The organism is Allokutzneria sp. A3M-2-11 16, from assembly GCF_024213555.1.
Classification (GTDB): Bacteria; Actinomycetota; Actinomycetes; order Mycobacteriales; family Pseudonocardiaceae; genus Allokutzneria.
In genome coordinates, this window is sequence record NZ_JANAVO010000027.1 from 1 (window position 1) to 41,776 (window position 41,776).

Sequence of the window (41,776 nt, forward strand, 5' to 3'; positions counted from 1 at the left end):
TATTGAGGCTGCGACGGTTCGCGGCGACCTGGGCAAAGCCGCTCCACCACAACGCTCTAGCTGCGGATACTGCCGAACTACCTGTTCAACCCGCAGGAGTTCGAGCCGGTGCCGACCCGCCACGACGCGGCGGACGACGCTTTCCTGTTCGAGCAGGGGCCGGCGCGCGGACTCGGCAAGATCACCTTCCACGACTGGGAACGGGTGTACACCGCCTTCGCGGGAGTGCCCAACGTCGCGCTCTTCCACGAACAGGCCAGGGGGCTCAAGCGGCTGCTCGCCACGGCGGCCCCGGACGCCGACCAGCAGCGGGACCTGGACTTCCTGCTCAACCTCGGCCACCTATTCACGCTCGTCGTCTACGGCCAGCTGGTGCTGGAGCAGGCCGAGCTGACCGGCTGCCACCCGGACGTGCTCGACCAGATCTTCGACGTGCTGGTCCGGGACTTCTCCGAGTACGCGGTCGGCCTGCACGGCAAGGCGTCGGCCACCGGGGCGCAGCAGGCATGGGCGCTGGAGCACGTCCGCAGGCCGGTCCCCGACGCCGAGCGCTTCGGGCGGATCTGGGCGCACGTCGCGGCCCTTTCGGGCAGTTACGAAATGCGCGCCTAACTGTTGCGCACAAACGATGCGTCGTGATTCGCCGGGCGTGCCAGAATCGGCTCCATGATCGATCCTGCGTCCGTGGTGGACCGCCAGCTGGCCGCGTACAACGCGCACGACCTGGAGGCCTTCCTGGCGACCTACGCCGAGGACGTCCACATCGCGCTGCACGAGGGACGCAGCGTTCAGGGGCGCGAGGAGATGCGTGACATCTACGCCGAGCAGTTCGCCCAGCGGCTCTGCCGCGCCGAGGTGGTCGGCCGGTTGATCGAGCGCGGGTGGGTGGTGGACCACGAGGTGGCGCACGGACTCGGTGACGAGCCGCAACGCGTGCTGGTGGCCTACCGCGTGCGCGACGGCCTCATCGACCGCGTGCGCTTCCTGACCTAACGTGCCCACCGCGGTAGGTGCGTCTTGAAGACGCTCGAACTCCACGTGGTGTTTGCGTGGGCGGGGGTTGGGTTGGCATGATCTGCGGCATGACCGCATGGAAGGGCGACATCACCCGCGTTTGGTGAGGCCCCGTCGTACGCCACGCTCGAAGCTGTCGTTTTCTGCGAGAATGCGCGCCTGGGCCTCGTACGCTCGCGCGCTCCCGGATGAGGACTACCGTCGGCTGCACGCCGAGCTCCGCTCCGGGGACCCCGCCGACCGCCGGTTGGCGCTGCACATCGCCGTTGTCCGGCGCGACATTCCCGCCGTCGTCACCGCACTGTCCGATGTGGACACTCGTAGCCGGGCCCTCGCCGCGACGATCCGGTTGCCCGTGCCGGACGACGCGTTCGTCGACTTCCTCACCGACGCGCCGAGGTCGGACCGCCGCGCGCTCTACGGAGCACTCCGGAAGTCCCGGAGGACAGAGCTGGCCGACCGGCTCGTTCCCCTTGTCCGCCAACGCTATGGCAGCGCCGACGTCGCCGACCTGCTGCCCGCGTGCACCGAACCCGTGGTGCGGGAGTGGCTGCCCAGGGTCCCGGTGCCCCGTTCGTTGCTGGTGAGGCTCGCCCGGATCGCGCCGAAAGCGGTGGTAGAACACATCGCGGGTGAGTTCGGACGCTTGGATCGGCAAGCCGCCTGGAGTTGGACGCGGCGCAACCGCGACCTGCTCTGCCTGCTCGCTCAACGAGAACCCGACGCCATCGCCGTGATGCTGAACGGGAACACGTTCGGGCCTTGTGGACACGCCGTGCTCCAGGCGCAGCTGAGCAGGCCGGAACTCCTGTTGCGCGACAACGACCCTTGGCACGTCGCAGCCAGTGATCCTGTTCGGTTGTCGAGCGCGGCACGTGAAGCGCTCGCGGCGCTCTCGCTCGACAGGATGGCGCGCTTGATGGGCAAGGTGCAGTCGGAGCCGGTGCGAGTGGCGCTGATATCCGTTGTCCCGCAGGAGAACCGCCGCGCTCTCCTGGAAAAGATGCGCCCAGACCGATTGTCGGGTGCGGTCCTGGCGACGCTTCCTGGACCCGAACGCGTCGAGTTCGCCGAGCACGTCATCGCCGTGCGGCGCTCCACCTACGGCTGGTGGCGGTTGGGTGTGCTCGCCGCGATGCCCTACGACCACGCCGCCGGGCGACTGCGCGCGGCGACCGGCAGCCATCGCTACCAGGAGCGCACCTTCGCTTGGAAGGCGCTCTTCGAATGCGTGGTCAGGGAAGGAAATCCGGCACTGCTCGCCGAGGTGTTCAGCGGTGCGCGGCGCGCGTGGCACGATCAGGACGCGGTGCGAGCCGCAGCGCTGGGGCCTGTGGCATCGGCAAGAGCGCGACTGCTGCGGGAGATCCCGGTGGACGCCTTCGTCGACCTGGTGGCCGCGGTGACGGATGCCAGGGACACCAGGGACTCGACGCTGACGTTGGTGTGCACCATCCTGGACAAGGCGCTCTCGGCCAGCGGAACGGACACGTCCAGGGCGATGGCCCTGCTCGACCTGCTCGCGCGGGTGCAGGCCGATGCGGTGGCGTCCGGTGACGTGATCCCGTCGATCTCGCTGGAACCGGACGTGCGCGACCGGCTGTGGCGGGGCATCGCGGAGCGAGTGCGGCACGACGTGGACCGCGGCCGGTACGCGGGCGCCTTGCGCGTCGCCGTGCTGATCGGCCGCGGTGTGCCGGAACTCGACGACCTGATCGGCGAGATCGCTTGCACAGCAAAGGAAGAAGCAGCTGCGGCGTGGTGGATCGGGGACCGGTCGACCAGGGACGAGCGCGTGCGGCGGCTCGTGGAACACGACCCGGAGCTTGGCGCCGCGCCTGCGGTCTGGGAGGTGATTTCCGCGCTCAGCACCGATCTGCTCGATCCGGTCATCGCCAGTGGGGCTCCGCTGCCGGGGGTGTCGGCGAGCAGGCTCGGCCGCTGGACCACAGCGCAGGTCGAGGCGTATCGCGCGCGGGCCTCCGTTGTGGCGCAGGATCGCCACGCCGGGCCTCGTGAGCGCGCTGCCGCAGCCTCGATGCTCGCGGATGAAGATGTCATTCTGTCCCTTGTGGACAGTGCGCCGCCTCCCGTCGCAGCCGCTGCGCTGGCAGCGTTCGGGGTGACCGGTGATCCGCAGCGGGTCGTGCCGGTCGCGCTGGACAAGGCGAGCGTTCCGGGGGCCGTTGGCAGGGGAGCGGTGCGCGCACTGCGGACCGTGCTCGACCGGCTTCCCGACAGCGCCGCCGCCGATGCCGTTGCCCCGGTGTTGACCGCCGGAAGCGTCGGTGCGGCCAAGGAAGCGGCGCGGGTGCTCGTGCTGACCCGTCCGACCGGCGCGGTGGACGCGCTCGTCGAAGCCTGGGCGTATCCCGGTCTACATCACGACGTCCGCGCGGCCGTCGCCCGAGCACTCGTGGCTTTCCTTGATGACGCAAGGACTCCGCCGATCCTGGTAGAGGCCGTCCGTGGTGAGCACGCGGTCCGCGACGCCGTCTGCGGTCTCAAACCCGGCGACGTGCCTGCCGTGGACCGCGTGCCGCTGGCCCACGTGATCGCGGCGGGGCTAGCGGCCAACGCCGAGATCCTCAGCGCCTACGAAAAGTGGTGCCAGTACGCGCCGGAGCATCTTGACCGCGTCTGCGAACTGATCGAACCGCGCGAGCACGCAGACGTTCGGCAAGCGGCAGTGCGGGTTCTCCGCACGGCCGAGCTGGACGCGAGACGACTGTCCACAGTGGTCGATCGCTTGGTCGCGGGGATCACCGATGACTCCCGCGCGGTCGTCCACGACGTGCTGCGCCAGCTCTGCCACACCCGGATCGATGCCGACTCCGGTGTGCTGAGGGTGCTCGTGGACGCCTGCGTGGCGGCGGGGATGCACGCGTCCGCGGTGCGGCCGCTGGCGCAGCTGGCCTATCGCACGCCGGACCTCGCGATCTGGGACGAGCTGATCGGCCTGATCGACGAGCGGCCGTTCCGCATGCTGGACAGGCGAGAGCTGCGGTTCATCCACGTTGAGGTGAACGAGAACACTCTGATGGCCGTGCTCGACCACCTGGCGACGCTGCCCGGATCGATGCCGGGGTGGTTCGCGCTCGACCTGCTGACGAGGGTGGGACGGGAGACCGGGTGGGCCGACCCGTGGCCGCACCGCCTGGCGCGATGGCGGGAACACCCCGATCCGGACGTCCGGGAGGCGGCGTGGTCGATCGATCCCGCGCGGCCCGCGGGGCTGCGTCCCTAGGCATATTCGGCCGCCACGCGCGGTGACGATCGCCGGTCGCTCGTTCGGGAAAGACATCGCTCAGCTGGCCGATGCCCCCGCGTTGGGCCGAATGCGAGGGTCGAACGCGTCAGGCAGCCGAACCCGACGAGAGTAGGCGCGCACCATGCAGCAGTCCTTCACGCTGCCCGAGTTCTATGTCCCGTACCCGGCCAGGATCAACCCGCACCTGGAGCGGACGCGGCGGCACAGCGCGGAGTGGGCGGAACGGATGGGCATGCTCGACTCGAGGACGCCGGACGGTGGTCTGGTGTGGACGGCCGAGCGGCTCGCCAGGATGGACTACGGCCTGATGTGCGCCTACACCCACCCGGACTGCGACGGCGACGTCCTCGACGTGATCACCGACTGGTACGTGTGGGTGTTCTTCTTCGACGACCACTTCCTGGAGGAGTTCAAGTACTCGCGGGACATCAAGGGCGGCCAGGCTTACCTGGACCGCTTGGAGAAGTTCATGACGATGGACGGCGAGGTCGCTCCCGAGGTGACGAACCCGGCCGAGGCCGGGCTGAAGGACCTGTGGGAGCGCACCGTCCCGTCGATGACGTCTGACTGGCGCAGGCGGTTCATCACCAGCACGCACAACCTGATGGTCGAGTCCATCTGGGAGCTCAAGAACATCGAGCTGGGCCGGATCGCCAACCCCATCGAGTACATCCAGATGCGGCGCCGGGTCGGCGGCGCGCCGTGGTCGGCGAACCTGGTCGAGTACGCGGTCGGCGCCGAGGTGCCGGACAAGGTCGCGTTCACGCGTCCACTGGAGGTCCTGCGGGACACCTTCTCCGACGCCGTGCACCTGCGCAACGACCTGTTCTCCTACCAGCGCGAGGTCGAGGAGGAGGGCGAGAACTCCAACGCGGTGCTGGTGTTCGAGCGCTTCCTCGGCAACTCCACGCAGGAGGCGGCCGAGCTGACCAATGACCTGCTGACCTCGCGGCTGCGGCAGTTCGAGAACACCGCGCTGGTCGAGGTGCCCGCGCTGGCGGCCCAGAAAGGCTTGCTGCCACAGGAACAGCTCGCGATCGCCGCCTACGTCAAGGGTTTGCAGGACTGGCAGTCCGGCGGGCACGAGTGGCACGCCCGCTCCAGCCGCTACATGAACCAGGAGATGGACGTCGACGCGCCGCCGAACCCGCTGCTCGCGGGGCCGGTCGGACTGGGGACCTCGGCCGCGCGGCTGGAGTTCCGGCCCGGTCTGCGCAAGGCGGTCCGGGAGCACACCTACACGCCGGAGCGCCCGGTCGGCCACCTGCCGCTGCCGGAGATGTACCTGCCGTACCCCGTCCGGACCAGCCCGCACATCGACGCTGCGCGCGAGCACGCCGTCGCATGGCACCGGGAGATGGGTTTCTACGAGGTCGTCCCCGGAGTGGAGGCGGGCTCGATCTGGGACGAGGCGCGGGGTCGGGGCAACGACCTGGCGCACTGCGCCGCGATGATCCACGCGGACTCGGACTTCGAGGAGCTGTGCCTGTCCACGGACTGGCTGTCCTGGGGCACCTACGGCGACGACTACTTCCCGTTCGTCTTCGGCATCGCCAGGGACAAGGCCAAGGCGCGGGTGTGCGCCGAGCGGCTGAAGCAGTTCATGCCGCTGGACGGCACGGCGCCGGAGCCGACGAGCCCGATCGAGCGCGGGCTCGACGACCTGTGGAAGCGCACCGCCGGACCGCTGACCCCGGGCGGGCGCGCGGAGTTCCGCAAGGCCGTCGACGACATGATCGACAGCTGGGTCTGGGAGGTGGACAACCAGGCGCAGAACCGGATTCCCGACCCGATCGACTACGTGGAGATGCGGCGCAGGACCTTCGGCTCGGACATGACCATGCGGCTGGGCCGGGTGAAGGCGCTAGACCTGGTGCCGCAGGCGCTCTACCAGACGCGGACGCTGCACGAGCTGTTCACCGCGGCGATGGACTACGCCATGTTCACCAACGACCTGTTCTCCTACCAGAAGGAGGTGGAGTTCGAGGGCGAGGTGCACAACATGGTCGTCGTCGTGGAGAACTTCCTCGGCACCGACCGGCTCACCGCGCGGGACATCGTCGCGAACCTGATGAACGCGCGCATGCGGCAGTTCGAGCACATCCTGGCCAACGACCTCGCCGACCTCTACGACGAGTTCGACCTCGACGAGAAGACCCGCGCGGCGGTGACCGGGCAGGTCGAGGCGATGAAGGAGTGGATGTCCGGGATCATGGAATGGCACGTGAAGTGCGTCCGCTACCAGGACGCCGAACTCCGCCGGATGTACGGCGTCGAGGAAGTCAAGAAGGTGTTCTCTTTCCTGCCAACGGGTTTGGGCACATCGGCGGCGCGGCTGTCACGCGCTCGGTAGCTCCACGCCGAGGTCCTCGCTGACCGACCGCAGCGCGGTGATCGTCGGGTGGCCCTCGGCGAGCAGCGCGGCGTCGGAGTCCGGCTCCGGCCGCGCGTCGTCGATTGTGACCGCGACGACTTCCAGGCTGTCGTCGTCGAGCTGCTCCACCCGGCTCTGCACGGTGCCGAAACGAGCGAGCCGGGCGTGCCGCAACGGACGCAGCCGGTCCGCGGACACGTCCGGCACGTTCACGTTGAGCACGGTCCCGGCGGGGGAGTCGCGCAGCAGCCCGATCGCCTGCTCGACGATCCCCGCGGCGGCTTCCCAGTCAGGGTTCGCCGAACCCGCGAGCCCGACGTCCAGGGACACCGCCAAGCCGCGCAGGTCGTTGATGGACGCGGTGAGGGTCGCGCCGACGGTGCCGGAGTGCAGCACGGCGCGACCGACGTTGGCGCCGCGGTTGATCCCGGAGAGCACCAGGTCCGGCGTGCTGCCGAACGCGCCCTGGGCCGCGACGAAGGTGATCAGCCCGGGATGGCCGGCCACCGCGAAGGCGGGCACACCGGGCAGGCCCGGGAGCTCCTTGCGCGCCACGGCGATCCGGCGGTCGTCCTTGGCCGCGGTCAGCCCGGCGCTGGTGCCGCTGGACTCCTCGGCCGGGGCGGCCACCACCACGGAGAGTCCACTGTGGACGGCCATCCGGGCGAGCGCCGTCAGGCCGGGGGAGTCGATGCCGTCGTCGTTGGTGATCAGCGCGATCATGACCAGCTTTCCGGTAGGGGGCGCAGTTCCACGCGCTCGGCCAGGGTGCGGATGGCCTCGCCGCCGCCGGTGCCCAGGCCGCGCCGGGTGATGTTGAGCGCCCCGGCCGCCGCGCCGATCCGCAGCGCCTCCGGTATCGGCTCGTCCTTGGCCAGGCAGGCCGCGACGCCCGCGGTCATCGAGTCACCACCACCCCGGGTGTCCACCGGGCTCAGGTCCGGGACGTGCAGCGTGTACAGCTCGTCCTCGACCAGGGCCAGCGCGGGCTCGGCGGCCCGGGAGACCACCACCGTGCCCGGCCCGCACTTCGCGATCTCCCTGATCGCCGCCACCAGGTCGGGGAGTTCCCCACTGGCCGCGCGGCCGTCCTCGATCAGCTCCTCGTGGCTGACCTTCACGAAGTCCGGGCCACCGTCGAGCACCTCGGCCAGGCGTTCCCCGGCCAGGTCGACCAGCACGCGGCAGCCGTTGGCGGTCAGGTCCTCGGTGAGCCTGCGGTAGAGCGAGTGCGGCAGGACCCGGTCGTTGCTCGGCCCGCTGAGCAGGGCGATCCCGGCGTCCAGGGCGTGCGTGAGGGTCAGCTCGTAGAGGTCGTCGAGATCGTGCCGGGACAGCTCGCCCGCGGGCATCTCCACCAGCTCGTCCCGGCTGCCGTCGCGGCGGTCGTGCACGTAGGCGCCGTTGCGCGCGTCCACGTCGAGCAGCTGCGTCTCGATCAGGGGATCGCTGAGCAGGTGCTTCACCACGTGCCCGGTCTCGCCGCCGACCGTCCCGCACAGCACCACCCCGGCGCCGAGCGAAGTGATCATCCGGGCCTGCCAGACGCCCTGGCCGCCCGGGTGCACGTGGATGTCGGGCTCCCCGTTGAGGTCCTCCACGGTCACCGTGAGCTGCGGGGAAGGCGCGAAGACGACGACGCGTCCGTTCTGTCCGGTCACGTTGGGAACATTCCCCGCCGGGCCTCAATCCATGCCCGACACCCGCAGTGTGATGTTGAGCCGCCCGCCGCCGCGCAGGCCGATCTCCGGCCCTGTTCCGGGAAACGTCCTGGTGACACCGTGGTAGGCCAGCCGCGACGGCCCGCCGAAGACGAACAGGTCGCCGGAGTGCAGCTCGACGTCGGTCCACGGGCGCCCGCGGTTCTCGGTGTTGCCGAAGCGGAAGACGCAGGTGTCGCCGAGGCTCAGGGAGACGACCGGCTCCGCGCTGCGCTCGTCGGCGTCGCGGTGCATGCCCATCCGCGCCTCGGCGTCGTAGTAGTTGACCAAGGCGATGTCCGGGCGGTAGTCCGCGCCCGCCGCTCGTCGCCCCAACTCGCCGAGCCAGTCCGGGAACGGCTTCACCGGCGAGCCGTCCTCGGTGAAGCGCGAGTACTGGTACGGCGTCCAGTGCCACCCCAGGCACACCGAGCGCACCGACATCACCGAACCGTTGGGCATCCGCGTCGCCCGCAACCCGGCAGGCGCGCGGGACCACTCGCGGCACGCCTCGACCAGCCGCCGCTGTTCGTCGGGGCCGAGCCAGTCCGGCACGTGCACCGCGCCCGGCGCGATCTCGGCGCGCTCACGGGGAAACAGGCTCATAGGGCCATAATGGCGGCTATGCCGAAGATCGAGTTGAGCGAGGGCGGTCACGCCTTCTGGACGGAACGCCACCTCTGCACGCTGAGCACGATCCGGAAGGACGGCACCCCGCACGTGGTCCCCGTCGGCGTGACCCTCGACGCTTCAGCCGGGATCGCGCGCGTGATCACCTTCTCCCACTCGCAGAAGGTCAGGCACGTCCGCGCGGCGGGCTCCGACGGCGCCACCGTCGCGGTCTGCCAGGTCGACGGCGGGCGCTGGTCGACCCTGGAGGGCCGCGCCGTCGTGCGCGAGGACGCCGAGTCCGTCGCCGACGCCGAGGCCCGCTACGCCGCGCGCTACCGCACTCCCAAACCCAACCCCGCTCGCGTAGTCATCGAGATCGCCATCACCCGCGTGCTCGGAAACGTCTAGCTCGCGGTGGTAGGGGCGTCTTCAAGTACCCCCAACCCCGCCGAAAACGGTCGCTAACCGCCCCCAACCCCCGCGAGGTTGGGTGTCGTTTGAGACCTCTGGGACCGGGGTTCGGGGTACTTGAAGACGCCCTAACCCGGGTTGGGGGGATTCGTGGTGGAGAGGGCTTCGGCTAGCAGGTCGGCGGAGATGTTCGCGCCGCATGAGACGACGGCTACTCGTTGTCCAGTCAGCTCGTCCCGTTTGGCTAGGGCTGCGGCGAACGCTACGGCGGCGGCGCCCTCGACGAGGTGGTGCTCGGTGTCGATGACCATGCGCAGCGCCGAGGCGATGGCGGTCTCGTCGACGAGCACCCAGTCGTCGACCAGCGAGCGGCACAACTCGACCGTGATCGAGCCCGGCTCGATGTTGCCCGCGGTGCCCTCGGACAACGTCGGCTCGGCGTCGACCCACACGACCTCGCCCGCCCGGACGCACGCGACCATGCCCGCGTCGTTCGCCGGTGACGCGCCGATGATCCGGACGTCCGGCCAGTGCTGCTTGAGGACCGACGCGACGCCGCCGACCAATCCGCCGCCACCGACGGCGACCACGACCGCGTCGAGCTTTCCGGTCTGTTCCAGCATTTCCACCGCCACCGTGCCCTGCCCCGCGATCACCTCCGGGTCGTTGTACGGCGGGATGTAGACCATGTCGTGTTCGGCGGCGTACTCCCGCGCGAGCTGTTCCAGCACGCCGACGTCGGTGCCGTCGCGGCGGACTCGCGCACCGAGGCGTTCGATGGCCGCGACCTTGACCGGGGAGGCGTTCTCCGGCACGAACACGACACCCTGCCCGCCGAGCGCGGCGAGCGCGTTGGCCACGCCGAGGCCGTGATTGCCCGAGGACGCAGTGACAACGCCGCGCCGCCGCTGCTCTGGGGTGAAGGTCAGGGCCTTCGCGAGCGCTCCGCGGGCTTTGAAGGAGCCGGTGTGCTGAAGGTGTTCGCACTTGACCAGCAGTTCGGCGCCGACCTGTGCGCCCAACGCGGAGAACGGGAGCAGCGGCGTGACATTGAGGTGTTTGCGCAGCTTCGGCGCGACGAGCTGCGAGCGTTGCGCGATACCCCGCGCCATCTCCGTCATGGCCCCGACCCTAGGCGTAGAGGTGCGCGCGCACGATGCCCTTTTGCCTCACCAGAACGTCCGGCCAGGCCGTGTCCCGCAAGCGCCCCCCAACGATCGTGCCACCCCCCCGAACCATCCCCAGCGCAGCCCAAATCCCCGTTTCGTACTCAAAACGGGTTTTTGGAGCGCTCTTTTTCCCGTTATGAGTACGAAACGGGGTTCTCTAGACGGCGCCCGCCGTGGATGGGGTGTGCGGGCGGCTGTGGGGCATGGGACAGAGTTTACTTGGTGGGCGGAGTGCTGGGGGACTTGGAGCGCGGAGTCATGTCAGAGTCCCCAGGGGCTCTGCGCCCACATGCCGAGCGCGCTCAGTCCGGCTAGGGAGAGCACCCCGGCGACGGCGCACCCAGAGTTCTTGGTGGCCCAGTTCTCCCGGTCGACGAGCAACCGCTGCCGCAGTTCGTCCTGCTTGTCCCGCACCAGGAAGCGGATCGCCTGCTCCGAGGACTGGCCCTCCGGGATCGCGAAGGCGATCCATGCCGCGACCGGCGGGCAGACCACCATCAGCTCGTCGCCCGCCCACGCGGCCTGCCGGAGCACGTCCGCGGCGATGGTCTCCGTGGGCCCGCCCAACCCGGCGTCGAGGTGCTTCTGCAGATCCGCCCGCACCTGCTCCTGGGTGTCGAAGTCCCGACCGGCGAGGGCGAAGGCCCCGTTCATGCCGTCGTGGAGCGTGACGCAGGCCCAGCTCCACCGCACCGCCATAGCGCACCCGCCTCCTTGGGAAGATCCACCCTAGGCGATCGAGCGCGTAGGAATCGCCGATCTCGGGTAAGCCCGGGAAATGCCGGAGAAGAACATGCCGTCCGATGTCTCGGGAAGCTGTCGGTCTTCGACAAGTTCGCCACGCACGCCAGCAACTTCGTCTCCCGCGCGTGGTTCTTCGTGATGTGCGTGCTGCTCGTGGTGATCTGGGCGCCGTCGTACTTCCTGCTGGACAGCGCCGACACCTGGCAGTTGATCATCAACACGATGACGACGATCGTCACGTTCCTGTTGGTGGCACTGCTGCAGAACACGCAGAAGCGCGCCGACGACGCCGTGCAGCACAAGCTCAACGCACTCGCGGACGGCCTCTCCGACATCATGGGGCACCTGTCGAAGGACAACCCGGACCTGCGCCACGACCGCGAGGAGCTGCGCGAGGCGGTCGGGCTGGAGGACCGCGAGAGCACCAGGTGACGTGAGCTGAATCGTTGACGAAGCCCCGAACCGTTGCTACAACTGTATGAGAGCGCTCTCACATCGGGCCCCGCCGCTGCTCGACGACCACGCTCAAAGGAGAGCTGTCCATGGGCCATCGCAGCGGGTTCAGACTCGGCTTGATCGCAACCGCCTTACTGCTCTTGGCGACGCCCGCACTGCCCGCGGTCGCGGAGCCGGTCGGCGCGGGCAGCTACACCACGGCGTTGCCCGCGGGCGCGGCGCTGCCGACCGCGTGCTCCGACCTGGCCACCAACCCCCGGCGCCACCTCACCGCGAACGCGCCCGCCGGGCCGGTTCCGACGAACGACTGGTGGTCGTCGCTGGTCTACAAGCGCACCGAATGCGCCTTCTCCGACAACCTCATGGCGCACCCGCTGTCCTTCGACACCGTGGCGGGCGGCCTCGGCGTCGACTACGCGACCACGCCGACGATCACCGGAACGGCCACGGGGGTCGGCGAGTACCACTACCAGTACGGCGCGGACTTCACGCTCGGCGTGACCGGGCTGAACGCGTCGGAGGCGAAGGTCGACGGCTGGACGGACTGGACCGTCAGCCCGTTCTGGTCGGACGGAGCCCGCACGCTGCGCGCCACGATCGGCCACGGTTCTCCTTTCGTCTACGCCAAGGTCACCGGAGGCGATGCGCGGCTGAGCTTCTCCGCAGCGCCCAACGTGTGGCTGAACAGTGGGCCGCGCATCGGTTTCTCGGTCGACGGTCATGACTACGTCGCCTACGCGCCCAGCGGTGCCACGTGGAATTCGAGCGGCACCGCGATCACATCGAGCTTGGCGGGCAAGGGATTCTTCTCGGTCGCGGTGCTGCCCAACAACTCCGACCGCGTCGCGCTGGCCAACGCCTACGGCACCTACGCGCACGCGCACATCACGGGCACGCGCGTGTCGTGGAACTACGACCAAGCCGCGAGCTCGGTGCGCGCGACCTACGCGTTCACCACTCAAGCGCTTGAGGGTTCCACGACCGGAACCGTGGTTTCCCTTTACCCGCACCAATGGCAGCACCTCAGCGGCGGCGGGACTCCGATCGCCAACACCTACACATCCCCGCGCGGGCCGATGAAGACGCTCGTCGGCACGTCGTCGTTCACCACCACCATGCGCTACAACGGCGTGCTGCCGGAACTGCCGTCGGTGGCCATGACGGGCGCGGATCTCAACACCCTCAACGGTTTCCTCGACCAGGCAGCTCAGGGCGATCCGCTGGCCGGATTCAACAACGACACCTACTGGACGGGCAAGGCAGTCGGACGCGCCGCGCGGCTCGCGGAGATCGCTGACCAGGTCAACCGGACCGATGTCCGCGACAAGATGCTCAACGCGATCCGAGCGCGCCTGACCGACTGGTTCACCGCATCACCCGGCAAGTCGGAGCGCGTCTTCTACTACGACCGCAACTGGGGAACGCTCATCGGCTACCCCGCTTCCTACGGCTCGGACACCGACCTCAACGATCACCACTTCCACTACGGCTACTACATCGCCGCAGCCGCCACGCTCGCGAAGTTCGACCGCAACTGGGCCTCGGGTGGGCAATACGGCGGCATGGTCGACCTGCTGATCCGCGACGCCAACAACTACGACCGCAACGACACGAGATTCCCGTTCCTGCGCGACTTCGACATCTTCGCCGGACACGACTGGGCGGCCGGGCACGGGGCCTTCTTCGCGGGCAACAACCAGGAGTCGTCGTCGGAGGGCATGAACTTCGCCAACGCGCTGATCCAGTGGGGCCAGGTCACCGGCAACAACGCGATCCGCGACGCGGGCATGTACATCTACACGACCCAGGCGAGCGCGATCCAGAACTACTGGTTCGACCCGCAGGACCAGGCTTTCCCGGCGGCGTTCCAGCATTCCACCGTCGGCATGGTGTGGGGTGACGGCGGCGCGTACTCCACCTGGTTCACCGCGGAGCCGGAGAAGATCCACGGCATCAACATGCTGCCGATCACGGGCGGTTCGCTCTACCTCGGCCACAACCCCGGCTACATCGACCGGAACGTGGCGGAGATCGTCCGCAACAGCGGCAGCCAGCCGAAGGTGTGGCAGGACGTCATCTGGTCCTTCCAGGCGTTGTCCAAACCGGACGATGCGCTGAACGCCTTCCGTAGCACCAACTACACCCCCGAAGAGGGCGAGAGCCGCGCGCACACCTTCCACTGGCTGCGCAACCTCAGCGCCCTCGGGCAGGTTGACACCAGCGTCACCGCGAACCACCCGCTGCACGCCGTGTTCACGAAGGGCGGCAACAGGACCTACGTCGCCAGCAACACCGGAACCTCGCCGATCACTGTGACCTTCTCCAACGGCGCCACGCTGAACGTGCCCGCGGGCAAGACCGCGACGACCGGTGGAGGAACGGTGACCCCGCCGCCGGCGTCCGCCACGCTGCACGTGACGAGCCCGAACACGTTGTCCGCCAACAGTGGTTCCGGTGCTCGCGACGATGCGGTCACGGGCGCTGGCGGACGGAACTTCGACGGCGTGCCGACCAACGCGCGGGCCTACACCGCGTGCGGGATCACCGGTAGCGTCGACCCGGCGAAGCAGACCCAGTTCTCCCTGAACGTGGACTCCGGGACCGGAGTCGGCAACGGCGTGCAGGCGCGGATCTCATACGACCCCAACGGTTCTGGGAACTACCCGCGAACGGAGACCTACCGCTACTTCGCGACCGATCCGGTGACCGGATGGGAGAACTACACGCAGGCGGCCGGACTCCAATCGCAGTCGGGAACGGTGACGAACCTCGCCAACGGATGCGTGAAGCTGGAGATCTGGAGCGCGATCGGCAGCGGGACCACCTCGCTGCGCGCCAGTGCAACCGAAGCGGAAGGACGACAGTCCACTGTGGTCATTCCCTTCACGACCCGCTGATCAGGTCCGTGCACCGCTGAGCGGCCGCGAGCGCATCGGTACTTCCCTTGTGCGCGAACGTGTCCATGGCGGTGTCGGCGAACTTGATCGCGTGTGAGTCACCGGTCGCGACGGCCCGCTCAAGTACCTCGTCAACCGCCAGATCCGCGCCTGCGCCAGCGGGTTCCGGATGAGAAGGGGCGTAGATCGAGGTGACGGCGGCCGTCGCGATCCACGCCGCGCACAGGCTGTGAACCCACAGCTTCTCCGGCAGCGCGGGGAGCGTGCGCAGGATCGCGTTCGGCGCGGTCGCCCCGTGCACGGACATGATCGCCGCCCCGTGCCCGTGCGTCCGGTAGCGCAGCACGGCGACGTCGACGAGATCGGCGAGCATGTCGTACGCCTGCGCCGAATTCTCCGGACAGTGCAGCGCGGCCAACGACTCCGGCCACCCGGCGAGGTGCGCCAGCCGGGCGAGGCGCACCTGGATGCCGCCGGTCCGGTTGGGCAGCACGGGAACGCCGAGGATCGCCTCGTCCGGTGGCAGCGAGCCCTCCGGGCAGCTCGCCCCGGGCACCGATTCCCAGCGCGCCGCCCAATATCCGAGCCCGTGCGCGAGCTCGTCCAGCCGCGGCGCGGTCTGCTCACCCTCCAGCAGGACGCGCACGGCGTGACCGACCCGGATCACCCCGTGCGTCGCGCCCGCGGCTACCCCGGGGAGCAGGCGTGGCCACCACGTCCCGAGCACGTCCCGCCACGGGCGCTCGGCCAGCTCCACGCGGAAGTGCGCGATCCAGTCGCCGATCCGGCGCTCGTCGCCCATCGCCTCCAGCCATTCGGAACCGATTCGGTGCGCGGCGCCCGGCAGCTCGTCGAGCTGTTCGCTGTACGCGTCGACCCACCGGTGCACGAGGTCCGGGCGCCCGGCGCGGACCATCGCCTCCACGGTCATCGGGGCGTGGTTGGACAACCAGCCGTCGAACTCGGGGCCGGTGCGGTGCAGGCGCTGGTACGCCTCGTCGAGCACGCCGGTGCGGTCGGGCATCAACTGACTCCATTCACCTCGGGCAGGGGGCGGTGGTCAGTGTCGAACCTCCAGTTAACTGGAGGTCAAGGGGTTGGCTACGGCAGCGTCACGACTGCGTCGCGAACTGCCAGCCAAATTCGCGCATACCGAGCGGACCAGCGAAAACGGACGTAGCGTAGCCACTTTCCCCGCCCAGGAAGGGCGCGCGGCGGGATGGACGTGAGGTGGCGTGGTGGAGTACTTCGTGGTCACCGTGGACGGCGCTCAGCAGATCGCCGAGAGCGGTGAGTTGGTGCGGGAATGGCACGGGCACCAGCTCTACGAGCTGCTGGTCTACGCGGGGTACCCGCTGACCCGCAGCGATTCCGAGCTGGACGGTATCGAGGTCGGCGGCTGCGCGGACTGGTTCGACCTCGCGGTGGACGCGTCCACCGGCGACGTGGTGGCGCACACCCACGGCGCCGATCCGCGGTCGCACCCGATGGGTGAGGCCGGGCGGGTCCTGGTGGAGTGGTACCTGCGCGAGGTCGACACCTGCTGAGGCAAACTCGGTTGCGACCGTCGTAGACTCGACTCAGAGAGACACCGGTGGAACAGGCGCCCGCCGGCGTTGGGGCTCGATGAGTCCCGGAAGCTGAGTCGCGCCTCTACATCCGATTGGCCTCACACGTGTTTCTCTCTGCTTATGCTCGATCCCGCAAGCGGATCTTCGTCCCGACGGCCCTCGTTGCCGCGCTCCTGACTCCCACCACTTCCGCGCCCCAGTGCTCGCCACAGGTCACCGAGGACGGCGTCGCCACCTGGTTCTGCCGACCCGCGCGGATCACCCCGCGGACGCCCGTCCAGCTCCTCGTCCACGGCGCGACCTACGACCACCATTACTGGGACGCGTACTCGCGCGAAGCCGTGCGGCGCGGCTACGCGACCCTCGCGGTCGACCGGCTCGGCTTCGGCCGCAGTGATCACCCGGACCCCACCGAGCTCACCCTCGCCGCGCAGGGCCGTGTGCTGCACGAGCTGGCGATGGGGCTGCGGCGGAAGGGATTCCGCACGATCGTCCTCAATGGACACTCACTGGGCGCTTTGGCGAGCCGCCACGCCGCGGTCCACGGCGGCATCGACGCGCTCATCCTCAGCGGAGTCGCGAAGCCTGGAGTCGCGAAGCCGACCGCCAGGACCGCGCGGGACTTCCCGTTCTGGCCTGCCGAACAGGACCCGAAGTTCGCGAACCGGAGCTGGCCGCCCGGCTACATGACCACCAAGCCGGGTGCCCGAGCCGGATTGTTCCTGCACGAAGGGGACTACGACCCCGCGGTGGCCGCCGCCGACGAGGCGAACAAGGACACCGTGCCCTCCGCCGAGCTGGCCGAGGCGGACGGTTCCACCACGCCGCCGCCCCCGCCCGGGATGCCGGTCCTCACCGTGCTCGGCCGCTTCGACGCGCTGTACTGCCCGACGACGGGCGACTGCCGGACCGACCCCGCGGGCACGGGCGCGCACATCGTCGAGCGCAGCGGCCACTGCATCAACCTCGGCCACGGTGCGCCGGACTTCTACCGGCTGACCTTTTCCTGGCTGTCCAAGGAGATCGCGGTCTTCGCGCGCTCCAGTGACTCCTCCGACGCGGGCTGACCGGGGTTCTCCGTCGCCAACGCCTGGTTGAGCCGGGCGAACGGGCGCATCCGCGCCTCGTAGGCGGTGAACCCCTCGGTGTGCTGGCCGTTGGCGCGCTCCAGCTCCTCGGCCAGCACATACGCCCCGACCAGCGCGAGGCTGGTGCCCTGCCCGGACAGCGGCGACGCGCAGTACCCCGCGTCGCCGACGAGGGTGACGCGACCGGCCGACCACGTGTCCATGTGGACCTGTGCCATGGCGTCGAAGTAGAAGTCCTCCGCCGCCCACATGGCTTCCACGAGCTTCGGCGTCTCCCAGGCCAGCCCGTCCAGCTTCGCCGCGAGCATCCGTCGGTGCGCGTCGTTGTCGCGTCGGTCGTGGGGGAGCGAGTCGGCTTCGAAGCCGAGCGTCACCCGTAGTTCCTTGTTGTCCCGCACGGGGTAGACCGCGTAACCCGCGTCGCCCTCGCGCAACCACACCTGCCAGTTGTCGAGGCCGAGGAAGTTCTCCGCGCTGTAGACCGCGAGGTAGGTGCCGAGGTGGCGGACGAACTGGCTCTCCGGGCCGAAAGCGAGCGCGCGCACCCCGGAGTGCAGGCCGTCCGCGCCGACCACCATGTCGAACTCGCGCGGCGGCCCGTGCTCAAAGGTCACCTCGGTCCCGTTCAACGCGGTGATCGTGTCGCCGAAGATGTACTCGACGTCGTCACGGGTCGCCTCGTAGATCATCGAGGTCAGGTCCTCGCGCAGCAGCTCGATGTCGTCGCTGTCGAAACGGCCGCTGCTCAGCGCCATCTCGGTGGAGCGCATGATCTCGTTGCCCTGACCGTCGAGCATCTGCATGCCGCGCATGGTCGTCCGCAGCTCCCGCGCCCGCTCCAGCAGGCCCATCCGGTCCAGCACGTCCAGCGCCACGCCCCGCACGTCGATCGCCTGCCCGCCCGGCCGCGGCGCCGGTGCGCGCTCAACGACCGTCACCTCGAAACCCCGGCGGCGCAGCCAGTACGCCAGCGCCGGACCCGCCACACTCGCCCCGCAGATCAGCACGTTCTTTGTCATGGCGGTAGCGTACGACGTAAATACAGCGCCACAGAGCCAAAAACGAGCTAATCTGTGCTAGCTCAGCAAGGTTCTGTACTAGGACAGGAGAGCGCCATGACCGACAGCCCGCCGTACGCCCGCATCGTGGCGGAGCTGCGCCGCCGGATCACCGAGGGCGAGCTGGCCCCCGGCGACCGCCTCCCCTCCACCAGGCAGATCGCGATCCGCTGGGGCGTCGCGCTGGCGACCGCGACCAAGGCGCTGACCACGCTGAAGCAGGAGGGCTTGATCGTCGCGGAACCGCGCGTGGGCACCGTCGTCGCAGTAGCCCCGACCAAGCCGCGCCCGCCGGTGGAGCTCGGCGACGAGCTGAGCCGGGACCGGATCGTGCGCGCCGCCGTCGAGATCGCCGACGCGGAAGGGCTCGCGGCGGTGTCCATGCGCGGTGTCGCGGCGAAGCTCGGGGTCAGCGCGATGTCGCCGTACCGGCACGTCGACGGCAAGGACGACCTCGTGCTGCTGATGGTGGACGCGGCCTACGGCGAGCTGGAGCCACCCGATCCGAAGATCAAGAGCTGGCGGGCGCGAGCGGAGACCGGCTCGCGCGGGCTGTGGGCGCTCTACCGCAGGCACCCGTGGCTGGCGCAGTTCACCACGCTGACCCGCCCGGTGATGCTGCCGAACCTCGCCGTGCACGCCGACTGGATGATCACCGCGCTCAGCGCCCCCGGCCGCACACCGACGCAGGTGATGAACCTGCACGTGCTGCTGTTCAGCTACGTGCAGGGGATCGCGGTGAACCTGGAGCGCGAGGCCCATGCGCGGGCCGCGACCGGGCTGACCGAGGAGGAGTGGATGGACACCCAGGCCGAGCAGTACCGGCTCGTCCGGGAGTCCGGGCGCTTCCCCGCGTTCAGCGGGCTGATGCGGGCGTTCGACGAGGAGGGCTACGACCTCGACCTCGATGAGATCTTCGAGCTCGGTCTCGCAGCCCTCCTCGACGGCATCCGCTAGTTACCTCGTGTGCGCCAGCACGGCCTCGGCCAGCTGAACGTGCACCTCAGGCGGGAGCGTGTGCCCCATACCCTCGATCTCCAGGTACTCCGCGCCCGGGATCTCCTTGGCGATCAGCTTGCCGTGACCGGGTTTCACCGGCTCCTCGCTGCCCTCGATCACCAGCGTCGGCGCGGTGATCTCGCCCAGCCTGCCCTCCGGCTCGAAGTCCGGGTCGGCCGCCCACGCCAGCCGGTGGTTGCCCACCGTGGCCGGGTCGCGGTCCCGGTCGCGCATGCGTTCCTCCAGCTCTCGTTGCGCGTCGGCGTCGAAGGGCAGCACCGTGCCGTGCAGCGTCCGCGCCACCTCGATCGCGAAGTCCTCCCCCGGCGGCGAGGTGAACAGCTTGACGAACTCCTCCTTCGGCATGGGCAGGCTGCCCGGCTCTTGCGGTTCGCCGGTCAGCGCCCGCATCACCACCATGCCCTCGCCACCGCCGAGCGGGGAGGAGCCGATCGTGGTCAGGCTGGCGATCCGCTCCGGGTGCTCCAGCGCGAGCCACTGGCCGAGCAGCCCGCCCGCGGAGTGCCCGACCAGGTGCACCCGGTCGATGCCGAGCGCGTCGAGCAGCCCGAGGACGTCGTCCCGGATGTCCGCCCAGGTGTAGGGCGTCGTGGCGAAGTCCAGCGCGCTCGACCGGCCGGTGTCGCGGTGGTCGTAGCGGATCACCCGGCGCCCGCCCGCGGCGATCCGGCCGACCAGCTCGTCCGGCCACAGCAGGCCCTGCGACATCGACCCCATGACGAGCAGTACCGGCGGGTGGGTCGGGTCCCCGAACTCCTCGACCCACAGTTCCACGTCGTTGACCTCGATGATTGGCATGCGGCTACTTTCGTCGAGGTGGTCCCTGGTGCCATCAGTAGGACCACTGGTGGTTACTGGCTCAGTAGCCGCGCCAGCTCGGTACGGGTGCTGACGCCGAGCTTCGGATAGATCTTGTACAGGTGGTACTCGACCGTGCGCGGGCTGAGGAACAGGCGCGCGGCGACGTCCTTGTTGGACACGCCCTCGGCCACGAGCTGCGCGATCCGCAGCTCCTGCGGTGTCAGTTGTGCGTGTTCGGTTCGCTTACCGGCTTCGCCCGCCGCTCGTAGCTCGCCCAGCGCCCGCTTTTCCCACGGCCGCGCGCCGAGCCTGCCGAAGATCTCCGCCGCTGTCCGCAGGTGCGGCCGGGCCTCGCTGACCTGACGATCTCTTCTTAGCCGTTCGCCGAGCAGCAAGGCCGTTCGCGCACGGCCGTACTCATCGTCGGTTTCCAGTGCTTTTGCGTACAGCGGCACGGCGTCGTCTTCCACCAGCGCGCGGCAGCGGGCGACGAGTGCCTGTGCGCGCGGCGTTGTGGCGTTCGCCGACCACTGCTTCAGGAACTCGACGCTTTTCCTTGCTGCGTCGAGGTTTCCGCTCGCCACGGCGGCTTCGACCCGGTCGGCGGTGGAGCCCCAGACCACGACCGGGTGCCCCGTCGTCATCGCCGTGAGCCGGTCGTGTGCTTCTTGGAACCGTCCCGCGCCCAGGTCGAGCAGCGCCAGCGCGTAGTGCGCCACACCCACGCGCAGCTCGACCCGGTGGGGGATCGCGATCGCCAGGGCTTCGTTCGCGAACGTCCGGCAGTCGTCCTCGCGGCCCTGGATCGCCGCCACCACCGCGAGATTGGCCAGGTGAGCCGCCGCGCAGTTGACGTATCCGGCTTCCCTTGCCAGGGCAAGACCTTCCTCGGAGAGCGCCGCGCTGTGCGCGAGGTTGCCGTTCATCCGCTCAGCCGTCGCGGCGAACTCCAGCACCACGGGCAGCGTGCCCACCATGCCCGACACCCGCGCCACGCGTCCGGCTCGCGCGGCGAAGTCGGCTGCCGCATCGCCTTCGCCCAGGTGGCTCGCGGCCGCCGCCGCCCACAGCAGTTCGCTCGCGTCTTCTTTGGGTGTGGCTTTCCGCAGAATCGCCGTTCCCTTGGCAGTTTCCCCGGCCTGGAGGGCGGCCGTGCCGACGAGCACGTCGCGCAGGAAGCTTGGTTCGAGTGGCTCAGCCCGTCGTCCCACCTCGATCGCGACCGCGGTGTCCCCGACGTAGGAGGCGGCCTCGGCGGCGTCCGCCAGCAGCTCGATCCGATCACCCGCCGCGTCCAGGAAGATCCGCATCGCCTCCCCAGCGTCCCCGGAGTTCAGTTCGAACCGCCCGCGCAGCTGCTCCAGTTCCGGCGCGTTGTGCAGTGCTCGCGCTTGTGCCAGCAGGCTCCGCGCCTGCCCCGGCTTTCCGCCCAGCCAAGCCGATTCCGCCGCCTTTGCCAGGCGCTGTGCTCTTTTATCGGGCTTCGGTGTGAGCGCGGCGGCTCGGGCCAGCGCTGTCGCCGCGTCGGCGTAACCGCCTCTTTCCCGTGCCCTTTGTGCCGATTCCGTGAGCGCTTGCGCGACGCTTTCGTCCGGTCCGAGCGCCGCTTCCGCTCTGTGCTGCGCTTCGCGATCCGCGTCGTCCACCGCGTCCGCGAGCTGTTCGTGCACTTGCCGCTTTTCCGCGGACCCGGCGGCCGTGACCACCGCGGAGCGAACCAGAGGATGGCGAAAGCGGATCGTCGCTTCTCTCACCGTGACGAGCCCGCTTTCTTCGGCAGCTTGCAGTGCCGTTGGTTCCGCTCCCGCGCGCAGCACGACTCCGAGCTCGCCGCGTCCGTCGAGCGCGGCGATGAGCAGTGCGTGCTTCGTCTCTTCTTCCAACCGCGCGATCTGGTCCCCGAATACGTTCTTGATCGGCAGCGGATCGGGCAACGGCTCTGTTCCGTCCAGCTGCTCTGGCGTCAGCAGCTCTTGGACCTCGCGAAGTGCGAGCGGATTTCCGCTGGTCAGCCTCGTGATCTCAGCGATCGGCGCCGCTTTCGGCAGAAGCTTCGCGGCGCTCGCTTCGTCGAGTCCGTTGAGGTGCAGCTGCCGCACTCCACGGAGTGCGTGTCGCACTTCGCTCGTGTCCCTCGCCGCGATCAGGAGGCGCACCTTTTCGCCACGCAGCCTCCGCGCCGCGAAGAGCAACGCGTCCGCCGATGCTTGGTCGAGCCACTGGAAGTCGTCGATCACGCACAGCAGCCCGTCCGGCTCCGCCGCTTCGATCAGCAACGACAAGACGGCCGCAGACACCAGGAACCGGTCTTCGCTTCGAGGTGCTGCCAGCCCCAGTGCCGCCTTGATCGCGTCCCGCTGCGCTTCCGGGAGTGCGTCCGCGAGGTGCGCCACCGGCCGCAGAAGTTGGTGCAGCGCAGCGAATGCGAGCCCCGACTCCGGCTCCGCTCCCGTCGCCCACAACGCGTTCTTGGCTACCGCTTCCAACAAGGCCGATTTGCCCGCCCCGGGCTCGCCGAGCACCGCCAGCGCGCTTTGTTCGCCGTTCAGGAACTCGTCGAGCTCGGCCAGTTCCGCTTCGCGACCGATGAGTGTCATGTCAGTGTTCGTGTTTCTCCGATGGCCAGCGCCCACAGGTCCGCCGGTTCCCGCCCCGCCTCCGCCCACGCTTTCTTGACAAGGCGCAGCGGCTCGTCCATCGGCTCCTTCGTCAACGCGAACGTGCCCCAGTGCATCGCCGCAAGTCGTTGTGCCCCAACGTCTTCGAGCGCTTGAACCGCTTCTTCGGGGTTGATGTGCACCGGCTTCATGAACCACCGCGGCTCGTACGCTCCGATCGGCAGCATCGCCACGTCGATGCCCGGGTAGCGCTCACCGATCTCCGCGAACCACTTGCCGTATCCCGAATCGCCCGCGTGATACGTCCTCGTCCCGTCCGGCGCCGTGATCACCCAGCCGCCCCACAGCGTCGAGCACGTGTCGAACGGCCCCCGGCGACTCCAGTGGTGCGCAGGCACGAAGTCGAACTTGAGCCCGGCGACCGTCGCCGACTCCCACCAGTCCAGCTCGGTGACATTGTGGAACCCGCGCTTCGCGAACCAGGCTTTCAGCCCGAGCCCCACCAGAATCGGCGTGTCCCTCGGCAACCTCTTGATCGTCGGCGAGTCCAGGTGGTCGTAGTGGTCGTGGCTGATCACCACCGCGTCGATCTTCGGCAGGTCGCTCCACGCCAGCCCCGGCGGCGTCAGCCTCCTAGTGCCACCCGGAATCCGCGCCGCCCACACCGGATCGGTCAGGATCGACACCCCGTTGAGCCGCACCAGGTAGGTCGAGTGCCCCACCCACGTCCAGCTCGTCGTGCCCGCGGGCAGCCCGCCGCGCGCGATCGGCACTAGGTCCGCGTTCTCCCCGCTCCCGCCGAACCCCCCGTTCTCGCGCAGTATCCGGGCCAGGTCGCGAATCCTCGGCAACGGCGAGGTCAGGCGGTCTCGGTAGTTCTGGCGGGCCATGCCGTCAGTCTGCCACCGCGCGCTCGCTCCGGTACTCGTCAAGCAATGCGAAGAACATCTCCATCGCGGGCTTGTGCTCTGCCTCCGCCAGGCGCTCGACCTCCGCCGCCCAGCCCAGCGGACTCGACCCGCCCCGCCTCTCCCACAACCATTCGGCGAACCGACCCCCGTTCCCGAAGTCGAACTGCTCGTCGACCTCGTGCACCTCCAGGGCGACCCAGTACCCCGTCAGGATCGAGTCCAGATGCTGCACTGAGCTGCGCCGCACCCACATCCCCGGCCGCTGCCGAACTTCCTCCAGGAAGTCGTACACATCCCGCAGTTCAGCCACGTGCTTCGGCACTCGTCACCCCAGTCTGATCAGCCCTGCTTGGGTCGGCCTGAACCCGCAGCTGTCGATGTAGAACCCGCGCAAGTGCTCTTCGAAGTCCACATGCAACCACTCACACCCGTTTGCCCTGGCGTGCTCCGTCACCGTTCTTATCAGCTCCGTCCCCACACCCTGCCTCTGCACCTTCTTCGCCGCCAATGTGTCCAGCACGAACGCGTGCACCCCGCCGTCCCAGGCCACATTCACGAACCCCACCAGCTGTTCCCGCTGACGCGCGCACACCCACCCCAGGCTGTGCGCGTTCACCTGCCCCCACCAGTCGTCGTCACGGACCCGCCCCCCGAAACCCTCCGCGTGCAGCCCGTTGACCTCCGCGTTCCCGAACTCCCCGCGCCACTCATACGTGATCATCCCGCCACTTTTGCTTACCCTGACGTTCTGAGCACTCGACTTTCAGGGAGCCACATGGGCCGCCGCGTCGACTACCTCAATGACCCCAACGCCCCGCGCGCCAACAGCATCCGCCCCGCCGTCAGCGCCTTCGTCCAGGACCCGCGCGGCCGCATCCTCATGATCCGCCGCACCGACAACGACCTGTACGCGCTCCCCGGCGGCGGCCAGGAACCCGGCGAGACCCTCACCCAGACTGTCTTCCGCGAGGTCGAGGAGGAGACCGGCATCCACGTCGCGGTCACCGGCCTCATCGGCATCTACTCCAACCCGGCCCACGTCATCGCCTACTCCGACGGCGAGGTCCGCCAGGAGTTCTCCATCTGCTTCCGCGCAGACCCCGTCGGCGGCGCACTCCGCACCAGCGCCGAGTCCAAGGAAGTCCACTGGGTGGAGGCGGATCGCCTGGACGAGCTGGACATCCACCCCTCCATCCGCCTCCGTATTCGGCACGGGTTTGAGGTGAAAATTGAACCAATCTTTACGTAGGAAGCTGGAGTTGTGCGCTAGATGCTTCTATGGTGAGTGGGGATGAACACTTGGTCAGCTGAATTATATCTACCTAATTTATTCGGTGTCGAGCTGATCCTCGTGAGCGACCAGGCTTATGAAACTATAGGTGGCCTCTGTTAGCTGGCCAAGTCTGTTTCTGTGTCGAATTTCGACAACTCTCATCTGTACGTAATTGCGAAGCCTAAATTCTAGTCGTGCCAGAATTTCGGGATTCACGGATACCTCGTATGTTGCAGAGCGCTTGTTGCTCGGGTTTGCCTTAAGCTTTACTGTCCCCCTGAGGCTCTGTTCGTAAATGTATCCCGCAATAGTTCGCTCGTGTTGTTCAAGTCTGCTCTCAAGTAGCTCTCTTGCGTAAGACCTGCCAGTCCTTGTTAGCTTAGATGAACGTCTCGGGCTTGTGGGTGACCTCCATAGAAGTTCCAGGGTGAGATCTCGGTTGTCCAGTACCGAAATTAGCTTGTTCAACTTATTTATGAGCTCTGGTTGGCTCAGCTGTGTGATTGCCGCTGGGTTGAGCTGGTTTTCCAGTGCATCGTGGACATCCAGAACCTTGCGAACGGCGGAGTCGACTACGGACGATACGCCATCGATGCCGCCATCGAATTCGCGCGTGGCGACCTTTGGATGTAGTCTCAGGACTGCGCTACCGCCGCCTATTCCGATCAGTTCCATTCTGGTCAGGTCATTCTTGGCAGTGTCTGGAAGGGCTGCATCGATCTCTGCTTGGAGCGGGCCGAGCAGTTCGTGTACAACATGGACATCTAGAGAGCCAAAGCCAACATCGGGACCTTCTACGTGAACGTCGAGCCACGGAGAATAGCCAGCGCCAGGGTCCATCCTTTGGGCGGCGTCCAAGATTGCGTGATCGAGCACATGTACAAGATCATCCGCTGGATCGTCATCTAGATCTTCGAAGAACCTCGCTGCGGCGGCTTCTCGGTCATCGAGCAGGCGGTCCCAGGAGTCATCGCTGCTCACGGGCGTTCCACCTCCAAGTAACCTCGTCGTGGCGGCGCGTCCTCTAGCAGTGGAGCTAGCTTCGGTCCAGGTGGGCGCACTCGCTGCCACCAATCGTCCAGCGAACCCCGTCGTTCAAGATAGTCCCGAGTCAGTGATCTGGCACTGTTGGGTCGCAGGGTGGACGTGGAAGGTACCCAGTCGAGGACGAATGGTTCTACTCTGAAGTTTGCGACGATGCTGTCTCTGTGCTCGATCAGACGTCTGAGAGCTTTGGAGCCACGTTGTCCTTGTGCTTCGAGTAGTGCATGTCGATCTATGACTGGAGTGACGTCGAGGTCATCCGGATCTAGCTTCATTGAAATGAAACTTCCCGCGAGCCATATCAGTTTCAGTACTCGTCCCACGCCAGCATTATCCTCGGCGACTTTCCAGGCCGCTAGGTAACTTCGAAATCCATCCCAAATAAGTTGACGTGTCGAGGATTGGGAAAAGTCTCTGTGGGCAACGAAGCGTGCTTGGACTTCTGAGAGGTTTACCCGGTAGCGGCCTGGAGGGAGGTGTCCAGAGGTAGTGTGGAGTTCGGGAAGCATAGCCGGACAACCTCCTGGCCTCGGTGAGTGGACGTGCACGCTCTATTCGATCGTCGATGTGTGGGCTGCCGTTGTTACGACGGCAATCAAAATGTGTTCTTGGTGTAGGCAAAGCGAGAGCAATCGTGTCTGTTGGTGCTGCCTCGCGGTCGTCCTCTGGCGTGGGTGAGAAGGTGTAGGTGACGGCAGCGCAGAGCGGCATCAGTCTCGACCGTGTGCACTTGACCTGAAGGCTTGTTGAGGTTGTTGGGTGTGGGGGACAGCGGTCAACAAGGTGGAGGAGTGGGCATGCGGGTCGTCAGGGCGGTCGGGTTCGGCGGGCCGGAGGTGCTGGAGGTGGCGGAAGCGCCGGAGCCAGTGCCAGTGGCGGGGGAAGTGCTGGTGGAGGTGTCTGCGGCGGACGTGATCTTCCTGGACACGCAGCTGCGGACGGGGTGGGCGAGCGAAGCGTTCGGGATTGAGCCGCCGTACGTGCCGGGGTTCGGGGTGGCGGGGCGGATCGCCCAGGTGGGGGAAGGTGTGGAAGAAGCCTGGGTGGGGGCGGAGGTGGCGGCGAGGGTGCCGGGGGCCTACGCGGAGCAGGTGGTGGTGAAGGTCGGCGACCTGGTCAAGGTGCCGGAGGGGCTCGACAAAAAGGCGGCGGCGGCGTTACTGCACGACGGGGTGACGGCGTTGGGGGTGTTCGACAACGCGCAGGTGAAGCCGGGGGAGCGGGTGTTGGTCACGGCCGCGGCGGGCGGGCTGGGGATTCTGCTGGTGCAGCTGGCGCGCGCGGCGGGGGCGACGGTGATCGGGGCGGCGCGCGGGAAGAAGAAGCTGGACCTGGCGCGGGAGCACGGCGCGGCCGAAGCGGTGGACTACACGGAACCGGGCTGGGCGGAGCAGGTCGGAAGCGCGGACGTGGTGTTCGACGGCGCGGGCGGGGAGATCGGGCGAGCGGCGCTGAAGATCACGAAGCGGTGGTTCTCGGCGCATGGGGCGGCGAGCGGGGGATTCGCGGAGGGCGACGCGCCGGGGGTGACGGTGCGAGGCATCGAGCAGGCGCAGTTCACGCCGGAGCAGGCGGTGCGGCTCGCTGAGCGAGCGCTCGAAGATGCGGTGGCGGGGCGGATGAACCCGGTCATCGGGCAGACGTTCCCGCTCGCGGAGGCGGCGAAGGCGCACGAGGCGCTCGGAGCCCGTGCGGCGCTGGGGAAGACGCTCCTGGTCGTCTGAGTCCGTTTCGTACTCTTAGCGGGAAAGAGAGCGCTCCCAAATCCCGCTAAGAGTACGAAACGGGGTTCTCCAGGTTTCCTCGGCCCACGATGGGTGGGCCTGGGTGGAGAGTTTAGTGCTTGCGGGACTGGGCGATGCCCTCGGCGACGCCGATGAGCGCGACGGAGGCGATGACGGCGAGGATGAAGCCGAGGGTGTTGAGCTCCCAGATGTCCCCGGTGCCGAGCAGGTTGGCGATCGTGCCACCGATCACCGAGCCGACCAGGCCGAGCAGCAGTGTGGCGAGAATGCTGAGTTGCTGCTTGCCGGGCTTGATCAGCCGGGCGAGCGCGCCGATGATGAGTCCCGCGACGATGAACCCGATCATGTGAGCCTCCTTGCTCGTGGTGAGGCCGAGCCTAGCGCCGTGATCGACACCGGGCCCGTCCGCTCAGTATGCGGTGATCAGGATCGCGGGAGACCACCAGTACGACATCAGGGGCATAACGTCGACGTGCGCGAAGCCGGCGGCGCTGTGTGCGCGCCGGCGACGCGTTCGCGGGCGAGGTCGAGCAGGGCGGCGGAGGGCTCGACGAGGTCGACACGGGCGGGACGGTGTGCCGCCAAGTCCAGAGCCGGAGCGATGGCCAAGCCGTCGCCGCAGCCGATGTCGAGCAGCGACGAAGGCCGCACGGAGTCGTAGGACGAAGCGAGGGCCTGGCTCAAGCGCGAGTACAGCTCGACGTTGCCGCCGCCGCGGACGAACGCGCGGAACGCGGCGGGCTGGTCGTAGACGTGGCCGTCGGCCTCGCTCTGCCAATATGACGCGAGTTCGTCGCCGAGCCGCGTCCCCGCCGCCGCGGCAAGCGAACGCGCGGTGTCCCGGTCTCCGTCCCGCCAGGCCACAAGGGCCTCAACAACAGTGGTCATGCGGTCAGTGGAACACGTCGTAGATGGTGCCCACCAACCAAATCAGGCCCGCGAACACGAGCGCCAAGAGGATGACCATGAGCACCAGACGGATGGTGCCGCCGCGCTTCGGCGGTGCGGGAGCGACGACCGGAGGCGGGGGCGGGGGTGCCTGGCGAACAGGAGGCGGCGGCTCCTCGACAGGTGCGGCCACGTAGATCGTCTCCGGGATTCCGTGCTGGTACAGGTCGAGGACGCTGGGCACCTGCTCGGTCAGCTTCAGCGCCCGCGCCGCCGCGGCGACGGTGTTGGCGTCCCACACCTTCTCGCTGCGGCACAGCGCGTGGAAGTACCGGCGCAGCGGCTTCTGGTGCGGCGCGAGGACGACCTGGATGCCGTCGTGCTGCTCGGAGGCCAGCTCGACCTCCGCGCCCGCGGTCGGCAGCAGCACCACGAGGCCCGGCACGGCGCCGGTGGTGATCCCGGCGGTGCTCAGCGCGGAGCGCACGGCGGTGACATTGGCGCTGACCTCCACGATCGGGTTGGCCGAGTGCAGCGCGGCGGGCTGCCCGTCGACCTCCCACGCGCCCTCGGCCGGAGCGTGCAGCGCGCCGTCCTGGCGCCGGGTGAAGCCGTCGATCTCCAGTACCAGGCAGCCGTACGGCGAGAGCACCAGCGCGTCGGCCATGCCGTTCGGCGTCGCGGCGTTGAACACCGCGACACCGGGCAGGCCGAAGTCCCCGGTCCAGGACCGCATCCACCGCGCGACCTTGGCCTCGGCCCCGACCAGGCCGTCACCGCGCGCACCCTCGGAGTGCTGCACCGCCACCAGCATGGGCCAGAGTCTAGGTTGATCTCCGAGGCGCGGCGAGCGCCGCCAGGTCCAACCCGGTGCCGTCGTAACCGTGCGTCAGCTCGTTGAGCGCGGTCACGATCCGTCGTTCCTCGTAGCTGAAGTGCGACTCCATGATCGCCGCGAGACCGTCCAGTTCGGACCGCACGCGCGCGGCGTCGGCCGGATCGGCCCCGGCGACCAGGGTTTCCAGCTTGGCGAGGATGCCGGAGACCAGGTAGTGGTCCTCGCGCAGCTTCTCCAGCGTCGGCGCCAGCTCCGGGAACTCCTCGGCCAGCGCGGGGAAGGCGTGGTCGTCCTCGCCGGTGTGGTGCCTGCTCAGCGCGGTGCAGAAGGTCATGCAGTGCGCCAGCAGGTCCTTGGGTCGTCCGCCCTTGCCGTCGAGGTAGGCGTCCATGTCCTCGCGGAGGCGGGAAAGCTCCTTGCGGAGCCAGTCGTGCACGGTGATCAGCTGTGTTCCGAAGGCCCGGAGGCGTTCGTCCATGGTCGAAGTCCCCATGATTCGGCGCCTCCATGCCCACGACGGTCTCTTTGCCGGGTGCACGCGACGCTGCCGGGGATCAGATCAGCTCCCGATCACCGCGTCAAGCCGTCTGTGGATCGGCCCACTGACCGCGGACAGCGGGCGCCCGGAGCCGGAGCGGCGGCAGGCGACGATCTCCGCGGCGATGGACAGCGCGGTCTCCTCCGGGGTGCTCCCGCCGAGGTCCAGGCCGATGGGGGAGCGCAGCCGCGCCAGCTCTTCCGGGCTGACACCGTTGGCGCGCAACAATTCCAGCCGCTCAGTGTGCGTGCGCCGCGACCCCATCGCGCCGACGTAGCCGACCGGCATGCGCAATGCCCGCGTCAACACGGGGATGTCGAACTTCGGATCGTGGGTCAGCACGCAGATCGCCGTTCGACCGTCCACAGTGGTCTGGGAAAGGTAGCGGTGCGGCCAGTCCACCACGACCTCGGCACCCGGAAACCGTGCAGGCGTGGCGAAAACCGGCCGCGCGTCGCACACGGTGACTCGGTAGCCGAGGAACGAGCCCACCGTGGTCAACGCGGCGGCGAAGTCCAGTGCGCCGAAGATCAGCATGCGAGGAGGCTGAGCGGGGACCTCGACCAAGATGCCGGGCAGCACAGTCGTCTCGGTCGCGGCGAGCACGGCCGCGTCGAGCGAACCGACCGTGCCCTTCACCTTTCCGTTGTGCACCAGCATGGTCTGGCCGGTGAAGCTTCGAGCCACGGTGGCACCGGGCGCGGGGACCACCGGCGTGGGCTGGACGAAGACCTCGATCACTCCGCCGCAAGTCAGGCCCACGGCGAACGCGGACTCGTCCGAATAGCCGAACATGTGCGTGCTGGACTCGCCAGTCTCGATGGCCTCGCGGCACAGCTCGTAGACGGCGCCGTCCACGCAGCCGCCCGACACGTTGCCGATCACCGCGCCGTCCGCGTCCACCGCCATGGACGTGCCGATCGGGCGGGGCGCGCTGCCGGAGACGCCGACGACGGTGGCCACGGCGAACGTCCGGCCCGCGCGCGACCACGCGCGCAGCTCCTCGGCGATCTCCAGCATCACACCACCTTGTCGAGGGTGATCGGCAGGTCGCGGACGCGCTTGCCGGTGGCGTGGAAAACCGCGTTGGCCACGGCCGCGGCGGCCCCGGTGACCCCGACCTCGCCGACCCCGAGCAGTCCGGCGGGCATCGTGGGATCGGGCTCGTCGAGCCAGTGCACGTCGATCTCCGGCACGTCCGCGTGCACCGGAAGGTGGTACTCGGCGAGGCTCGGGTTCATGATCCGCCCGGTGCGCGGATCGACCAGGGTCTCCTCGGACAGCGCGGCGCCGATGCCGAGCACGATCCCGCCGCGCAGCTGGCTGGCCGCGGTCTTCGGGTTGATCACGGTGCCGCAGTCGAAGGCGCCGACCCACCGCGAGACCCGGATCTCCCCGGTGTCCGCGTCGACCCGGACCTCGCAGAACTGCGCTCCCGTGACGGCACGCACGCCCTTCCGCCGGTCGCGCAGGAACTTCGACATCAGCCGCGCCTGGCCGGTCGCCCTGCCGAGCGGCGAGTCCGCGCCGATCGACACCTCCACGTACGGCTTTCTCTTGCGCGCCAGAGCTTCCACGGAGATCTCTCCGCCGAGGGCGCGGCGCAGCTTCGGCGCGAGGGTGTGTACAGCGGCGGCAACGCTCCCGGTCTGGTTGGAGCCGCCCGCCATCGGACCGGCGGGCAGACTGGAATCGCCGTGCTCGACGCGCACGGCCTCGAAGGGAATCCCGAGCGCGTCCGCGGTGATCTGCGCCTGCGCGGTCGCGGCGCCCATCCCCATCTCGTGGAAACCGCAGCGCAGCAACGCGGTTCCGTCCGTGCTGAACCGCAAGCTCGCGTTGGCGACGAGATGGACCGGCGGGTGGAACGCGGTCGCCACGCCCCAACCGATGAGCCACTGCCCGTCCCGCATCGACCGGGGCTGCGGAGTGCGCTGCTCCCACCCGAACTCCTTCGCGCCGAGTTCGTAGGCGGCGCGCAGATTCCGCCGGGTGAACGGCTTGTCGCCGATCGGGTCGCGAGTCGGCTCGTTGCGCATGCGCAGGTCGATCGGGTCCATGTGGAGTTCGTGCGCCAACTCGTCCACAGTGGACTCAAGAGCGAACGTGCCGATGGCCTCGCCCGGCGCGCGCATGAACGTGTTGGCCAGCAGGTCCACTTCGGCGATGTTCTGCCGCAACAGGATGTTCCGCGCGTCGTAGAGGTGGCTGGACTGGATCGTCACGCCCTCGGGACCTCCGCCGGTGCGCCCGACGCGGGTCACCGACGTGTGGACCAGCGAGGTCATCCGGCCTTCACGGTCCGCGCCGATCGCGACGCGCTGGACGGACGGAGTGCGCCCGCCGACCGTGCGGTAGACGCCTTCCCGGGTCAGCACCAGCCGCACCGGCCGACCGGTCACGCGCGCCGCGAGCACGGCCAGGATCGTTCCGGGCCACACGAGGCCCTTCCCGCCGAACCCGCCGCCGACGTGCTCGGAGACCACTCGGATCTTGTCGATCGGCACCCCGAAGGCGGCGGAGAGGGTGCGGCGGACGCCGCCGATGTTCTGCGTCGGCTCGTGCACGGTCAGGCGGTCGCCGTCCCACACCGCGGTAGTGGTGTGCGGCTCGATCGCGTTGTGGTTGTGCGGGGGAGTGGTGAACTCCCGGTCGACCGCGACCGGAGCGCTTTCCAGAGCGGCAAGCGCGTCGCCCTTCCTCGCCGAGCCCGCCTGGAGCATCGAGTTCTTCTGCGGCTTCGCCTCGGCCGTAGAGAAGTCCACAGCGGAGGGAAGGGGTGAGCACGAGACGCGGACGCGTGCGGCGGCCGCGCGGGCGGCCTCCTGGGTTTCCGCGACGACCACGGCGACGGGCTGGCCGTCCCAGTGCACCTCATCGGTGTTGAGGCAGACCACAGTGGTGCCGAAGACCGGCGGCATGAGACCGACCGAAGGCATCTTCATCTTGGGTGCGTTGTGGTGAGTGATCACGGCGAGCACCCCGGGCACGCGCGTCGCGTCCGTCGTGTCGATCTCGGTGATCCGACCGCGCGCCGTGGATGCGTGGGTCAGAGCCGCGTGCGCCAAGCCCGGATAGGTCTGGTCAGCGGAGAACTTGGCCGCGCCAGTGGTCTTGATGGCACCGTCGACGCGGTCGAATGCCTGGCCGATCGCTGTCATGACATCCCCCGCAACACCGCGACGATCGTGCTCTCGGCCAGGCGAATCTTGAACTCGTTGTGCGGCAAGGAAACCGCATCGGCGAGTTCAGCTCGTGCCGCCGCACGGAAGCTTTCCTCGGTGGCAGGAGCACCCAGCAAAGCGCGCTCAGCCTGGTAAGCGCGCCAAGGCTTTGTGCCGACTCCGCCCAGTGCGAGCCGGATCGACGACACGACGCCGTCCTGGACGTCCAGGGCTGCCGCAACGGAAACGAGCGCGAAGGCGTAAGAAGCGCGGTCGCGGACCTTGCGGTAGCGCGAGACACCGGACGGCGGCGGGGGAAGCTCGACGGCGGTGATCAACTCATCGTCGGCGAGGACTGTCTCGATCTCCGGCGTGTCTCCTGGCATGCGGTGGAAGTCGACGAGCGGGACCCTGCGGGTGCCGCGCGAACTGCGGAGCTCGACGATCGCGTCGAGCGCCGCGAGGGCCACGCACAGGTCGGACGGGTGGGTGGCAGCGCAACTGGCCGAAGCTCCGAGAACCGCGTGGCTGCGCGAAAATCCGCCGATCGCGGCACATCCGCTGCCGGGTTCGCGCTTGTTGCAGGCCGCCGCGTCGTCGTAGAAGTAGAGGCAACGCGTGCGCTGCATGAGGTTCCCGCCGACCGTGGCCATGTTCCGCAACTGGCCCGAGGCGCCGGACAGCACCGCCTGCGCCACCATCGGATACCGCGACCGGATCACGGGGTGCGCCGCGAGGTGGCTGTTGCGCAGCAGAGCGCCGATTCGCACTCCGCCGTCCGGCAGCTCCTCGACCTCGGCGAGGGGGAGCCGCGTGATGTCGACGACCGTGTCCGGCCGCTCGATGTCCTCGCGCATCAGGTCGACCAGATTCGTGCCACCGCCGAGGAACTTGGCGTTGGGCTCGTCGGTGATCGCCCGCAGCGCCGCGTCCACGTCGTCCGCGCGGACGTAGGAGAAGGTCCTCATGTGGCCACTTCCTCGATGGCGTCGACGATGCCGTTGTAGGCGCCGCAGCGGCACAGGTTGCCGCTCATCCCCTCGCGGATCTCGTCGCGGGTCGGCGGCGCATCCGAGTCGCGCTCGGCGAGCATCCCGATCGCCGAGCAGATCTGGCCTGACGTGCAGAAACCGCACTGGAAGCCGTCGCGTCGGATGAACTCGCGCTGGAGCGCCGCGCCGTCCGGCAGGCTCGCGACTCCCTCGATCGTGGTGATCTCGCGGCCCTCGTACTGCACGGCCAGCGCCAGGCAGGACACGATCCGCTCGCCGTCCGCCAGCACCGTGCACGCGCCGCAGGCGCCCTGGTCACAGCCCTTCTTCGGCCCGGTCAGGCCCAGTCGGTCGCGCAGCCCGTCGAGCAGGCTGACCTGCGGTGGAACATCCAGCACCACGGGCTCGCCGTTCACCCGCATCTTCGTCTCCGAAGATCGGCTTGCCGGATCGAGCATTGTCTCCGCCATGCTCGCCAAGTTAACAGCACGTCGTTCTCTTAACAAGAGTACGGCGTTCTCTTAACTTGCGCGGTAAGGTCTTGCGGCGATGACCGAGTTCGTCCGGGCCAGGCGCCCCGAGCACAAGCAGCAGCGGCGCGCGGCGATCCTGGACGCGGCCCGCGAGCTGGCGCGCAAGGACGGCGTCCGCTCGGTCAGCCTCGGCGGCGTCGCGGCGGTGGTCGGCTTCGCCAAGTCCAACGTGGCCCGCTACTTCGGCACCCGCGAGGAGATCTACCTCGAACTCACCGCCGAGTGCTGGCGGGACTGGGAGAAGGCGGTGCTCGCCCGCATCCCCGAGGCGGGGCCGGTCGACGCGTTGGTGGACACCGTGGCCGAACGGCCGCTGTTCTGCGATCTGCTCAGCCAGGTCACGATCACGTTGGAGCACAACGTCTCCATTCCCGCGGCCCGCGAGTTCAAGCGGGAGATGCACGGGATCATCCGATCGGTCGGCGCCGCGGTGACCGCGCACTCCGAGCTGACCGAGCCCGAGGGCGTCGAACTGGTGACCGCGGCGGGCGCGCTGGCCGGAATCCTTTACGCGGCGGCGAATCCCTCCGCGACGCTGTGCCAGCTCTACGAGCAGGAGCCGGAGATCGCGGCGATGGTCCCGTCCTTCCAGCCGACGCTCAAACGAGCCCTGGCGGCGCTCATGGCCGGACTGCCCACGCTGCGAGCGTGACGGCAGAAAAGCGCCAGAACGCCGCCCGGGGAAGCAGCAGGCTGAACGGCATGACTGGTTTCCGCGTCCACCCGCTGCACCCGGCCCTGCTGGCCCACGTCCGCGCCACCGATGTGGACACTTCGGGCAATCTCGTCGAGCACCTGACCGGGATCACCGGCCCGCTCCGGTGCTGCCTGCGGAGCGCGCGCGAGGACGAGAAGGTGATCCTCTTCGGCTACGAGCCGGTCCTGCCCGGGGTCAGCCCGTACCGCGAGATCGGCGCCGTCTACGCGCACGCCGAGCAGTGCGACGGCCCGGCGGGGGAGGGCTACCCGGAGCAGTGGCTCGACCGGCCGCAGGTGCTGCGCGCCTACGACAAGCGGGGCTGGATCCACCCCACGACGCGCGTGCATGACGGCACCGACCCCGTCCGGGAGATCGAGGAAATCCTCGCCGACCCGGACGTCGTGGAGATCCACAGCCGCAACATCGCTTACGGCTGCTACATGTTCTCCATCACTCGGGCCTGAGGTCGAGCACACCGCGCGTGCCAGGATGGACCACCGTGTCCTCTCGTGTGGACCCCATGACCGGGGTCGTCCTGGCCGTCGCGGTGCTCGCGGTCTCCTCTTCCGGCCCGCTGACCGCGTTCGCCGCCGCGCCCGCGCTGGCGATCGCCTTCTGGCGCAACGCGATCGCAGTCGCCGCGCTGACCCCGTTCGCCGCCGCTCGGCGCGGAGCGGAGTTCCGCGGGCTGGTGCGCGGCGAGCACCGCACCGCCGGGTGGTTCAGCGTCGCGGCCGGGGTGGCGCTGGCCGTGCACTTCTCCACCTGGATGCCGTCGGTCCAGCTGACCTCCGTGGCCACCGCGACCGCGCTCGTGGCGACGCAGCCGGTGTGGCAGTGCGCGATCGCCTCCCTGCAAGGCCAGCGGCTGCCGATCGCCACGTGGATCGGCATCTCGCTGGCCGTGATCGGCGCGATCATCGCCACCGGAGCCGATTTCGAGGTCTCCGCCGCCGCGCTCACCGGCGACCTGCTCGCCCTGGCCGGTGGCCTGATGGCGGCGGTCTACACCGCGCTCGGCGAGCGGGCCCGCGTCACGAGCAGCACCACCACCTACACCTCGGTCTGCTACTCGGTCTGCGGGGTGCTGCTGCTCGGGGTGTGCCTGGTCGGCGGGGTGCCGCTGACCGGTTTCGACGGGGCGACGTGGCTGGCCATCCTGGGGCTCGTGGCCGGGGCGCAGCTGCTGGGGCACTCCATGTTCAGCTTCGCGCTGCGCAAGGTCTCCGCGACCACAGTCAGCTTGATGATCTTGCTGGAGGTGCCCGGCGCCGCGCTGATCGCGTGGCTCTGGCTCGGCCAGGTGCCCCGGCCCGCCGCGCTCCCCGGGCTCGCGTTGCTGCTGCTCGGCGTCGCCGTGGTCATCCTCGCCGGGACCCGGACCAGGGATGTCACACCCGAGCGGGCTGTCTCGTCCTAAGGGCATGGAGGCGGAATTCCAGCGCGAACGGCCGAGGCTGATCGGCATCGCCTACGGCATCATCGGCGACCTCGGTGAGGCCGAGGACGTCGTGCAGGAGGCGTGGCTGCGGCTGAGCCGGACCGAGGGTGTCCTCGACGTGACGGCGTGGCTGGTCGTGGCCACCTCCCGGCTCGCGCTCGACGTGATGCGCTCCGCCCGCAAACGCCGCGAGGACTACGTCGGCCCCTGGCTGCCGGAGCCCGTGGTCAGCACCGGGGAGGGGCCGGAGGACCGGGTCACCCTCGCTGACTCGGTCAGCATGGCGATGTTGGTCGTGCTGGAGACGCTGTCCCCGGCCGAGCGCACCGCGTACGTGCTGCACGAGGTCTTCGGGTTGCCCTTCACCGAGATCGCCGAGGTCGTCGGGCGCACACCGGCCTCCGTGCGGCAGCTCGCCTCGCGGGCGCGCAAGCACGTGCGGGAGCGGTCGCCGCGCTTCGACACCGACCCGGTGCGGCAGCGCGAGGTGGTCGGCGCGTTCCTCGCCGCGTGCGAGGGCGGGGACCTGGACGCGATGCTCCGGCTGCTCGACCCCGACGTCGTGTTGACCAGCGACGGCGGCGGGATCGTGCGCGCGGCGCGGCGGCCGGTCGTCGGCGCGGACCGGGTGGCGCGTTTCCTGGCCGGTGTTCGCGCCAAGTGGCCCGACCGCGAGCTGCGGCCCGCCATGGTCAACGGCTTCAGCGGCTTCCTCATGATGCACGGCGGCGAGCTGGTCGCCGTCTACTCGATCACCGTCGCGGACGGCCTGGTCACCGCGATCAACGTCGTGCTGCACCCCACCAAGCTCGCCCGCGCGAGCACCCTGATCACCAAGGAGAGCTAGATGCGGCTGACGAACGACATCACCTCGACCCCGGTCTACCAGGCGATGAGCCAGATCGAGGCGTTCCTCGCGTCGAGCACGCTGCCAAAGACGATCTTGGAGCTGGTCAAGCTCCGGGTCAGCCAGATGAACGGCTGCGCGTTCTGCGTGGACATGCACTCCCACGACCTGAAGAAGCACGGCGAGGCCGACGAGCGGCTGTGGGCGGTGGCGGTGTGGCGCGAGGCCCCGTTCTTCACCGACCAGGAGCGCGCCGCCCTCGACCTCGCCGAGGCCGCGACCCGGCTCGACGAGCACGGTGTCCCCGACGAGGTCTGGGACACCGCCGCCAAGCACTTCGACGAGGAGACCCTGTTGGCGCTGGTCGCCGCGATCGCCCAGATCAACGCCTGGAACCGCTATGGCGTCACGCTCCGGATGGTTCCCGGTCCTGGTCGCAGCCGCCGCTGAACCGCATCCGGTCCCAACCGGGATCTCCGGTCTCCGCGAAGCGAATCCACGTCGAGTGCATGCGGTCCACCAAGTCCCGTGGAGGCTCGGTAGGACCGAGGAGTGCCTTCGGGCCGCGGAGTCCGGGCACGTGGACGGTGTCGAAGACGAAGGGGAGTTCGACCGCGTGCGCCGCGCCGAGCTTCCCTTCGAACGCCTCCGACCGCCACGCGAACTCGTAGTGGTAGGACTTCCTCGACTCGGCGAACTTCCTTGTGCCCTTTGCGAAAAGCTCCTCCGTGAGTTCCTTCGGGTCGAGCGTTCCGTTGTTCGGGACGACGTAGAGGTTGCCCTCTTCGGTGTTCGTGCCCAGCATGAAGTCCACAGTGGACTCCAGGTTGGCGGGTTGGTCCGGCAGTGTCTCCGTGCCCGCCACGAGGCTGAACGGGAGGAGTCCGCGCATAGGGTCCGGCTCGCCGGTCACGGTGAGGTCGACGCCGAATAGCGTTGCCCTGATGAGCTGTTCGTCCGTCGCGTCCTCGTCCAGCCGGAACTCCTTCGCGATGAGATCCGCTTGTGCGGTGCTGAACGCGCCGAGACCGTTGCCGCTCTGCGAGATCGCTCGGTGGAACAGTCCTTTTTGGGCGGTGACGACCGCGGCGCCGACGATGCTCGCCCCCGCCGACTCGCCGAACAACGTGACGTTGCCGGGGTCGCCGCCGAACGCGGTGATGTTGTCCTGCACCCACTCCAGCGAGGCGAGCACGTCCAGTAGGCCCCGGTTGTCCGGAGCGCCCGGCAGCCGCAACCACCCCGGCGCTCCAAGCCGGTAGTTCAGCGACACGAACACCACGCCATCGCGCGCGAACGCGGAGCCGTCGAGCACCGGAGCACGGCTCGACCCGGACACGAAACCACCGCCGTGCACGAAAACCATGACAGGTAGCCCGGAGGTCGCAGTGCTCGGCGTGCGCACCGTGACCGTGAGGTAGTCCTCGCCGCGCACCCAGCCAGGGCCCATCAGCGGCCTCATGTCCAGCTCGCCGAAGCGACTCCGGTCCGGAGCCGGTGCGGTCGCTCCAGGTCGCGTGGCGTCGCGGACACCGTCCCACCTTTGTGGACGGACCGGAGCCGTGAACCTGCTGGCGCCCACCGTGTTCGCCGCGTACGGGATGGCATGGAAGACCGTGTGATCCGCTCGTACTTCGCCACGGACCCGGCCGCCGGTCGTACGAACCGTGGTCACGGCGAGATCCTTTCCAGCGGCGCCCACTCCTTGATCGCGAACTTGCTGCCGTCGCGGCGGACCTCTGCGGCTCCGTGACCGGCCAGATGTGCCGGTAGGACAAGGGAGTTCGTGTCCGCCGCCCATTCGAGAACACTGCGCCTGCTGGCTCGCGCCCGCTCGGGGTCCTCGCAGAAACAGCTGTTGAAGTCCGGCTCGACGAGCTGTACCACCGTGTGCAGCAGATCCCCGACGAACACCGCGCGCTCGCCGCCGGAGTCCAGGCGCAGCACCGAAGAGCCGGGAGTGTGCCCGGCGGCGAGGTCCAGCCGCAGGTTCTCGTCGATCACGTACGACTCGTCCCAGAGCTGCACGAGCCCCGCGTCGTGGACCGGCCGGACACTGTCCTCGAAGATGTCATTGCCGTGGAAGTGCTCGAAATCCCGTTGCGGCACAAGATAAGTGGCGTTCGGGAAGGTCGGAACCCACTCGTCGCCGTCGAGCCGCGTGTTCCATCCGACGTGGTCCGCGTGGATGTGCGTGTTGATCACCACGTCCACGTCCTCCGGGTTGACTCCCGCCGCCGCGAGGTTGTCCAGGAACGGCGTGTTGAGCAGGTGGAACGCGGCCATCTGCGGGCGTTCCTTGTGGTTGCCCACGCCCGTGTCGACCAGGATCGTCCGCCCGCCGCTGCGCAGAACCCAGGTCTGCAAGGCGCAGTGCACCTGATCGGTTTCCGCGATCCAGTGGTCCGGCGCGAACTCCGTCCAGTGCTGTGGCTCGCTCTCCGGCACGAACGCGCTCGGCGGCATGATCGGCCCGTGCCACTCCATGACCCGGGTCAGGCTGACATCGCCGAAGGTCATCGTGTTCACCGCTGTGCCTCCGCGAGTGCGATCAGGGTGTCCTCGATGCCCCGCACCGTGAACCGGCGGAACCGTCGCAGCTCCGCCTCCGTCGAGCCGAAGGCGGGCAGCAGCTTCAGCACCTGCCAGTCGACCGTCACGATCGTGTTGGCGTGGAAGGAATAGGTCCAGCGGACGACTCCGTCGCCGGACTCCCAGGAGAACTCCTTGCCCGGCTCCGCGGTGAGCACCCGCGAGGTCGACTCCCAGACGCGGTCGCCCGCTTTGTTGACTCCGGTGAACACCGCTCCGACGCGGGGCCCGCCGTTGTCCGCGTAGGCGACTTCGACGACGTTCGGGCTCCATTCGGCCATGCGGGAGACATCTGCGATGAGGTCGTAGGCGTGGGCCGGGCTCGTTGCTATCCAGGCGCGGCGCTGGATCGGTGGTACGTCCATGCTGATCACTGTCGTGCGTTCGCGCTGGTGGAGGTATCAGTCACGTGACTGCACTTTCGTGCCGCACGCGTGCGACGGCATCTGGAACGGCGCGACAATCGAGGTATGCCCACAGCTCACCACGACCTGTACAAGCGCTACCTCTGGGCCACGATGAGCCAGGACCCCGACGCGGTCGCCGAGTCCTTCACCCCTGACGGCGTGTTCGAGGCGCCTCTCGTGCTCCCGGGCCAGGCTTTCCCGGCGCGCATGGAGGGTCGCGAGCAGATCCGGGACCACCTCGCCGCGTACTACCGGCGTTCCGCCGCCTCCGGCTCCGACCGCCAGGTCGACGTCGCGAACTCCCGCTACGAGCTGCACGCCACCGCCGATCCCGACGTGTTCATCGTCGAGATCGACACCGCGTTCACGTCGCCGACCGGCCCCACGACCATGTCGCTCGTGCAGGTCTTCCGCCTCCGCGACGGCAAGATCGCTTTGCTGCGCGACTACTTCGCCCCGGACTCCGTCGTCTAGCGGTTTCGGAGCGCGGCGGCGCGGACGCGTCGTGTCCTGCCTCGTTCGGCGAGGACGGTGAGGGCCTCGGGCGAGGCCACCGTCTGCGCGGCTCGTCGCTGAAACCAGTCCGACGCACCGATGATCTCCTGCGCGGTCCACGGCCGACCGAGGCTGATCGCCCTGAGCAGACCCCATTCCCGCAACCGGCGGCTGAGGAACTCCCGCTCGGCGATCACCGTGATCACCGAGCGGGCCCAGTCGTCGTACCGTTCATCCAAGAGCAGTCGCGCTGCCCGGTCGTCCAGGTGTTTGACCACTGCGGACTGCGCCATCGTCGCGTCCGGGTCGCGGAGGACTGCGGCGATCAGGTCGGTTTCGCCCTGGTCGTGAACCGCGGCCAGGGCTCGGAGGTACTGGGCGTACCGGTGGTGCTCATCGGCATGATCGCTGGTCACGTGGAGGGCTCCTGTAGATCCGCTAGAACGGCGCGGGCTCGTCGATCGGGGCCGGTTCCGCGATCGGTTCCGCTTCTGTCTCGGTGGTCTTCCCGTTGGGTGTGGTCCACACGTGTCGCCCGTCGGGGAGGTTCTTGCAGCTCCAGTT

The 41,776-nt window shown here is 68.7% G+C and carries 43 protein-coding genes and 1 pseudogene; 18 read left to right on the forward strand and 26 right to left on the reverse strand.

What is annotated here, in order from left to right:
- Window positions 1-63: 63 nt before the first annotated feature.
- The 4 genes and pseudogenes from NLX83_RS39210 to NLX83_RS39225 form a co-directional block, all read left to right on the forward strand.
- Window positions 64-612, forward strand: a pseudogene (locus NLX83_RS39210) (acyl-CoA dehydrogenase); the annotation flags it as partial.
- A gap of 54 nt (window positions 613-666) precedes the next feature.
- The gene (locus tag NLX83_RS39215; protein ID WP_254240367.1) at window positions 667-993 is read left to right on the forward strand and encodes a nuclear transport factor 2 family protein; all 327 of its coding nucleotides are present in this window, start codon (window positions 667-669) and stop codon (window positions 991-993) included.
- A gap of 172 nt (window positions 994-1,165) precedes the next feature.
- A complete protein-coding gene (locus tag NLX83_RS39220) occupies window positions 1,166-4,261 on the forward strand; it encodes a hypothetical protein (RefSeq protein WP_254240368.1) in 3,096 nt (1,031 codons plus the stop codon).
- A gap of 145 nt (window positions 4,262-4,406) precedes the next feature.
- On the forward strand, window positions 4,407-6,638 hold the full coding sequence (locus tag NLX83_RS39225) for a terpene synthase family protein (protein WP_254240369.1): 2,232 nt from the start codon (window positions 4,407-4,409) through the stop codon (window positions 6,636-6,638).
- Here the strand turns inward: NLX83_RS39225 and surE are convergent.
- The 3 genes from surE to NLX83_RS39240 are packed head-to-tail and all read right to left on the reverse strand — an operon-like array spanning window position 6,624 to window position 8,965.
- Window positions 6,624-7,382, reverse strand: coding sequence for a 5'/3'-nucleotidase SurE (gene surE, locus NLX83_RS39230; protein WP_254240370.1), 759 nt, complete (start codon window positions 7,380-7,382; stop codon window positions 6,624-6,626). The genes NLX83_RS39225 and surE overlap by 15 nt on opposite strands.
- The gene (locus NLX83_RS39235; protein ID WP_254240371.1) at window positions 7,379-8,320 is read right to left on the reverse strand and encodes a 1-phosphofructokinase family hexose kinase; all 942 of its coding nucleotides are present in this window, start codon (window positions 8,318-8,320) and stop codon (window positions 7,379-7,381) included. Before NLX83_RS39235 ends, surE begins: the two co-directional genes overlap by 4 nt.
- A 24-nt stretch (window positions 8,321-8,344) precedes the next feature.
- Window positions 8,345-8,965: an alpha-ketoglutarate-dependent dioxygenase AlkB family protein gene (locus tag NLX83_RS39240; protein ID WP_254240372.1), complete on the reverse strand. Its 621-nt coding sequence runs from the start codon at window positions 8,963-8,965 to the stop codon at window positions 8,345-8,347.
- An 18-nt stretch (window positions 8,966-8,983) separates the two neighbouring features.
- On the opposite strand from NLX83_RS39240, the gene NLX83_RS39245 reads away from it, so the two are divergent.
- Window positions 8,984-9,379 carry a PPOX class F420-dependent oxidoreductase gene (locus NLX83_RS39245; RefSeq protein ID WP_374118867.1) on the forward strand — a complete coding sequence of 132 codons (396 nt, stop codon included), beginning with the start codon at window positions 8,984-8,986 and terminating at the stop codon, window positions 9,377-9,379.
- 131 nt (window positions 9,380-9,510) lie between these two features.
- Here NLX83_RS39245 and NLX83_RS39250 read toward each other — a convergent pair whose 3' ends face one another.
- Window positions 9,511-10,503: a threonine/serine dehydratase gene (locus NLX83_RS39250; RefSeq protein WP_254240374.1), complete on the reverse strand. Its 993-nt coding sequence runs from the start codon at window positions 10,501-10,503 to the stop codon at window positions 9,511-9,513.
- A 309-nt stretch (window positions 10,504-10,812) separates the two neighbouring features.
- Window positions 10,813-11,250: a hypothetical protein gene (locus NLX83_RS39255; protein WP_254240375.1), complete on the reverse strand. Its 438-nt coding sequence runs from the start codon at window positions 11,248-11,250 to the stop codon at window positions 10,813-10,815.
- Between NLX83_RS39255 and NLX83_RS42440 the strand changes: the two genes are divergently transcribed.
- Complete coding sequence (locus NLX83_RS42440; RefSeq protein ID WP_308209491.1) at window positions 11,212-11,727, forward strand: low affinity iron permease family protein; 516 nt, start codon at window positions 11,212-11,214, stop codon at window positions 11,725-11,727. The two genes, NLX83_RS39255 and NLX83_RS42440, sit on opposite strands and share 39 nt — an antisense overlap.
- Before the next feature lie 164 nt (window positions 11,728-11,891).
- Window positions 11,892-14,648: a glycosyl hydrolase gene (locus tag NLX83_RS39265; protein WP_254240377.1), complete on the forward strand. Its 2,757-nt coding sequence runs from the start codon at window positions 11,892-11,894 to the stop codon at window positions 14,646-14,648.
- Here NLX83_RS39265 and NLX83_RS39270 read toward each other — a convergent pair.
- Window positions 14,635-15,672: a hypothetical protein gene (locus NLX83_RS39270; protein WP_254240378.1), complete on the reverse strand. Its 1,038-nt coding sequence runs from the start codon at window positions 15,670-15,672 to the stop codon at window positions 14,635-14,637. The two genes, NLX83_RS39265 and NLX83_RS39270, sit on opposite strands and share 14 nt — an antisense overlap.
- Window positions 15,673-15,886: 214 nt before the next feature.
- On the opposite strand from NLX83_RS39270, the gene NLX83_RS39275 reads away from it, so the two are divergent.
- Complete coding sequence (locus tag NLX83_RS39275) at window positions 15,887-16,195, forward strand: hypothetical protein (RefSeq protein WP_254240379.1); 309 nt, start codon at window positions 15,887-15,889, stop codon at window positions 16,193-16,195.
- A gap of 128 nt (window positions 16,196-16,323) precedes the next feature.
- On the forward strand, window positions 16,324-17,286 hold the full coding sequence (locus NLX83_RS39280) for an alpha/beta hydrolase (RefSeq protein WP_254240380.1): 963 nt from the start codon (window positions 16,324-16,326) through the stop codon (window positions 17,284-17,286).
- Here the strand turns inward: NLX83_RS39280 and NLX83_RS39285 are convergent.
- The gene (locus NLX83_RS39285) at window positions 17,208-18,326 is read right to left on the reverse strand and encodes an FAD-dependent monooxygenase (RefSeq protein ID WP_254240381.1); all 1,119 of its coding nucleotides are present in this window, start codon (window positions 18,324-18,326) and stop codon (window positions 17,208-17,210) included. The genes NLX83_RS39280 and NLX83_RS39285 overlap by 79 nt on opposite strands.
- 96 nt (window positions 18,327-18,422) lie before the next feature.
- On the opposite strand from NLX83_RS39285, the gene NLX83_RS39290 reads away from it, so the two are divergent.
- Window positions 18,423-19,322, forward strand: a complete 900-nt coding sequence (locus NLX83_RS39290) for a GntR family transcriptional regulator (protein ID WP_254240382.1) — start codon at window positions 18,423-18,425, stop codon at window positions 19,320-19,322.
- Here NLX83_RS39290 and NLX83_RS39295 read toward each other — a convergent pair whose 3' ends face one another.
- Genes NLX83_RS39295 through NLX83_RS39315 form a run of 5 tightly spaced genes read right to left on the reverse strand, consistent with a single transcriptional unit; the run spans window position 19,323 to window position 24,436 of the window.
- Complete coding sequence (locus NLX83_RS39295) at window positions 19,323-20,183, reverse strand: alpha/beta hydrolase (protein WP_254240383.1); 861 nt, start codon at window positions 20,181-20,183, stop codon at window positions 19,323-19,325.
- A 53-nt stretch (window positions 20,184-20,236) separates the two neighbouring features.
- Window positions 20,237-22,783, reverse strand: a complete 2,547-nt coding sequence (locus NLX83_RS39300) for an AAA family ATPase (RefSeq protein ID WP_254240384.1) — start codon at window positions 22,781-22,783, stop codon at window positions 20,237-20,239.
- The gene (locus NLX83_RS39305; RefSeq protein WP_254240385.1) at window positions 22,780-23,694 is read right to left on the reverse strand and encodes an MBL fold metallo-hydrolase; all 915 of its coding nucleotides are present in this window, start codon (window positions 23,692-23,694) and stop codon (window positions 22,780-22,782) included. The genes NLX83_RS39300 and NLX83_RS39305 overlap by 4 nt, the downstream gene beginning before the upstream one ends.
- A gap of 4 nt (window positions 23,695-23,698) precedes the next feature.
- The gene (locus tag NLX83_RS39310; RefSeq protein ID WP_254240386.1) at window positions 23,699-24,037 is read right to left on the reverse strand and encodes a hypothetical protein; all 339 of its coding nucleotides are present in this window, start codon (window positions 24,035-24,037) and stop codon (window positions 23,699-23,701) included.
- 3 nt (window positions 24,038-24,040) lie between these two features.
- The gene (locus NLX83_RS39315) at window positions 24,041-24,436 is read right to left on the reverse strand and encodes a GNAT family N-acetyltransferase (protein WP_254240387.1); all 396 of its coding nucleotides are present in this window, start codon (window positions 24,434-24,436) and stop codon (window positions 24,041-24,043) included.
- Window positions 24,437-24,490: 54 nt separating this feature from the next.
- Between NLX83_RS39315 and NLX83_RS39320 the strand changes: the two genes are divergently transcribed.
- Complete coding sequence (locus NLX83_RS39320) at window positions 24,491-24,964, forward strand: NUDIX hydrolase (RefSeq protein WP_254240388.1); 474 nt, start codon at window positions 24,491-24,493, stop codon at window positions 24,962-24,964.
- 78 nt (window positions 24,965-25,042) lie between these two features.
- Here the strand turns inward: NLX83_RS39320 and NLX83_RS39325 are convergent, their stop codons facing one another.
- Both NLX83_RS39325 and NLX83_RS42390 read right to left on the reverse strand, forming a co-directional pair.
- A complete protein-coding gene (locus tag NLX83_RS39325) occupies window positions 25,043-25,969 on the reverse strand; it encodes a hypothetical protein (protein ID WP_254240389.1) in 927 nt (308 codons plus the stop codon).
- Window positions 25,966-26,541, reverse strand: a complete 576-nt coding sequence (locus tag NLX83_RS42390; protein ID WP_374118868.1) for a DUF6932 family protein — start codon at window positions 26,539-26,541, stop codon at window positions 25,966-25,968. Before NLX83_RS42390 ends, NLX83_RS39325 begins: the two co-directional genes overlap by 4 nt.
- 288 nt (window positions 26,542-26,829) lie before the next feature.
- Here NLX83_RS42390 and NLX83_RS39330 point away from each other — a divergent pair, with 288 nt between their 5' ends.
- Complete coding sequence (locus tag NLX83_RS39330; RefSeq protein ID WP_254240390.1) at window positions 26,830-27,756, forward strand: zinc-binding dehydrogenase; 927 nt, start codon at window positions 26,830-26,832, stop codon at window positions 27,754-27,756.
- A 112-nt stretch (window positions 27,757-27,868) separates the two neighbouring features.
- Here NLX83_RS39330 and NLX83_RS39335 read toward each other — a convergent pair whose 3' ends face one another.
- The 8 genes from NLX83_RS39335 to NLX83_RS39370 all read right to left on the reverse strand — a co-directional run bounded on the left by NLX83_RS39335 (window position 27,869) and on the right by NLX83_RS39370 (window position 34,667).
- Window positions 27,869-28,123 carry a GlsB/YeaQ/YmgE family stress response membrane protein gene (locus NLX83_RS39335; protein ID WP_030430657.1) on the reverse strand — a complete coding sequence of 85 codons (255 nt, stop codon included), beginning with the start codon at window positions 28,121-28,123 and terminating at the stop codon, window positions 27,869-27,871.
- A gap of 107 nt (window positions 28,124-28,230) precedes the next feature.
- On the reverse strand, window positions 28,231-28,665 hold the full coding sequence (locus NLX83_RS39340) for a class I SAM-dependent methyltransferase (RefSeq protein WP_254240391.1): 435 nt from the start codon (window positions 28,663-28,665) through the stop codon (window positions 28,231-28,233).
- Window positions 28,666-28,669: 4 nt separating this feature from the next.
- Window positions 28,670-29,479, reverse strand: a complete 810-nt coding sequence (locus tag NLX83_RS39345) for a hypothetical protein (RefSeq protein WP_254240392.1) — start codon at window positions 29,477-29,479, stop codon at window positions 28,670-28,672.
- Between the two features lie 10 nt (window positions 29,480-29,489).
- Entirely contained in the window at window positions 29,490-29,981 is a 492-nt protein-coding gene (locus tag NLX83_RS39350) for a hemerythrin domain-containing protein (protein WP_254240393.1), read from the reverse strand.
- An 81-nt stretch (window positions 29,982-30,062) separates the two neighbouring features.
- Entirely contained in the window at window positions 30,063-31,061 is a 999-nt protein-coding gene (locus NLX83_RS39355) for an XdhC family protein (RefSeq protein WP_254240394.1), read from the reverse strand.
- Window positions 31,061-33,202, reverse strand: a complete 2,142-nt coding sequence (locus NLX83_RS39360) for a xanthine dehydrogenase family protein molybdopterin-binding subunit (protein WP_254240395.1) — start codon at window positions 33,200-33,202, stop codon at window positions 31,061-31,063. Before NLX83_RS39360 ends, NLX83_RS39355 begins: the two co-directional genes overlap by 1 nt.
- Window positions 33,199-34,173, reverse strand: coding sequence for an FAD binding domain-containing protein (locus tag NLX83_RS39365; RefSeq protein ID WP_254240396.1), 975 nt, complete (start codon window positions 34,171-34,173; stop codon window positions 33,199-33,201). The genes NLX83_RS39360 and NLX83_RS39365 overlap by 4 nt, the downstream gene beginning before the upstream one ends.
- Window positions 34,170-34,667, reverse strand: coding sequence for a (2Fe-2S)-binding protein (locus tag NLX83_RS39370; RefSeq protein WP_254240397.1), 498 nt, complete (start codon window positions 34,665-34,667; stop codon window positions 34,170-34,172). Before NLX83_RS39370 ends, NLX83_RS39365 begins: the two co-directional genes overlap by 4 nt.
- Window positions 34,668-34,746: 79 nt before the next feature.
- Between NLX83_RS39370 and NLX83_RS39375 the strand changes: the two genes are divergently transcribed.
- Genes NLX83_RS39375 through NLX83_RS39395 form a run of 5 tightly spaced genes read left to right on the forward strand, consistent with a single transcriptional unit; the run spans window position 34,747 to window position 38,168 of the window.
- On the forward strand, window positions 34,747-35,382 hold the full coding sequence (locus NLX83_RS39375; RefSeq protein ID WP_254240398.1) for a TetR/AcrR family transcriptional regulator: 636 nt from the start codon (window positions 34,747-34,749) through the stop codon (window positions 35,380-35,382).
- A complete protein-coding gene (locus NLX83_RS39380; protein WP_254240399.1) occupies window positions 35,379-35,894 on the forward strand; it encodes a DUF1203 domain-containing protein in 516 nt (171 codons plus the stop codon). The genes NLX83_RS39375 and NLX83_RS39380 overlap by 4 nt, the downstream gene beginning before the upstream one ends.
- Window positions 35,895-35,929: 35 nt before the next feature.
- Window positions 35,930-36,850: a DMT family transporter gene (locus NLX83_RS39385; protein ID WP_254240400.1), complete on the forward strand. Its 921-nt coding sequence runs from the start codon at window positions 35,930-35,932 to the stop codon at window positions 36,848-36,850.
- Window positions 36,851-36,854: 4 nt separating this feature from the next.
- The gene (gene sigJ, locus NLX83_RS39390) at window positions 36,855-37,718 is read left to right on the forward strand and encodes an RNA polymerase sigma factor SigJ (RefSeq protein WP_254240401.1); all 864 of its coding nucleotides are present in this window, start codon (window positions 36,855-36,857) and stop codon (window positions 37,716-37,718) included.
- The gene (locus NLX83_RS39395; RefSeq protein WP_254240402.1) at window positions 37,719-38,168 is read left to right on the forward strand and encodes a carboxymuconolactone decarboxylase family protein; all 450 of its coding nucleotides are present in this window, start codon (window positions 37,719-37,721) and stop codon (window positions 38,166-38,168) included.
- Here NLX83_RS39395 and NLX83_RS39400 read toward each other — a convergent pair.
- From NLX83_RS39400 to NLX83_RS39410, 3 genes are read right to left on the reverse strand one after another with little or no spacing between them, the layout of a single operon-like run.
- Window positions 38,125-39,393, reverse strand: coding sequence for a carboxylesterase/lipase family protein (locus NLX83_RS39400; protein ID WP_254240403.1), 1,269 nt, complete (start codon window positions 39,391-39,393; stop codon window positions 38,125-38,127). The two genes, NLX83_RS39395 and NLX83_RS39400, sit on opposite strands and share 44 nt — an antisense overlap.
- Complete coding sequence (locus NLX83_RS39405; RefSeq protein ID WP_254240404.1) at window positions 39,390-40,247, reverse strand: MBL fold metallo-hydrolase; 858 nt, start codon at window positions 40,245-40,247, stop codon at window positions 39,390-39,392. Before NLX83_RS39405 ends, NLX83_RS39400 begins: the two co-directional genes overlap by 4 nt.
- Window positions 40,244-40,675: an SRPBCC family protein gene (locus NLX83_RS39410; RefSeq protein WP_254240405.1), complete on the reverse strand. Its 432-nt coding sequence runs from the start codon at window positions 40,673-40,675 to the stop codon at window positions 40,244-40,246. Before NLX83_RS39410 ends, NLX83_RS39405 begins: the two co-directional genes overlap by 4 nt.
- A gap of 105 nt (window positions 40,676-40,780) precedes the next feature.
- On the opposite strand from NLX83_RS39410, the gene NLX83_RS39415 reads away from it, so the two are divergent.
- Complete coding sequence (locus NLX83_RS39415) at window positions 40,781-41,191, forward strand: nuclear transport factor 2 family protein (protein WP_254240406.1); 411 nt, start codon at window positions 40,781-40,783, stop codon at window positions 41,189-41,191.
- On the opposite strand, the gene NLX83_RS39420 is transcribed toward NLX83_RS39415, so the two are convergent.
- Window positions 41,188-41,628 (reverse strand): hypothetical protein, encoded by a 441-nt coding sequence (locus NLX83_RS39420; protein ID WP_254240407.1) that lies wholly within the window; start codon window positions 41,626-41,628, stop codon window positions 41,188-41,190. The two genes, NLX83_RS39415 and NLX83_RS39420, sit on opposite strands and share 4 nt — an antisense overlap.
- Window positions 41,629-41,776: the final 148 nt, after the last annotated feature.

What these genes read in the sequence shown, in the direction of transcription:
- NLX83_RS39295 (WP_254240383.1), bottom strand. Translation starts at nt 20,183, where the DNA reads ATGCCAATCATCGAGGTCAACGACGTGGAACTGTGGGTCGAGGAGTTC.
- NLX83_RS39255 (WP_254240375.1), bottom strand. Translation starts at nt 11,250, where the DNA reads ATGGCGGTGCGGTGGAGCTGGGCCTGCGTCACGCTCCACGACGGCATG.
- NLX83_RS39225 (WP_254240369.1), top strand. Translation starts at nt 4,407, where the DNA reads ATGCAGCAGTCCTTCACGCTGCCCGAGTTCTATGTCCCGTACCCGGCC.
- NLX83_RS39345 (WP_254240392.1), bottom strand. Translation starts at nt 29,479, where the DNA reads ATGCTGGTGGCGGTGCAGCACTCCGAGGGTGCGCGCGGTGACGGCCTG.
- NLX83_RS39330 (WP_254240390.1), top strand. Translation starts at nt 26,830, where the DNA reads ATGCGGGTCGTCAGGGCGGTCGGGTTCGGCGGGCCGGAGGTGCTGGAG.
- NLX83_RS39350 (WP_254240393.1), bottom strand. Translation starts at nt 29,981, where the DNA reads ATGGACGAACGCCTCCGGGCCTTCGGAACACAGCTGATCACCGTGCAC.
- NLX83_RS39220 (WP_254240368.1), top strand. Translation starts at nt 1,166, where the DNA reads ATGCGCGCCTGGGCCTCGTACGCTCGCGCGCTCCCGGATGAGGACTAC.
- NLX83_RS39340 (WP_254240391.1), bottom strand. Translation starts at nt 28,665, where the DNA reads ATGACCACTGTTGTTGAGGCCCTTGTGGCCTGGCGGGACGGAGACCGG.
- NLX83_RS39285 (WP_254240381.1), bottom strand. Translation starts at nt 18,326, where the DNA reads ATGACAAAGAACGTGCTGATCTGCGGGGCGAGTGTGGCGGGTCCGGCG.
- NLX83_RS39410 (WP_254240405.1), bottom strand. Translation starts at nt 40,675, where the DNA reads ATGGACGTACCACCGATCCAGCGCCGCGCCTGGATAGCAACGAGCCCG.
- NLX83_RS39365 (WP_254240396.1), bottom strand. Translation starts at nt 34,173, where the DNA reads ATGAGGACCTTCTCCTACGTCCGCGCGGACGACGTGGACGCGGCGCTG.
- NLX83_RS39375 (WP_254240398.1), top strand. Translation starts at nt 34,747, where the DNA reads ATGACCGAGTTCGTCCGGGCCAGGCGCCCCGAGCACAAGCAGCAGCGG.
- surE (WP_254240370.1), bottom strand. Translation starts at nt 7,382, where the DNA reads ATGATCGCGCTGATCACCAACGACGACGGCATCGACTCCCCCGGCCTG.
- NLX83_RS42390 (WP_374118868.1), bottom strand. Translation starts at nt 26,541, where the DNA reads ATGCTTCCCGAACTCCACACTACCTCTGGACACCTCCCTCCAGGCCGC.
- NLX83_RS39300 (WP_254240384.1), bottom strand. Translation starts at nt 22,783, where the DNA reads ATGACACTCATCGGTCGCGAAGCGGAACTGGCCGAGCTCGACGAGTTC.
- NLX83_RS39290 (WP_254240382.1), top strand. Translation starts at nt 18,423, where the DNA reads ATGACCGACAGCCCGCCGTACGCCCGCATCGTGGCGGAGCTGCGCCGC.
- NLX83_RS39250 (WP_254240374.1), bottom strand. Translation starts at nt 10,503, where the DNA reads ATGACGGAGATGGCGCGGGGTATCGCGCAACGCTCGCAGCTCGTCGCG.
- NLX83_RS39355 (WP_254240394.1), bottom strand. Translation starts at nt 31,061, where the DNA reads ATGCTGGAGATCGCCGAGGAGCTGCGCGCGTGGTCGCGCGCGGGCCGG.
- NLX83_RS39360 (WP_254240395.1), bottom strand. Translation starts at nt 33,202, where the DNA reads ATGACAGCGATCGGCCAGGCATTCGACCGCGTCGACGGTGCCATCAAG.
- NLX83_RS39245 (WP_374118867.1), top strand. Translation starts at nt 8,984, where the DNA reads ATGCCGAAGATCGAGTTGAGCGAGGGCGGTCACGCCTTCTGGACGGAA.
- NLX83_RS39335 (WP_030430657.1), bottom strand. Translation starts at nt 28,123, where the DNA reads ATGATCGGGTTCATCGTCGCGGGACTCATCATCGGCGCGCTCGCCCGG.
- NLX83_RS39315 (WP_254240387.1), bottom strand. Translation starts at nt 24,436, where the DNA reads ATGATCACGTATGAGTGGCGCGGGGAGTTCGGGAACGCGGAGGTCAAC.
- sigJ (WP_254240401.1), top strand. Translation starts at nt 36,855, where the DNA reads ATGGAGGCGGAATTCCAGCGCGAACGGCCGAGGCTGATCGGCATCGCC.
- NLX83_RS39320 (WP_254240388.1), top strand. Translation starts at nt 24,491, where the DNA reads ATGGGCCGCCGCGTCGACTACCTCAATGACCCCAACGCCCCGCGCGCC.
- NLX83_RS39240 (WP_254240372.1), bottom strand. Translation starts at nt 8,965, where the DNA reads ATGAGCCTGTTTCCCCGTGAGCGCGCCGAGATCGCGCCGGGCGCGGTG.
- NLX83_RS39415 (WP_254240406.1), top strand. Translation starts at nt 40,781, where the DNA reads ATGCCCACAGCTCACCACGACCTGTACAAGCGCTACCTCTGGGCCACG.
- NLX83_RS39305 (WP_254240385.1), bottom strand. Translation starts at nt 23,694, where the DNA reads ATGGCCCGCCAGAACTACCGAGACCGCCTGACCTCGCCGTTGCCGAGG.
- NLX83_RS39270 (WP_254240378.1), bottom strand. Translation starts at nt 15,672, where the DNA reads ATGCCCGACCGCACCGGCGTGCTCGACGAGGCGTACCAGCGCCTGCAC.
- NLX83_RS39370 (WP_254240397.1), bottom strand. Translation starts at nt 34,667, where the DNA reads ATGGCGGAGACAATGCTCGATCCGGCAAGCCGATCTTCGGAGACGAAG.
- NLX83_RS39395 (WP_254240402.1), top strand. Translation starts at nt 37,719, where the DNA reads ATGCGGCTGACGAACGACATCACCTCGACCCCGGTCTACCAGGCGATG.
- NLX83_RS39215 (WP_254240367.1), top strand. Translation starts at nt 667, where the DNA reads ATGATCGATCCTGCGTCCGTGGTGGACCGCCAGCTGGCCGCGTACAAC.